Annotated in this window: 61 protein-coding genes, 1 tRNA gene and 1 pseudogene (1 of these 63 running past the window's edge); 24 read left to right on the top strand and 39 right to left on the bottom strand. The window is 71.2% G+C overall.

What is annotated here, in order from left to right; translation table 11 throughout:
* Positions 1-96 precede the first annotated feature (96 nt).
* Complete coding sequence (locus tag HW130_RS16210; protein WP_309140451.1) at positions 97-651, top strand: flavin reductase family protein; 555 nt, start codon at positions 97-99, stop codon at positions 649-651.
* An 18-nt stretch (positions 652-669) separates the two neighbouring features.
* Here the strand turns inward: HW130_RS16210 and arfB are convergent, their stop codons facing one another.
* On the bottom strand, positions 670-1,107 hold the full coding sequence (gene arfB / locus HW130_RS16205) for an alternative ribosome rescue aminoacyl-tRNA hydrolase ArfB (protein ID WP_177150392.1): 438 nt from the start codon (positions 1,105-1,107) through the stop codon (positions 670-672).
* Between the two features lie 179 nt (positions 1,108-1,286).
* On the opposite strand from arfB, the gene HW130_RS16200 reads away from it, so the two are divergent.
* The gene (locus tag HW130_RS16200) at positions 1,287-1,862 is read left to right on the top strand and encodes a TerD family protein (RefSeq protein WP_177150279.1); all 576 of its coding nucleotides are present in this window, start codon (positions 1,287-1,289) and stop codon (positions 1,860-1,862) included.
* Positions 1,863-1,916: 54 nt separating this feature from the next.
* Here the strand turns inward: HW130_RS16200 and HW130_RS16195 are convergent, their stop codons facing one another.
* Positions 1,917-3,302 carry a M1 family metallopeptidase gene (locus HW130_RS16195; protein WP_177150278.1) on the bottom strand — a complete coding sequence of 462 codons (1,386 nt, stop codon included), beginning with the start codon at positions 3,300-3,302 and terminating at the stop codon, positions 1,917-1,919.
* 220 nt (positions 3,303-3,522) lie between these two features.
* Complete coding sequence (locus tag HW130_RS16190) at positions 3,523-4,062, bottom strand: heme-binding protein (RefSeq protein ID WP_177150277.1); 540 nt, start codon at positions 4,060-4,062, stop codon at positions 3,523-3,525.
* 263 nt (positions 4,063-4,325) lie between these two features.
* On the opposite strand from HW130_RS16190, the gene HW130_RS16185 reads away from it, so the two are divergent.
* The 3 genes from HW130_RS16185 to HW130_RS16175 all read left to right on the top strand — a co-directional run bounded on the left by HW130_RS16185 (position 4,326) and on the right by HW130_RS16175 (position 6,710).
* On the top strand, positions 4,326-5,462 hold the full coding sequence (locus HW130_RS16185) for a sensor histidine kinase (protein WP_256356127.1): 1,137 nt from the start codon (positions 4,326-4,328) through the stop codon (positions 5,460-5,462).
* Positions 5,459-6,079, top strand: coding sequence for a response regulator transcription factor (locus HW130_RS16180; RefSeq protein WP_177150276.1), 621 nt, complete (start codon positions 5,459-5,461; stop codon positions 6,077-6,079). Before HW130_RS16185 ends, HW130_RS16180 begins: the two co-directional genes overlap by 4 nt.
* A 130-nt stretch (positions 6,080-6,209) precedes the next feature.
* On the top strand, positions 6,210-6,710 hold the full coding sequence (locus HW130_RS16175) for a hypothetical protein (protein WP_177150275.1): 501 nt from the start codon (positions 6,210-6,212) through the stop codon (positions 6,708-6,710).
* A gap of 131 nt (positions 6,711-6,841) precedes the next feature.
* Here HW130_RS16175 and HW130_RS16170 read toward each other — a convergent pair whose 3' ends face one another.
* Positions 6,842-7,486, bottom strand: coding sequence for a pentapeptide repeat-containing protein (locus tag HW130_RS16170; protein WP_177150390.1), 645 nt, complete (start codon positions 7,484-7,486; stop codon positions 6,842-6,844).
* Positions 7,487-7,629: 143 nt separating this feature from the next.
* Here HW130_RS16170 and HW130_RS16165 point away from each other — a divergent pair, with 143 nt between their 5' ends.
* Together HW130_RS16165 and HW130_RS16160 are read left to right on the top strand one after the other, a co-directional pair.
* Positions 7,630-8,814, top strand: a complete 1,185-nt coding sequence (locus HW130_RS16165; RefSeq protein WP_177150274.1) for an NAD(P)/FAD-dependent oxidoreductase — start codon at positions 7,630-7,632, stop codon at positions 8,812-8,814.
* A 43-nt stretch (positions 8,815-8,857) separates the two neighbouring features.
* A complete protein-coding gene (locus HW130_RS16160) occupies positions 8,858-9,853 on the top strand; it encodes a zinc-binding dehydrogenase (RefSeq protein WP_177150273.1) in 996 nt (331 codons plus the stop codon).
* A gap of 15 nt (positions 9,854-9,868) precedes the next feature.
* Here HW130_RS16160 and HW130_RS16155 read toward each other — a convergent pair whose 3' ends face one another.
* Entirely contained in the window at positions 9,869-10,339 is a 471-nt protein-coding gene (locus HW130_RS16155; RefSeq protein WP_177150272.1) for a GNAT family N-acetyltransferase, read from the bottom strand.
* 25 nt (positions 10,340-10,364) lie between these two features.
* On the bottom strand, positions 10,365-11,249 hold the full coding sequence (locus tag HW130_RS16150; protein WP_177150271.1) for an aminoglycoside phosphotransferase family protein: 885 nt from the start codon (positions 11,247-11,249) through the stop codon (positions 10,365-10,367).
* 87 nt (positions 11,250-11,336) lie between these two features.
* Here HW130_RS16150 and HW130_RS16145 point away from each other — a divergent pair, with 87 nt between their 5' ends.
* Entirely contained in the window at positions 11,337-12,728 is a 1,392-nt protein-coding gene (locus tag HW130_RS16145) for an FAD-binding oxidoreductase (protein ID WP_177150270.1), read from the top strand.
* A complete protein-coding gene (locus HW130_RS16140) occupies positions 12,728-13,336 on the top strand; it encodes a hypothetical protein (protein ID WP_256356116.1) in 609 nt (202 codons plus the stop codon). Before HW130_RS16145 ends, HW130_RS16140 begins: the two co-directional genes overlap by 1 nt.
* A 135-nt stretch (positions 13,337-13,471) precedes the next feature.
* Here the strand turns inward: HW130_RS16140 and HW130_RS16135 are convergent.
* A tRNA-Thr gene (locus HW130_RS16135) sits at positions 13,472-13,547 on the bottom strand.
* 155 nt (positions 13,548-13,702) lie between these two features.
* Between HW130_RS16135 and HW130_RS16130 the strand changes: the two genes are divergently transcribed.
* From HW130_RS16130 to HW130_RS16115, 4 genes are all read left to right on the top strand, one after another.
* Positions 13,703-15,094, top strand: coding sequence for an RNA-guided endonuclease TnpB family protein (locus HW130_RS16130; RefSeq protein ID WP_177150269.1), 1,392 nt, complete (start codon positions 13,703-13,705; stop codon positions 15,092-15,094).
* Positions 15,095-15,499: 405 nt separating this feature from the next.
* A complete protein-coding gene (locus HW130_RS16125) occupies positions 15,500-16,627 on the top strand; it encodes an ABC transporter ATP-binding protein (protein ID WP_177150268.1) in 1,128 nt (375 codons plus the stop codon).
* A 210-nt stretch (positions 16,628-16,837) separates the two neighbouring features.
* On the top strand, positions 16,838-17,260 hold the full coding sequence (locus tag HW130_RS16120; RefSeq protein WP_177150267.1) for a hypothetical protein: 423 nt from the start codon (positions 16,838-16,840) through the stop codon (positions 17,258-17,260).
* Between the two features lie 112 nt (positions 17,261-17,372).
* Positions 17,373-18,095 carry a nucleotidyltransferase family protein gene (locus HW130_RS16115; protein WP_177150266.1) on the top strand — a complete coding sequence of 241 codons (723 nt, stop codon included), beginning with the start codon at positions 17,373-17,375 and terminating at the stop codon, positions 18,093-18,095.
* 95 nt (positions 18,096-18,190) lie between these two features.
* On the opposite strand, the gene HW130_RS16110 is transcribed toward HW130_RS16115, so the two are convergent.
* From HW130_RS16110 to HW130_RS16085, 6 genes are all read right to left on the bottom strand, one after another.
* The gene (locus HW130_RS16110; protein ID WP_177150265.1) at positions 18,191-19,840 is read right to left on the bottom strand and encodes a DoxX family membrane protein; all 1,650 of its coding nucleotides are present in this window, start codon (positions 19,838-19,840) and stop codon (positions 18,191-18,193) included.
* 218 nt (positions 19,841-20,058) lie between these two features.
* The gene (gene rlmB / locus HW130_RS16105) at positions 20,059-21,006 is read right to left on the bottom strand and encodes a 23S rRNA (guanosine(2251)-2'-O)-methyltransferase RlmB (RefSeq protein ID WP_177150264.1); all 948 of its coding nucleotides are present in this window, start codon (positions 21,004-21,006) and stop codon (positions 20,059-20,061) included.
* A gap of 94 nt (positions 21,007-21,100) precedes the next feature.
* Complete coding sequence (cysS, locus tag HW130_RS16100) at positions 21,101-22,501, bottom strand: cysteine--tRNA ligase (RefSeq protein ID WP_177150263.1); 1,401 nt, start codon at positions 22,499-22,501, stop codon at positions 21,101-21,103.
* 86 nt (positions 22,502-22,587) lie between these two features.
* Positions 22,588-23,085, bottom strand: coding sequence for a 2-C-methyl-D-erythritol 2,4-cyclodiphosphate synthase (gene ispF / locus HW130_RS16095; RefSeq protein ID WP_177150262.1), 498 nt, complete (start codon positions 23,083-23,085; stop codon positions 22,588-22,590).
* Positions 23,075-23,812, bottom strand: a complete 738-nt coding sequence (gene ispD / locus HW130_RS16090; protein ID WP_177150261.1) for a 2-C-methyl-D-erythritol 4-phosphate cytidylyltransferase — start codon at positions 23,810-23,812, stop codon at positions 23,075-23,077. Before ispD ends, ispF begins: the two co-directional genes overlap by 11 nt.
* A gap of 295 nt (positions 23,813-24,107) precedes the next feature.
* The gene (locus tag HW130_RS16085) at positions 24,108-24,590 is read right to left on the bottom strand and encodes a CarD family transcriptional regulator (RefSeq protein WP_003953493.1); all 483 of its coding nucleotides are present in this window, start codon (positions 24,588-24,590) and stop codon (positions 24,108-24,110) included.
* 592 nt (positions 24,591-25,182) lie between these two features.
* On the opposite strand from HW130_RS16085, the gene HW130_RS16080 reads away from it, so the two are divergent.
* The gene (locus HW130_RS16080; RefSeq protein WP_177150260.1) at positions 25,183-25,851 is read left to right on the top strand and encodes a DUF461 domain-containing protein; all 669 of its coding nucleotides are present in this window, start codon (positions 25,183-25,185) and stop codon (positions 25,849-25,851) included.
* Between the two features lie 127 nt (positions 25,852-25,978).
* On the opposite strand, the gene HW130_RS16075 is transcribed toward HW130_RS16080, so the two are convergent.
* Positions 25,979-26,659 (bottom strand): response regulator transcription factor, encoded by a 681-nt coding sequence (locus tag HW130_RS16075; protein WP_018847140.1) that lies wholly within the window; start codon positions 26,657-26,659, stop codon positions 25,979-25,981.
* Positions 26,656-27,915: a cell wall metabolism sensor histidine kinase WalK gene (locus HW130_RS16070; protein ID WP_177150259.1), complete on the bottom strand. Its 1,260-nt coding sequence runs from the start codon at positions 27,913-27,915 to the stop codon at positions 26,656-26,658. Before HW130_RS16070 ends, HW130_RS16075 begins: the two co-directional genes overlap by 4 nt.
* 199 nt (positions 27,916-28,114) lie before the next feature.
* Between HW130_RS16070 and phoU the strand changes: the two genes are divergently transcribed.
* Entirely contained in the window at positions 28,115-28,792 is a 678-nt protein-coding gene (gene phoU, locus HW130_RS16065; protein WP_177150258.1) for a phosphate signaling complex protein PhoU, read from the top strand.
* A gap of 157 nt (positions 28,793-28,949) precedes the next feature.
* Entirely contained in the window at positions 28,950-29,102 is a 153-nt protein-coding gene (locus HW130_RS16060; RefSeq protein ID WP_177150257.1) for a hypothetical protein, read from the top strand.
* Between the two features lie 254 nt (positions 29,103-29,356).
* Here HW130_RS16060 and HW130_RS16055 read toward each other — a convergent pair whose 3' ends face one another.
* Positions 29,357-30,118 (bottom strand): phosphoglyceromutase, encoded by a 762-nt coding sequence (locus tag HW130_RS16055; protein WP_177150256.1) that lies wholly within the window; start codon positions 30,116-30,118, stop codon positions 29,357-29,359.
* Positions 30,119-30,273: 155 nt separating this feature from the next.
* Here HW130_RS16055 and HW130_RS16050 point away from each other — a divergent pair, with 155 nt between their 5' ends.
* Complete coding sequence (locus HW130_RS16050) at positions 30,274-31,545, top strand: MFS transporter (RefSeq protein WP_177150255.1); 1,272 nt, start codon at positions 30,274-30,276, stop codon at positions 31,543-31,545.
* 15 nt (positions 31,546-31,560) lie between these two features.
* On the opposite strand, the gene HW130_RS16045 is transcribed toward HW130_RS16050, so the two are convergent.
* From HW130_RS16045 to mshA, 4 genes and pseudogenes are all read right to left on the bottom strand, one after another.
* On the bottom strand, positions 31,561-31,719 hold the full coding sequence (locus HW130_RS16045) for a hypothetical protein (protein ID WP_177150254.1): 159 nt from the start codon (positions 31,717-31,719) through the stop codon (positions 31,561-31,563).
* Positions 31,716-32,213, bottom strand: a pseudogene (locus HW130_RS16040) (hypothetical protein); the annotation flags it as partial. The gene HW130_RS16045 and the pseudogene HW130_RS16040, both read right to left, overlap by 4 nt.
* A gap of 112 nt (positions 32,214-32,325) precedes the next feature.
* Entirely contained in the window at positions 32,326-32,826 is a 501-nt protein-coding gene (locus HW130_RS16035; protein ID WP_177150253.1) for a YbjN domain-containing protein, read from the bottom strand.
* A 14-nt stretch (positions 32,827-32,840) separates the two neighbouring features.
* A complete protein-coding gene (mshA, locus tag HW130_RS16030) occupies positions 32,841-34,181 on the bottom strand; it encodes a D-inositol-3-phosphate glycosyltransferase (RefSeq protein WP_177150252.1) in 1,341 nt (446 codons plus the stop codon).
* 191 nt (positions 34,182-34,372) lie between these two features.
* On the opposite strand from mshA, the gene HW130_RS16025 reads away from it, so the two are divergent.
* The 3 genes from HW130_RS16025 to HW130_RS16015 all read left to right on the top strand — a co-directional run bounded on the left by HW130_RS16025 (position 34,373) and on the right by HW130_RS16015 (position 38,142).
* Positions 34,373-35,158 carry a trans-aconitate 2-methyltransferase gene (locus HW130_RS16025; protein WP_177150251.1) on the top strand — a complete coding sequence of 262 codons (786 nt, stop codon included), beginning with the start codon at positions 34,373-34,375 and terminating at the stop codon, positions 35,156-35,158.
* 341 nt (positions 35,159-35,499) lie between these two features.
* Positions 35,500-36,585 (top strand): C40 family peptidase, encoded by a 1,086-nt coding sequence (locus HW130_RS16020; protein WP_177150250.1) that lies wholly within the window; start codon positions 35,500-35,502, stop codon positions 36,583-36,585.
* A 315-nt stretch (positions 36,586-36,900) separates the two neighbouring features.
* Positions 36,901-38,142, top strand: a complete 1,242-nt coding sequence (locus tag HW130_RS16015) for a PP2C family protein-serine/threonine phosphatase (RefSeq protein ID WP_177150249.1) — start codon at positions 36,901-36,903, stop codon at positions 38,140-38,142.
* A 347-nt stretch (positions 38,143-38,489) separates the two neighbouring features.
* On the opposite strand, the gene HW130_RS16010 is transcribed toward HW130_RS16015, so the two are convergent.
* From HW130_RS16010 to HW130_RS16000, 3 genes are all read right to left on the bottom strand, one after another.
* Positions 38,490-38,828, bottom strand: coding sequence for a DUF2516 family protein (locus HW130_RS16010; protein ID WP_177150248.1), 339 nt, complete (start codon positions 38,826-38,828; stop codon positions 38,490-38,492).
* 124 nt (positions 38,829-38,952) lie between these two features.
* Positions 38,953-39,540 (bottom strand): hypothetical protein, encoded by a 588-nt coding sequence (locus HW130_RS16005; protein WP_177150247.1) that lies wholly within the window; start codon positions 39,538-39,540, stop codon positions 38,953-38,955.
* Between the two features lie 35 nt (positions 39,541-39,575).
* Complete coding sequence (locus HW130_RS16000) at positions 39,576-40,016, bottom strand: helix-turn-helix domain-containing protein (protein ID WP_177150246.1); 441 nt, start codon at positions 40,014-40,016, stop codon at positions 39,576-39,578.
* 287 nt (positions 40,017-40,303) lie between these two features.
* On the opposite strand from HW130_RS16000, the gene HW130_RS15995 reads away from it, so the two are divergent.
* Positions 40,304-40,756, top strand: coding sequence for a GNAT family N-acetyltransferase (locus HW130_RS15995; protein WP_177150245.1), 453 nt, complete (start codon positions 40,304-40,306; stop codon positions 40,754-40,756).
* A gap of 251 nt (positions 40,757-41,007) precedes the next feature.
* On the opposite strand, the gene HW130_RS15990 is transcribed toward HW130_RS15995, so the two are convergent.
* The 3 genes from HW130_RS15990 to HW130_RS15980 all read right to left on the bottom strand — a co-directional run bounded on the left by HW130_RS15990 (position 41,008) and on the right by HW130_RS15980 (position 44,113).
* Positions 41,008-42,123, bottom strand: coding sequence for a phosphotransferase family protein (locus HW130_RS15990; RefSeq protein WP_256356115.1), 1,116 nt, complete (start codon positions 42,121-42,123; stop codon positions 41,008-41,010).
* Between the two features lie 205 nt (positions 42,124-42,328).
* The gene (locus HW130_RS15985; RefSeq protein ID WP_309140450.1) at positions 42,329-43,105 is read right to left on the bottom strand and encodes an HAD family hydrolase; all 777 of its coding nucleotides are present in this window, start codon (positions 43,103-43,105) and stop codon (positions 42,329-42,331) included.
* A 123-nt stretch (positions 43,106-43,228) separates the two neighbouring features.
* On the bottom strand, positions 43,229-44,113 hold the full coding sequence (locus HW130_RS15980) for a GntR family transcriptional regulator (protein ID WP_309140449.1): 885 nt from the start codon (positions 44,111-44,113) through the stop codon (positions 43,229-43,231).
* A 246-nt stretch (positions 44,114-44,359) separates the two neighbouring features.
* Here HW130_RS15980 and HW130_RS15975 point away from each other — a divergent pair, with 246 nt between their 5' ends.
* A complete protein-coding gene (locus HW130_RS15975; RefSeq protein ID WP_177150244.1) occupies positions 44,360-44,527 on the top strand; it encodes a hypothetical protein in 168 nt (55 codons plus the stop codon).
* A gap of 8 nt (positions 44,528-44,535) precedes the next feature.
* Here the strand turns inward: HW130_RS15975 and HW130_RS15970 are convergent, their stop codons facing one another.
* Positions 44,536-45,780, bottom strand: a complete 1,245-nt coding sequence (locus tag HW130_RS15970) for a GNAT family N-acetyltransferase (protein WP_177150243.1) — start codon at positions 45,778-45,780, stop codon at positions 44,536-44,538.
* Between the two features lie 170 nt (positions 45,781-45,950).
* Positions 45,951-46,592, bottom strand: coding sequence for an AmfC protein (locus tag HW130_RS15965; protein ID WP_177150242.1), 642 nt, complete (start codon positions 46,590-46,592; stop codon positions 45,951-45,953).
* Between the two features lie 160 nt (positions 46,593-46,752).
* Between HW130_RS15965 and dtd the strand changes: the two genes are divergently transcribed.
* Positions 46,753-47,190, top strand: a complete 438-nt coding sequence (gene dtd, locus HW130_RS15960) for a D-aminoacyl-tRNA deacylase (RefSeq protein ID WP_177150241.1) — start codon at positions 46,753-46,755, stop codon at positions 47,188-47,190.
* A gap of 9 nt (positions 47,191-47,199) precedes the next feature.
* Here the strand turns inward: dtd and HW130_RS15955 are convergent, their stop codons facing one another.
* The 6 genes from HW130_RS15955 to HW130_RS15930 all read right to left on the bottom strand — a co-directional run bounded on the left by HW130_RS15955 (position 47,200) and on the right by HW130_RS15930 (position 52,050).
* The gene (locus HW130_RS15955) at positions 47,200-48,162 is read right to left on the bottom strand and encodes a folate-binding protein YgfZ (protein WP_177150240.1); all 963 of its coding nucleotides are present in this window, start codon (positions 48,160-48,162) and stop codon (positions 47,200-47,202) included.
* 10 nt (positions 48,163-48,172) lie between these two features.
* Complete coding sequence (locus HW130_RS15950; protein WP_177150239.1) at positions 48,173-48,634, bottom strand: transcriptional repressor; 462 nt, start codon at positions 48,632-48,634, stop codon at positions 48,173-48,175.
* 68 nt (positions 48,635-48,702) lie between these two features.
* A complete protein-coding gene (locus HW130_RS15945) occupies positions 48,703-49,275 on the bottom strand; it encodes an FABP family protein (RefSeq protein WP_177150238.1) in 573 nt (190 codons plus the stop codon).
* Between the two features lie 221 nt (positions 49,276-49,496).
* Positions 49,497-50,390 (bottom strand): hypothetical protein, encoded by an 894-nt coding sequence (locus HW130_RS15940; RefSeq protein WP_177150237.1) that lies wholly within the window; start codon positions 50,388-50,390, stop codon positions 49,497-49,499.
* Positions 50,387-51,274 (bottom strand): hypothetical protein, encoded by an 888-nt coding sequence (locus HW130_RS15935; protein ID WP_256356114.1) that lies wholly within the window; start codon positions 51,272-51,274, stop codon positions 50,387-50,389. The genes HW130_RS15940 and HW130_RS15935 overlap by 4 nt, the downstream gene beginning before the upstream one ends.
* Entirely contained in the window at positions 51,274-52,050 is a 777-nt protein-coding gene (locus HW130_RS15930; RefSeq protein WP_177150236.1) for a hypothetical protein, read from the bottom strand. The genes HW130_RS15935 and HW130_RS15930 overlap by 1 nt, the downstream gene beginning before the upstream one ends.
* A gap of 103 nt (positions 52,051-52,153) precedes the next feature.
* Here HW130_RS15930 and HW130_RS15925 point away from each other — a divergent pair, with 103 nt between their 5' ends.
* On the top strand, positions 52,154-52,516 hold the full coding sequence (locus HW130_RS15925) for a DsrE family protein (RefSeq protein WP_177150235.1): 363 nt from the start codon (positions 52,154-52,156) through the stop codon (positions 52,514-52,516).
* Here the strand turns inward: HW130_RS15925 and HW130_RS15920 are convergent.
* The 5 genes from HW130_RS15920 to HW130_RS15905 form a co-directional block, all read right to left on the bottom strand.
* Positions 52,510-52,824, bottom strand: a complete 315-nt coding sequence (locus HW130_RS15920; protein ID WP_177150234.1) for a DUF3099 domain-containing protein — start codon at positions 52,822-52,824, stop codon at positions 52,510-52,512. The two genes, HW130_RS15925 and HW130_RS15920, sit on opposite strands and share 7 nt — an antisense overlap.
* A 39-nt stretch (positions 52,825-52,863) precedes the next feature.
* A complete protein-coding gene (locus HW130_RS15915; protein ID WP_017945923.1) occupies positions 52,864-53,151 on the bottom strand; it encodes a DUF1416 domain-containing protein in 288 nt (95 codons plus the stop codon).
* 36 nt (positions 53,152-53,187) lie between these two features.
* Positions 53,188-54,033 (bottom strand): sulfurtransferase, encoded by an 846-nt coding sequence (locus HW130_RS15910; RefSeq protein ID WP_177150233.1) that lies wholly within the window; start codon positions 54,031-54,033, stop codon positions 53,188-53,190.
* A 145-nt stretch (positions 54,034-54,178) separates the two neighbouring features.
* Positions 54,179-54,262 (bottom strand): putative leader peptide, encoded by an 84-nt coding sequence (locus tag HW130_RS36985; protein WP_355648638.1) that lies wholly within the window; start codon positions 54,260-54,262, stop codon positions 54,179-54,181.
* A 215-nt stretch (positions 54,263-54,477) separates the two neighbouring features.
* Positions 54,478-54,623 carry the final stretch of a DUF2993 domain-containing protein gene (locus HW130_RS15905; RefSeq protein ID WP_177150232.1) on the bottom strand. Its footprint extends 604 nt past the window's final position, so the window shows 146 of its 750 coding nt (coding positions 605-750); its start codon lies off the right edge, out of view — the gene reads right to left on this strand; its stop codon occupies positions 54,478-54,480.

The raw sequence follows: 54,623 nt of genomic DNA, 5'->3' as shown, positions 1-54,623 counted from the left end.
TGGGGCGGCCCCCGTCGGCTGGACCCATGGTCCTAGGCCCCGGCTGGTTCCCTGGCCCGATGCGGGTACGGGAGGGCCGAGACTAGCGTTCCGGGTGTGCTCCAGACGACCCCTTCCACCGATGCCGCCGCCATCCCCCATGCTGAGGGGGTGAGCAACGAGGAGTTCCGCGCCGCCATGTCCCGCCTGGCCGCCGGTGTGGTGCTGGTCACCGCGCACGACGCCGACGACGGCCCGCGCGGCGAGGACGTGGGCATGACCGCGACGGCGTTCCTGTCGGTCTCCCTGGACCCGCCCCTGGTGATGGTGAGCCTGCGCAACGGCTCCCGCATGGACGACCTGCTGGCGGAACAGCCCCTGTGGGGCGTCTCGCTGCTCGCCGAGAGCCAGCGCCAGGTCGCGGGCCGCTTCGCGATGAAGGGCCGCGTCAGCGACCGGCTGCTGTTCGAGGGCCTGGCCTACGAGCGGGGCGAGGTGTGCGGGGCGCCGCTGATCACGGGAGCGCTCGCGACGCTGGAATGCCGCACGGAACAACGGGTGGAGGCGGGCGACCACACGCTGGTGATCGGCCGCGTCCTGAGGGTGGGTCTGGCGGGCTCCCACACCGGCCCGCTCACGTATTTCAAGGGCCGCTACCGCCACTTGGCCTGATACCGGTCGCCCCCGGGGTCACGACCAGTCGCGGCCCGAGCGCCCCCGCTTCGTCTCCGCCCGCTGCTTCTTCTCCCGCAGCCTCCGCTCGTTGATGCCGCGGGGGATCTTCGTCGCCCGCCGCGGCCTCGGCGGCGGCGCCGTCGCCTCCGCCAGGAGCGCCGCAAGGCGCACGGCCGCCGCCTCTCGGTTGCGCCACTGAGAGCGGTGCTCCGAAGCGCGTACGGCGATCACCCCGCCCACCAGCCGACCCGCGAGCCGCTCCAGCGCCCGTGCCTTCCACACCGGCGGCAGCGCCTCCGTCCTCGCCAGGTCGAAGCGCAACTCGACCTGGGAGTCACTGGTGTTGACGTGCTGGCCGCCCGGCCCCGAGGAGCGCGAGAAACGCCACAGGAGCTCGGCCTCCGGCAGGGAGACCGAACCACGGATGATGTAGGGCCCGGACATGACACCCATGGTCCCGCGCCGCGCGGAGCCCGTCATCCGCTTTTCCCCGCGTCCCCTGCCGTTCCCCGCCGTTCCCCGGCATTTCCGTCGGCGGACGGAACCTGCCGGTCCCCTGCCCGCGTTATGACGGATGACGGTAGCTTCGCAAGGACCCGAAGCCCGCACACTCGAACAAAGGGGACTTCCCAATGGCAGTAAGCCTGTCCAAGGGCGGCAACGTCTCGCTCACCAAGGAGGCACCGGGCCTGACCGCCGTCACGGTCGGCCTCGGCTGGGACGTCCGCACCACCACCGGCACGGACTTCGACCTCGACGCCTCCGCCATCGGGGTCAACCCGGCGGGGAAGGTCGCCTCCGACGCGCACTTCGTCTTCTTCAACAACAAGTCGACGCCGGACCAGACCATCGTCCACACCGGTGACAACCGCACCGGCGAGGGCGGCGGCGACGACGAGCAGATCAACGTCAACCTGGCGGCTCTGCCGGCCGACGTCGACAAGATCGTCTTCCCGGTCTCCATCTACGACGCGGTCTCCCGCTCGCAGAACTTCGGCCAGGTGCGCAACGCCTACATCCGCATCGTCAACCAGGCCGGCGGCGCCGAGATCGCCCGCTACGACCTGAGCGAGGACGCCGCCGTCGAGACCGCCATGGTCTTCGGCGAGCTGTACCGCAACGGCGCGGAGTGGAAGTTCCGCGCGGTCGGCCAGGGTTACGCCTCGGGCCTCGAGGGCATCGCCCGCGACTTCGGCGTCAACATCTGACCCGGCCGTCCGACCGGCGAGGGCCCCGACCGCTCCGGCCGGGGCCCTTCCCGTTCACGGGGTCTCCGGCCGCCCGTCCCCGTACAGCCACACGTCCCACACCTCGCTGAGGTCCTTGCCCGACCGCTCCTCGGCGTACGCGGTGAAGTCGTCGGTGGAAGCGTTGCCGTGCCGGTGCTCCGCCGCCCAGCCGCGCACGATCCGGAAGAAGGCGTCGTCGCCGACCGCCTCGCGCACCTGGTGCAGGACCATCGCGCCCCGGCCGTACACCGGCGACGCGAACAGGTCGTCGGGGCCGGGTGGTTCGGCGGGCGGGAAGGCCCAGTTCTCGTCGTCCTCGTACGCCGCCTCGAAGCTGTCCTCGACCGGGACGTCCTCGAAGTCCTCCCGCCACATCCACTCCGCGTACGTGGCGAAGCTCTCGTTGAGCCAGATGTCCCGCCAGGACTCGGGCGAGACGGAGTTGCCGAACCACTGGTGCGCCAGCTCGTGCACCAGGGTCGTCCCGTCGAACTGGTCCAGCGGGAAGACGGGCCTGGTCTGCGTCTCCAGCGCGTAGCCGATCCGCTCGCTCGGCACGACGATCGCACCGGCCGACGCGAAGGGGTACGGGCCGAAGTGCCGGGCGCACCAGTCGACGTAGTCGGGGAGTTCGCCGAGCAGGTCCGCGCTCGCCTTCGCGGCCTTCGGGTCGACTGCCGTGACGACCGGCAGCCCGGAGGGCGTGCGCGAGGTCGTCACCCGCAGGTCGCCGACGGCGAGGATCGCGAGGTAACTGGCCATCGGCTCGGCCGAGTGCCAGCTGTGGGTGGTGCGGCCGCCGACGGTGCGCTCGCCGGCCCGTTCTCCGTTGGAGACGGCCTGGACGCCCTTGGGCACGGTGACGGCGATGTCGTAGGTGGCCTTGTCGGACGGGTGGTGACTGCCGGGGAACCACGCCATGGAGCCGGACGGCTCGCCGACCGCGAGCGCCCCGGACGGTGACCTGAGCCAGCCCTCGTGGGCGTCGTCGGAGTCCGTGACGGGCCGCGGGAAGCCGGAGTAGCGGATGACCGTACGAAAACGGGAGCCGTCCTCGATGTCCTGGCGCGGCCTTACGGTCAGCTCGTCGCCGGCCCGGTTGGCCGCCGCGCGCCGCCCGTCGACGGTGGCGCTCTCGACGGTCAGGCCGTGCAGGTCGAGATGGAAGGCGCTGAGGTCCTGCGTGGCCCGCGCGGTGATCTCGGCGGTGCCGTCGAGGCGGCCGGTGGCGGGGTCGTAGTCGAGGGCGAGGTCGTAGTGCTGGACGTCGTAACCGCCGTTGCCGAGCCGCGGAAAGTACGGATCCCGCACCCCGGCGGCTCCCGGCTCCCCCCGCACCCCCACGGACCCGGCCGTACAGCCCGCGAGGACGAGCACGCCGAGGGCGACGACGATCCGGACAGCAGCACGCGGTTCCACGCCCTGATCCTAGGCGGGGGAGCCTCCGGCCCCGCCGCCGCTTGAGGCGCGGGGTCCGGGCGGCGCCCCGAGGGCCGGGAGCCTCCGGCCCCGCCGGCGCTTGAGGCGCGGGGTCCGGGGCGGCGCCCCGGCAGGCGCGCCGCGCGGACAGGCGCGGTAACGCCGCGGGGCCGGGGCCCGCCACGGACCCCGGGGCCATGCCCCCGCCCCGCCGTCAGCGTCAGCGCCCCAGCGCCGCCACCCCCGCCTGCGCGAACTTCTCGTCCAGCGCCCCGCTCGGCGCACCCGCCACACCGATGCCCGCGATCGGGGCGCCCCCGGCGGTGACGGGGGCACCGCCCGCGAGGAACAGCGTGCCCGGGATGTCCTTCAGGTTCGGCGCCTGCTCCAGGCGCCGAACCAGCTCGGAGGTCGGCGCGTTCCACGACACCGCGGTGTACGCCTTGCGCTCGGCGGACTCGTACGACTGCGGGCCCGCTCCGTCGCCGCGGAGGGTGACGATCGTGTTGCCGTTGCGGTCGACGACGGCAACCGTGACGCGCTGGTTCTCCTTCTCCGCGGCCTGCAGCGTCGCCTGCGCCGCCTTCGTCGCGGCCTCGACGGTCAGGTACGTGGACTGCTGCAGGTTGCGGTCGAAGGCGTCGGCCGTGACCGCGGCCCGGGTCTCGGCGGCCGGGGCCGACGCGCTGGCGGAGACCGCGCCGAACGTACCGGCGGCGACGACGGCGGCGGTGGCGGCACCGATGAGGATCTTCTTCACGGGATGGCTCCTTGGGAGGTACGGGCTGCGTTTTCGCCCTGCCGTCGATCCTCCGGCCGCCCCCGGCTCCGCACGGTCCACGGTCCGGCTGCCCCTGTGACCCGTGACGGACGACGGGCATGTCGACCGATCGGCTGATGCCGCCCTGGTCCGCCCGGGTCACGATGGATGCCTACGACCTGCATCACGACCAGGTCGGCGCCCGACCCGAGGAGCGAGCCGTGCACGAGCAGGACCCCGACGCCCGGTGGCTGGCGCGGGTCATGCACGCCGCGTTCTTCCTGCTGCTCGGCGCCTCGCTCGCCCGCTACCTGCTGCGCCACCCCTGGGAGATCCGCTCCCCGTGGATCATCGGCCTGTCGGCCGCGCTGACGCTGCTGTACGTCCTCGGGCCCGTCTTCGGGCCGCGCGCCACACCCCGCCGGTTCGTGCGGCCGTGGCTGTTCACGGTCGTCACCGTGTGGATGGTGCTCGTGGTGCTCGCGCCGAGCTTCGCCTGGTGCGCGGTGCCGCTGTTCTACACGGGTCTGCGCACGCTGCCGATGCGGGCCGCGCTCGTGCTCGTGGTCCTGCTCACCGTCTTCGTCGTCACGGCGCAGGTCCAGCTCTCGCACGGCGGGTTCGACCCCAACCTGGTCATCGCGCCGCCCGCCGTCGCCGCGATCGCCACCGCCGTCTTCGTCCACGCCGAACGGCTCGTGACCCGGCAGCGCGCCCTCATCGACGACCTGATCAGGACCCGCCGCGAACTGGCCGCCACCGAACGCCGCGAGGGCACCCTCGCCGAGCGCCAGCGCCTGGCCATGGAGATCCACGACACGCTCGCCCAGGGCCTGTCGAGCCAGCAGATGCTGCTGCAGGCAGCCGACCGCACGTGGGACGCCGACCCTCGGGCCGCGCGCCGCCATGTCCGTACGGCAGGGTCGATCGCCGAGCACAATCTCGCCGAGGCCCGCCGCTTCGTGCACGACCTGGCGCCCGCCGACCTCGCCGAGGGCGGCAGCCTGGAGGAGGCGCTGCGCAGGGTCGCGGCCCGCGAGTCCGCCGGTTTCCGGGTCGACGGCGCACCGGTCGCGCTGCCGGACCGGGTCCAGTCGGCGCTGGTGCGCATCGCGCAGGGCGCGCTGGCGAACGTGCGCGAGCACGCGGGCGCCGCCACCGCCGCGGTGACGCTGACGTACCTGGACGACCAGGTCGTCCTCGACGTCGCCGACGACGGCCGGGGCTTCGATCCGGGTGACGTGTCCGGCGCCGCGGCCGACGCGCCCTTGGTCGTCCGAGGGCATGGCCTGCCCGCGATACGCGCACGGGTGCGCCAGCTCGGCGGCACCCTGACCGTCGAGTCCGCGCCGGGCGAGGGCACGGTGCTCTCGGCGGCGATTCCCCTGGAGGTGTCATGACCGTACGGATCCTGCTCTGCGACGACCACGCCGTCGTACGGGCGGGGTTGCTGGCCCTTCTCGGCAGCGAAGGGGACATCGAGGTCGTCGGCGAGGCGGGCAGCGGCGAGGAGGCGGTGGCGATGGCCGCCAAGCTGACTCCGGACGTGGTCCTGATGGATCTTCAGCTCGGTGCGGGCATCGACGGGGTGGAGGCGACGCGGCGCATCGCCTCGCCCGACGTGCATGTGCTGGTGCTGACGACGTACGACACGGACGCGGACATCACCCGAGCCATCGAAGCCGGGGCGACCGGATATCTGCTCAAGGCGGAACGGCCGGAGGAGCTGTTCGCCGCGATCCGCGCGGCGGCCGAGGGCCGCACCGCACTGTCGGCACCGGTCGCCGGCCGCGTGATGGACCGGATGCGGGGCGCCGCCGGACCGACCCTGACCGAACGGGAACGGGACATCCTCGGCCAGCTCGCCCGCGGTCTCGGCAACCGCGAGATCGCACGCGCGCTGTTCATCAGCGAGGCGACGGTGAAGACGCACCTGGGCCGTATCTACGCCAAGCTCGGCGTGGACACGCGGGCGGGAGCGGTGGCGGTGGCGAAAGAGCAGCGGCTGCTGCCGTGAGGCCGCAGTGGCCTCCTTCGCTCAGCGCGACACTCCCCGCGTCGGCCGTGCCGCCGGCCGGAACCGGACGCCGTTCACTCGAATACGCGTGCGGTGACGTTTCTCCAGGTCCCATGACACCATCACCTACGTGCTCGACATCGGCTACTCCCTCTCGCGCCGCTTCCCCGACCCCCCGCAGACCGACTACCGGCGCGCGGACGTCCACGCGCTGCGCCACGACCTGTTCTGCGGCGACGTCTACCTCGCCGACACCAAGGCGGACCGGGAGGTGTCCACAGCCTGGGGATGGGTGCCCGTGCTCGACTTCGCGTGGGCGCTGTGCGACATCGTCGAGCAGCTCGACCGCGACCCGCTCGGCAGCCGCGCCGCACGGCCCCAGCACGCCGAGCTCGACTTCACCGAGTCCACCGACCGCATGCTCTTCGAGCGGCGCTTCGGCTGGGTCGACGTCGAAGCCGACTGGATGCCCGGCGACGAGCCGCCCCTCACCTTCGGCCACGCCGAACTGCGCCGCGAGGCCCGCGACTTCCTCCACGACCTGATCGCCGACCTGACGGACATGCACGAGGGTCTCGCCGACAACCCCGCGATCTGGGACCTCCAGTCCCGCTTCCCCCGCACCCAGTAGCCCCGGCCCACCGGCCCGCACGGGACCGCTTCCCCCGGGGTCCGACGGCGCCCCCGACCGCCGCCGCCTCTGCCCCTGGCCGGCCCGGCATCCCCCCGACCGCCGCCTCCCCCGGCCCCTTCCGCCCCCGCCTACTCCACCCGCAGGCCGACCTGCGCCGCCAACGCCGGAGCCAGCTTCAGCAGTTGCGCCGGACTGATCACCGCACCCGCGAGCCGCTCCACACCCCGCGCGATGTCCAGCTCCGTCGCCCCCCGCAGGTCGACGTCCTTCATGAGCACCGTGCCGAAGTCCACCTGCCGCAGTGCGCAGTCCCGGAACTCCACCCTCTCCAGCCGCGCCCCCGCGAAATCCGCCTCCATCAGCACACAGCCCTCGAACACCACGTCCGTCAGCTTCGCCTCCCGCAGATTCAGAAAGTCGATCTTCCCTCCCCTCACCACCACTCCCGTCAGCACCGCCCCGTGCAGCTGCGCCCCGCCCAGCCGCGCGTCCCTCACCTCCACGTCCCGCAACGACGCCCCCGCCAGCTCCGTCCCCACACCCCGTACACCCTCCAGCACGCAGTCCACGAACCGGGCCCCGGCCAGCTCCGTGCCGTCCAGCGCACACTCCCGCAGCGCGCAGTCGATGAACCGCGCCCCCGCACCCCGCTGCCCGCCGAGATCCAGCCCGGCGAACTCCACCCCGTCGTAGTCCCCGTCCGGCTCAAGCGCGCCGCCCCCGAACCTCTCCAGCGGCGGCAGCCGCACCTCGGCCACCCGAGCCGCCGCCACCTTCGTCCCACGCGCCTTCGCCATGGTCCCCATGGTGACGTGTGCCACTGACAACGCCCTCGGGCCGCGGCGATGTCACACATCGCGGCACCGGATCCGTCGCATCCACGAGAACGGACCGAGCCCCCCAGGGAGAGACAGCAATGCAGGAGATCACGGTCGTCGGCGGCGGATTCGCCGGCCTCACCGCCGCCATCACCGCCGCCGAGTCCGGTGCCCGCGTGGCCCTGTACGAGGCGCACCACACGCTCGGCGGCCGCGCCCGCACCGCGGAGGGCCCCTACCGCACCAACGAGGGTCCGCACGCCCTCTACAACCGCGGCCCCCACTGGACCTGGCTGAAGCAGCGCGGCCTGCTCGGCCCCATGGCCGCGCTCCCGCCCCTCGAAGGCGCCCGCTTCCGCTTCCGCCGCGGCGGCGCACTCCGCAGGACCCCGCCGCTCGCCCTGCTCAGGATCGCGCGCCGCCGCGCCGAAGACGCCCCTGTGGACACCGACTTCATGACCTGGGCCACCGGCGTCGCCGGCGAGAGCGGCGCCCGCGCCGCCGCCCACTTCATGGGCGTCGCCCTCTTCCACCACGACCCCGGATCGCTCTCCGCCGCCTTCGTCCAGGAACGGCTCCGACGCACCACCGCCCTGCCGCCCGAGGCCCACTACCCGCGCGGCGGCTGGGGCCAGGTCATCGAACGCATGGCGGCGCGCGCCTGGGACCTCGGCGTACGCATCGAGACCACCTCCCGCGTCGACGCCCTGCCCGAGCGCCACGGACCCGTGATCGTCGCCACCTCCCTCGACGCCGCGCGACGGCTCATCGGCGACGACACCCTGCGCTGGCCCAGCGGCCGCACCACCCTCGTCGACCTGGCGCTGCGCGCCCGGCACGGCGACCCGTTCGTCGTCTCCGACCTCGACGCCCCCGGCTGGCTGGAACGCTTCACCGCCCAGGACCCGTCACTCGCCCCCAAGGGGCAGTCGCTCATCCAGGGCCAGCTCCCGACAGCCCCCGACGAGTCCAGGGCCGACGGCGTCGCCCGCGCCGAAGCCCTCCTCGACCTCGGCTTCCCCGGCTGGCGCGAGCGCACCGTGTGGCGCCGCGAGGCGCTGGCCAACGGCCGGACCGGAGCCGTGGACCTGCCCGGCACCACCTGGCGCGACCGGCCCGCCATCGACCGCGGCGACGGCGTCTACCTCGCCGGCGACCAGGTGGCCGCCCCCGGACTCCTGTGCGAAGTGGCGTTCAACAGCGGGATCGAAGCGGTTTCGCTCGCCCTGCGCGACATCAAGTACGCGGGGACACGAACACCCCTTGACCTCAAGCAAAGTTGAGGTTGAACAGTGGGTCCCGCAACCGACAACGAGGGAGCCCACCATGCACGCCGTCCGCCTCCACGCCTTCGGCCCCGCCGAGAACCTCACCCACGAAAGCGTCGCCGACCCCGTACCCGGCCCCGGCCAGGTACGGATCGCCGTCGCAGCCGCCGGCGTGCACCTCCTCGACGCGGCCCTGCGCAAGGGCGCCCAGGGCCCCTACCCGGCCCCGGTCGAGCTCCCCACCGTGCCCGGCCGCGAGGTCGCCGGAACCGTCGACCGGATCGGCGCCGGCACCGACGACACCTGGCTCGGCAAGCGCGTCGTCGCCCACCTCGGCATGAACCCCGGCGGCTACGCCGAACTCGCCGTCACCGACGCCGACCGCCTCCACGAGATCCCCGACGGCCTCGACGAGGCCGAGGCCGTCGCCATGATCGGCACCGGCCGCACCGCGCTCGGCATCCTCCAGTTCACCGACCTCGGCCCCGCGGACACCGTCATCGTCCCCGCCGCGGCCGGCGGCATCGGCACCCTGATCGTCCAGTACGCCAAGAACGCCGGTGCCACCGTCATCGGCCTCGCCGGCGGCCCCGCCAAGACCGCCCGCGTCCGCGCCGGCGGCGCCGACCTCGCCGTCGACTACCTGCACCCCGACTGGCCCGACACCCTCCGCACCCACCTCGGCGACCGCCGCGCCACCGTCCTCTACGACTCCGTCGGCGGGGACACCGCCCGCGCCGCCGCCGACCTCCTCGCCAAGGGCGGACGACACATCGTCTTCGGCTGGTCCAGCCAGGGCATCACGACCGACGCCGCCCCCCTCTTCACCGACCAGGAACTCGCCGAACGCGGCATCACCTCCGAGGGCGTCCTCGGCCCCGCCATGCTCGAAAAGGCCGGCGGCCTGCGCGCACTCGAGACCCGCGCCCTCACCGAAGCAGCCGCCGGCCGACTGCGGCCCACCGTCACCCGCTTCCCCCTCGACCAGGCCGCCGCGGCCCACCGCGCCCTCGAAACCCGCGACACCGTCGGCAAGGTCGTCCTCGTCCCGTAACCCGACAGGCCCGCCCTACGACCCCAGACTCGCGAGCGCCCCGTCCGTCAGCCGGTACACCGTCCACTCGTCCTGCGGCTTCGCACCCAGCGACTCGTAGAAACTGATCGACGGGGCATTCCAGTTCAGCACCGACCACTCCAGGCGCTCGTAGCCACGCGCCACACAGATCCGCGCCAGCTCCGTCAGCAACGCCTTCCCATGACCCCCACCACGCACCCGCGGCCGCACGTACAGGTCCTCCAGATAGATCCCGTGCACCCCGCGCCACGTCGAGAAGTTCAGGAACCACAGCGCGAACCCGGCCACCTCGCCCGCGTCCGTCTCCGCGATGTGCGCGAACGCCGCCGGACGCTCCCCGAACAGCGCCTCCCGCAACTGCTCCTCGGTCGCCTTCGCCTCGTGCAGAGCCCTCTCGTATTCCGCGAGCTCCCGGACCATCTCATGGATCACGGGCACGTCGTCGGGTACAGCAGTACGAATCATGGACACAGCCTGCCCCGACAGCCGCCTACCGTGCCAGCAGCGCCCGAGCGATGAACACCTGGCGCTCGTCGAGCTCGCACTCCCCGTCCCCGATCTCCCACAGCCCGTTCTGCAGCAACCGACCCAGCGTCCACGCACGCGCCCGCTCACGATCCAACCCCAGCACCTCCGTCAACAGATCGAAACGCCACAGCACAGCGTCCTCGTCGAACCGGTTCCACAGCGCCGGCAGCAACTCGAACCCCGGATCCCCCGCGAGCGGCTTCGGATCGATCGCCAGCCACGGCTCACGCTCGGCCGCCAGGATGTTGTCGAAGTGCAGGTCCCAGTGCAGCAGCCGGTCACCCGGCTCCCCCGCCACCTCCCGCACCGCCGCCGCACAGTCCCGCAGCAGCCTCCGCTCGTCCTCCTCCGCCAGCTCCCACACCGCATCCGTCACCTGAACCAGCATCCGCGCCGCCACGTCCCCCAGCCCGCGCAGCCCCTCCGGCGCCGCCACCGACGACAACCGCGCCAACAACCCGGCCAGCACCTCCGTCGCCACCCGGTCGTCCGCCACCGTCGACAGATGCCGCCCCGGAGCCACCCTCTCCAACAGCAGCGTCCCCGTGTCCGCGTCACACTCCAACAGCCGCACCACCCCGTCACCGGCCCACGTACGCAGCGCCAGCCACTCCCCCTCGGTCTCCTCGTCCCGCTGCTGCAACTTCAGCACCGCCCGCGAACCGTCCCCACGCACCACAGGCAGCACCAGCGACACCCCGCCGTACATCGACGGCCCGTCGATCCGCAGCCCCCACCTGTCGAGAAAGGCCTCCGCCCGCCCGGGCAGAGCCGCGACGAGCGCCCTCCCCGACTCCTCCCCGTACGACAGCAACGAAGCGACCAGCTCGTCCGGAATGTCGATCACGCCGCGATCGTACGTCGCGAAACCCCGCCCGGAGCAGTAAATTCCCGCCACACGAACGCGTCCACCGGCAGGGAAGCAGCAATCGACATGAGCACCGTCAACGGCGGCATATCGTTCTGGTACGCACAGGACGGCACCCCCACCCCCCGCGAACCCCTGCCCGGCGACACCACCGCCGACATCTGCATCGTCGGCGGCGGATACACCGGCCTGTGGACCGCCTACTACCTCAAGAAGGCCGTCCCCTTCCTCAACATCACCGTCCTCGAAGCCAAGTTCTGCGGCTACGGCGCCTCCGGACGCAACGGCGGATGGCTCTACAACGGCATCGCCGGACGCGACCGCTACGCCCGCCTGCACGGCCACGACGCCGCCGTCCGCCTCCAGCAGGCCATGAACGACACCGTCGACGAAGTCATCCGCATCACCGGCGAAGAGGGCATCGACGCCGACATCCACAAAGGCGGCGTCCTCGAGATCGCCCACACCCCCGCCCAACTCTCCCGGCTCAAAGCCCTCCACGCCGTCGACATCGCCTTCGGCGAGAAGGACCGCCTCCTGCTCGGCGCCCGCGAAACCGCCGAACGCATCCACATCACCGGCGCCGTCGCCTCCAGCTGGACCCCGCACGGCGCCCGCCTCCACCCCGCCAAACTGGTCAAGGGCCTCGCCACCGCCGTCGAAACCCTCGGCGTCACCCTCCACGAGTCCACCCCCGTCACGGAGATCAGACCCAAGCACGCCGTCACCCCCTACGGCACCGTCCGCGCCCCCTACATCCTGCGCTGCACCGAAGGCTTCACCGCCTCCCTCAAGGGACGCCGCCGCACCTGGCTCCCCATGAACTCCTCCATGATCGTCACGGACCCCCTGCCCCAGCACGTCTGGTCCGAGATCGGCTGGGCCGGACGCGAAACCCTCGGCGACATGGCCCACGCCTACATGTACGCCCAGCGCACCGCCGACGACCGCATCGCCATCGGCGGCCGCGGCGCCCCCTACCGCTACGGCTCCAGGACCGACAACGACGGACGCACCCAGCCCGCCACCATCGACGCCCTGCGCGAGATCCTCATACGCTTCTTCCCCCAGCTCGCCGGCACCGGCATCGCCCACGCCTGGTCCGGCGTCCTCGGCGTCCCCCGCGACTGGTGCGCCACCGTCACCCTCGACCGCTCCACCGGCCTCGGCTGGGCCGGCGGCTACGTCGGCTCGGGCGTCGCCACCGCCAACCTCGCCGCCCGCACCCTGCGCGACCTCATCCAGCAGGACTCGGGCCAGTCCGGCCCCACCGACCTGACCTCACTGCCCTGGGTCAACCACAAGGTCCGCAACTGGGAACCGGAACCACTGCGCTGGCTCGGCGTCCACACCCTCTACGCCGCCTACCGCGCGGCGGACCGCCGCGAATCCACCACCCACACACCCACGACGGACCCCCTCGCCCGCCTCGCCGACAAGATCTCGGGACGCCACTGATGCCCGCCGACACCCCCACTCCCATCACCGCCTGCTGGCTCCACTGGCTGGCGATCCCCACCGGCGACCAGGCGGCCGTACTCGACGCGATGGGCCTCACGGACCCACGCCCGACCGACTTCGCGCAGGCCGTCGAAGCCGTCGACGACGACGCCCACGACCCGGACCACGGCTACGACAGAGTCTTCGTCACCCCCGAACTCGACGGCTGGACCCTCGTCGTAGGAGCCTGGTGCGACCCCACCGAGGACGACATGCCCGCACTCTGCGAGCAGCTCAGCGCCCGGTTCGGCAAGGCCCAGGCCTACTACCACGGCGCGCAGTCGGACGGCTCCGCCTGGCTCGTCGCCGAGAACGGCCACGTCGTACGCCGGGCCGCCTTCACCGGCGAGCCCGACGACGAGGAACTGACCATCGGCGAGCCCCTGCCCTTCGAGGTCCAGTGCCGCGCGGAGGCCGGCGACGACGACGAGTGGGACTGGCTGTCATCCGAACTCGCGCCCAAACTCGCCGAGGCGCTCAGCATCAACCCCCACACCCTGGGCCCGCACACCCCCACCCGAGGCCACGGCGTACTGGCCCGCACCCCCCAGGCGCCCGAAGCCTGAAAACGCCCGGGCCGGACAGCACGCCTCCCGCTGCCGGCGATACACGGCCTGCTGCTCCCTGTGCATACGCACCATGTCCCGCCCCCGCAAAACAGAAGTGTCCCGGACCTGAAGGGTCCGGGACACGTGTGTGGTTGGAGCCGCCTGTCGGAATCGAACCGACGACCTGAGTCTTACAAGGACCCCGCTCTACCGATTGAGCTAAGGCGGCAGCTTCACGCAGTGTGATCCGCGCGGGAAGGCGCTCCCACTCTACACAGAGCCCCGAACCACTCGCGAAGAACTTTGCGTCGACCGTAACCACCCATCCGCACGTTCGTTGAACGGACTGACGTTCTGTTCCGACTATCGGACGGCAGGGGGTGTATGACGGAGTCACCTGCTCGCGTCGTCGGCGAGGAAGCCAAGCGCATCAAGCGCGAGGCCCTGGGCATCGCCGACCGAAGCAAGCACCACAAGCGCCGGGCCGTTCCCTTGCGGCGCCGCGCCAAGGAAACCGGCACCCAGCAGCGCGTCTACCAGTACCGCTTCTATCCGACCGTGGAACAGGCCGCGCAGCTGGAGCAGACCTTCGGCGCCTGCCGGTGGGTCTACAACGAGGGGCTTGCCCTGCGGGCGCGTGCCTGGGAGCAGCACCAGGTGTCCGTGGGTTTCGCGGAGACATGCCGGGCGCTGACGGGGTGGCGTCGGGCGGAGGGGACGTCGTGGCTGCGGGATGTGTCGTCGGCGGTGTTGCAGCAGGCGCTTCGGCATCTGGACGGTGCGTTCTCGCGGTTCTTCAAGGGCACGGCGAAGTATCCGAAGCGGAAGAAGAAGCGCCGGTCGCGGGATTCCGCGACGTACGTGCGGACCGGCTTCCGCTGGGTCGAGGATCCGGAGCGGCCCGGTACGGGGCTGGTCACGCTGGCCAAGCAGACCGAGCCGCTCGATGTGCGGTGGTCGCGGCCACTTCCCCGTGGTGAGGTGCCGGTGAAGCTGACGGTGACGCGGGACCGGGCCGGCCGGTATTTCCTGTCGGTGCTGGTCGAAGAGCTGATCGAGCCGCTGCCTGCAGCGTTTCTGCCGGGTGGGACAGAGCCGAAGGCGGTGGGTCTGGATCTTGGCCTGGCGACGTTGGTGACGTTGGACGACGGTTCGAAGCTGGGGCATCCCCGGCTGCTCAGGAAGTACGCGGACGAGCTGGCCCGGCGGCAGCGGGAGCTGCACCGCAAGGAGAAGGGTTCGAGGAACAGGGGGAAGGCGAGGGAGCGGATCGCACGACTGTATGCGCTGATCAGCGACGTTCGCAGGGATCTGTTGGATCAGTTCACGACCCGCCTCGTGCGCGAGAACCAAGTGCTCGTGGTGGAGGACCTGCCCGTCGCCAATCTGCTGCGCCCGGCCGTGGGCAAGGGACGGCGGAGGAAGGCGAAGCTGAACCAGTCGATCATCGATGCGTCGTGGGGCGAGCTGCTGCGTCAACTGCGCTACAAGTGCGCCTGGTACGGGCGCACGCTGGTGATCGTGGACCGCTTCTTCCCGTCGACCCGCCGTTGCTGCGCATGCCATGCGAAGGGTCCGAGGCTGGATGTGTCGGTGCGCGAGTGGACCTGCGAGGAGTGCGGCGTGCTGCACGACCGGGACGTGAACGCCGCGGTGAACCTTCGGGACGAGGGGATGCGGCTGTTCTGGTCGGTGGCGATGGCATTGCCGCCGGGCAGGCCCATGCCGCCGGTGATCAAGGCTTCGGAGCTGCCAGAGGTCCATCTGGCAGCGTGAGACCCACGGACCGACGGGCCGTCGGCCGTCATGCCTGTGGAGCCCGCGTAAGACCGTACGGGAGTGACCCTCAGGGCCATTCCGGTCCGGCGATGGGCGTCGAAGCAGGAAGAGCTGTCCGCGAGGACAGCACCGGAGCCGCACGAGCGGCCGGGCCAAAAAGCCGTGGCTCTACCGCCCGGGGCTCAGGTAAAAAGCGCGTTGCTCTGGACCGCTGGCCAAAAGTCAGCCGCTCTGCCGTAGCGGCTCGCGCAGAGGGGTTCGAAAATTTCCCCGCCCACCGACTGCTGACAGATCCCACATCGCCAGGTAGCGTCACCGCAAGTCCATCCACGGGTGGACTGGACCACTCCCTCTACAACGGATCGTCCGGCACGTTCCTGCCGGTGAAGGGAGCCATTCACCATGGCTACTGTCACGTTCGACAAGGCGACCCGGATCTACCCGGGTTCCGACAAGCCCGCCGTCGACCAGCTCGACATCCAGACCGAGGACGGCGAGTTCCTCGTCCTCGTCGGTCCCTCCGGCTGCGGAAAGTCCACCTCCCTGCGCATGCTCGCCGGGCTCGAGGACGTCAATGGCGGCGCCATCCGCATCGGTGACCGCGACGTCACGCATCTGCCGCCCAAGGACCGGGACATCGCCATGGTGTTCCAGAACTACGCGCTCTACCCGCACATGACCGTCGCCGACAACATGGGCTTCGCGCTCAAGATCGCCGGCGTCAACAAGAGCGAGATCCGCAAGAAGGTCGAAGAGGCCGCGAAGATCCTCGACCTGACCGAGTACCTGGACCGCAAGCCCAAGGCGCTCTCCGGTGGTCAGCGCCAGCGTGTCGCCATGGGGCGGGCCATCGTGCGTGAGCCGCAGGTCTTCCTCATGGACGAGCCGCTGTCGAACCTCGACGCCAAGCTGCGTGTCTCCACGCGGACGCAGATCGCCTCGCTCCAGCGCCGTCTCGGCATCACCACGGTGTACGTCACGCACGACCAGGTCGAGGCCATGACCATGGGCGACCGCGTCGCGGTGCTCAAGGACGGTCTGCTCCAGCAGGTCGACTCGCCGCGCAACATGTACGACCGCCCGGCCAACCTCTTCGTCGCCGGCTTCATCGGCTCCCCGGCCATGAACCTGGTCGAGGTCCCGATCACCGACGGCGGCGTGAGGTTCGGCAACAGCGTCGTCCCGGTCTCCCGCGAGGCCCTGTCCGCCGCCGCCGACAAGGGCGACACGACGGTGACGGTCGGTGTCCGCCCCGAGCACTTCGACGTCGTCGAGCACGGCGGCGCCGAGACCCGGACGCTCTCCAAGGACGCCCCGGCCGGCCTCGCCGTGTCCGTGAACGTCGTCGAGGAGCTCGGCGCCGACGGCTACGTGTACGGCTCCGCCCAGGTCGGCGGCGAGCACAAGGACCTGGTCGTCCGCGTCGGCGGCCGCAGCGTGCCGGAGAAGGGCAGCGAGCTGCACGTCGTGCCGCGTCCGGGCGAGATCCACGTCTTCTCGACGACGACGGGCGAGCGCCTGAGCGACTGACGCGCCGGCCGGCTTCGGTTCGCCGGCGCAGAGGCCGGGCTCCGCACTCGACGTGCGGAGCCCGGCTTTTCGCACATTCGGACATATTTCGCGCATTCAGCAGCATTTCACCCCGTGCGTCAACGTGGGATTCGAAAAGAACCCTCGAACCATCGCCCGCCTGAGTGACTGGATGTCGCCAAACCATTACTGGCCGCTACGCTCGCTCGCGTGACCCACACAGCCCGCCGAATCGGCCGCACTCTCGCCCTCGTTCTGCCTGTCGTCCTGGTGCTCTCCGGAACCCTCGCGGTCTCCACCGTCCCGTGGGCAGGACAGGCCACCAAGTCGCAGATGCTCACGGCCTCCTCCGAGCACGTCTCGACACGGGCCACGTCCCGTGCCCCGCAGGACGTTCTGCGGGACAGGCTCCTCACGGAGCTGCAGGCGAAGGACCCGGGCGTCGCGCTCACGCATCTGCAGCGCGAGGTCGAGGCGCGTCCGTCGCTCGCCCAGCACTGCATGTCGATCGCCCGCTCCCTGGGCCGGGCCGCCGTGGACCGTTACGGGCCCACGCGCGCGCAGCGGTTCTCGCGGCCCGTCTGCGACACCTCCTTCGCCACGGGCGTCCAGCAGCAGGCGCTCGGGCACTGAGGGTCCGGCGCCGCGGGCAGCCGGCGCACCGCACGGACCGGTTCGACGGACCGGGCCCGCACTCGCGGGTCCGGTCCGTGTCGTGTCCGGCGGTGCGCATATCGTTCACGGCATGCAGACGCCTACGTATCCGACGCAGGCCGTGGTCCTGGCCGGTGGCCAGGGCTCGCGGCTGCGCCCGTACACCGACGACCGCCCGAAGCCGATGGTGGAGATCCCCGGTACGGGGATGCCGATCATCGGGCACCAGCTGGCCTGGATGGCCGCGGAGGGCGTGACCGATGCGGTGGTCTCGTGCGGCCATCTCGCCGAGGTGCTCCAGAAGTGGCTGGAGAGCGCCGATCTGCCGCTGCGGGTCACGACGGTGGTGGAGACGGAGCCGCTGGGCCGTGGCGGCGGTCTGAAGTACGCGGCGGAGAGCCTGCCGCATCCTGAAGAGCCGTGGTACGCGACGAACGGTGACATCTGGACGCGGTTCTCGCTGCGGGAGATGGCGGCGTTCCACGAGGAGCGCGATGCGACGGCGACGCTGGCGCTGGCGCGTCCGCGGATCCCGTGGGGCGCGGTGGAGACGGACGCGTTCGGGCACATCACGGACTTCATCGAGTCGCCGCCGTCGCCGTATCTGATCAACGCGGGCGTGTACGTGTTCTCGGCGGCGTTCACGGGGCTGCTGCCGGACGTCGGCGACCACGAGCGCACGACGTTTCCGCGGCTGGCGCGTGAGCGGCGGCTGGCGGGCTTCCCGCTGCCGCAGGGGGCGTACTGGCGGGCGATCGACACGGCGAAGGATCTGACGGAGGCCGCGAAGGAGCTCGCTTCGCAGGTGCGCTGAGCCGGCGTCTGCAGGCGGCGCGGGCAGGCGGGGAACCGTTGCGGGAGGGCGGTCACCGGACGTTTCCGGTGGCCGCCCTCCTGGTGTGTGCGGTCTCAGCCCAGCAGGCCGCCGATGACGGCGCCGCTTCCGGAGCCGCCGCTGCCGCCGCTGCCTCCGCCGGAGCCTCCGGTCGTGCCGCCCGAGGTGCCGCCGGAGGTGCCGCCGGAGCCGGTGCCGCCGCTGGACGTGGGGCCGGCGCTGGTGGGCGGCGGGGCGGGCCGGGAGCCCGTGGGGGGCTGCTGGCCGGTGCCCTGGGTCTGGCTGGGGACGCCGTCGGCCGGGACGGTCTCGCGGACGGTGTCCTCGGCGGGTGCGGAGGTCGTGGAGGTGGGCGTGCCTGAGCGGCTGGCGGACGGGGACGGCCTGTCCTGGCGCGGGCTCGAGGAGCTGCGCTCGATGCTCGATTCCTGCGGGAGCGAGGCGCCGGGCAGGTGGTTGCTGGGGTTCTGGCCGGGGCCGGGGACGGTGACGATCTCGGTGGAGCGGACGGCTCCGCCGAGCATGGAGCCGACGAGCATGGTGAGGCCGACGACGACGGCGGCGACGAGTCCGCCGCGGCACAGGACGCGGCGGCGCAGGTCCCAGATGTCGGAGCGCGGGCCGAGGGTGCGCCAGGCCTCGCCCGCGAGGCGTCCGTCGACGGAGTAGACGGGGGCGCCCGCGATGATCAGCGGGGACCAGGCGGCGAGGAAGATGAAGTCGGGGGCGTCGTAGACGGGGACGGTCCGCCAGCTGACGGTGAGGATCAGCACCGAGGACAGCAGCGCGCCGACGACGGCGGCGACGCGCTGCCACAGGCCGAGGACGGTGAGGACGCCGACGACGACTTGGAGGAAGGCGACGGTGAGTCCGGCGCCGACGGGGTGGGCGAGAGCGAAGTCGCGCAGGGGCTCGGCCAGTGCCCAGGGGTGGAGCGAGCTCAGCCACTTGACCAGGGAGCCGCGGTGGCCGCCGTCGAAGTAGACGGGGTCGCAGAGCTTGCCCATGCCGGCGTACACGGAGATCAGTCCGAGGAACACGCGCAGCGGCAGGAGCACCACGCCGAGGTTCAGGCGGCGGCCGGGGTAGTAGGCGTGCCGTGTGGGGTCGCCGGCGGGCCGGTGGCTGGCGGGCGCGTGGGCGGCGGGCGAGATCTCGGTGTACGGCCCCGGATCGTACATGCTGTGGCCGTACGGGTCCGTGCCGTACGTGTCCGGGCCGTACGTGTCCGAGCCGTACGTGTCCCTGCTGTACGTGTCCTGACCGCCCTGGCCGCCCTGGCTGTCGGAGTCGTACGAGTCGTAGGCGCCGACGGCTTGGCGCATGGGCGGCAGCAGGGGTCGTGCGTCGGTGACAGCGGGGTACTGCACGGTGTCGCCGCCGAGGTCGACGCGCGGCATGACCTGGGTGGCGCCGGAGTTGTACGGGTCGTGCTCCAGGGTGGAGTTGCGCACGGCCTGGAGGAGGCCGGTCGCGCCGGAGTCCCCGGGGGCTGACCTGCCGCTCCACACGACGGGTGCCCTGCGCCGCGCGGCGCCCGCGCCGACGGAGGCGAGCCGTGCGGTGTCCGCCAAGCCACGTGCGGGGCGCGCGCTCTGGGCGAGCCGCACCCGGAAGCTGGCGTGGTTGACGATGACCTGCGCGGGATCGCAGTCCACCTTGACCATGCTCAGCGCAGGCTGATCATCGAACCCGGACCGGGGCGTTCTGGTGTCCACACTCATCTAACCGAGTGATGTGTGTTTAGGGCACGGCCCCGACAAGCCCGATCTGTCCGAGACCCGTCAAGCGCTCCTCTTGAGCCTTTTCGACCGCGCTGTACCGGGTCTGCCCGATAGGGACGCGCCCTGGGAACGCTTGCGTTCCCGGGGCGGCCCCGACGTTCCGGGGCGCGGAGGCCCGGCCCGCCCCGAGGAAACCACCCCGGACAGCAACCACAGAGTCAGCGTCGCTTGGCCGCCTCGTAGAGCACGACGCCCGCGGCGACGCCCGCGTTGAGGGACTCCGCGCCGCCGGGCATCGGGATGCGGACCAGGTGGTCGCAGGTCTCGCCGACCAGGCGGGACAGGCCCTTGCCCTCGCTGCCGACCACGATCACGACCGGGCCGCCGAGCGCCTCCAGCTCGCCGACCTCGGTGTCGCCGTCGGCGGCGAGGCCGACGACGGTGAGACCGGCCTTCTGGTACGACTCCAGTGCGCGGGTCAGGTTGGTGGCGCGCGCGACCGGCGTGCGCGCGGCCGTGCCGGCCGAGGTCTTCCAGGCGCCGGCGGTCATGCCGGCCGCCCGGCGCTCGGGCACGACGACGCCGTGGCCGCCGAACGCCGATACGGAGCGGACGACCGCGCCGAGGTTGCGCGGGTCGGTCACGCCGTCGAGCGCGACGATCAGCGGGTCCTCGCCGTCGTCGAAGGCGGCGGCCGCGAGGTCCTCGGGGTGGGCGTACTCGTACGGCGGGACCTGGAGGACCAGGCCCTGGTGGTTGAGCCCGTTCGTCATGCGGTCGAGCTCGGGGCGCGGCGCCTCCATGATGTTGATGTTGCCGCGGCCGGTGGCGAGCTGGAGCGCCTCGCGGACGCGCTCGTCGTTGTCGATGAACTGCTGCACGTAGAGCGTGGAGGCGGGCACGCCGTCGCGCAGCGCCTCGAAGACCGGGTTGCGGCCGACGACCATCTCCGAGGCGCCCTTGCCGCCGCGGCGGGCCACGGGACGGCGCTGGGCCTGCTTGGCCTTGGCGTTGGCGAGGCGGTTCTTGACGTGTCCCTTGCGGGCGGAGGCGGGCGGCGTCGGCCCCTTGCCCTCGAGTGAGCGGCGCCGCTTGCCACCGCTGCCGACCTGCGCGCCCTTCTTGTTGGACGTGCGGCGGTTCCTGCGCTGGCTGTTCCCGGCCATGACCTACCTGTTTCTGTAAAGCTCGCTCAAACAAATGTGTGTACGTAAGGAAGTGTGCCGCCCGGCGCTCCGGGCGGCACATCGCGCCTGTGGCTCAGCGGGGCCCGAGGGTCCACCGGGGTCCGTCGGGGCTGTCCTCGATGACGAGCCCGGACTGGCCGAGCTGGTCGCGGATGGCGTCGGCGGTGGCCCAGTCCTTGCGGGAGCGGGCGGCCTCGCGCTGCTCCAGCACCAGGCGCACCAGGGAGTCGACCACGCCGTGGAGGTCGTCGCCGCGGTCGCCCTCGCCCGCCCAGCGTTCGTCGAGCGGGTCGAGGCCGAGGACGCCGAGCATGGCACGGACCTCGGCGAGGCGGGCCACGGCGGCTTCCTTGTCGTCGGCGGCCAGGGCGGAGTTGCCCTGGCGGACGGTGGTGTGGACGATCGCGAGGGCCTGCGGCACCCCGAGGTCGTCGTCCATGGCCTCGGCGAACGCGAGCGGCACCTCGTCGGCGGGCGCGACGACGCCCCCCGCCTTCTCCACGACGCGCTGCACGAAGCCCTCGATGCGGGCGAACGCGGACTCGGCCTCCCGCAGTGCCTCCTCGCTGTACTCGATCATCGAGCGGTAGTGCGGGGTGCCGAGGTAGTAACGCAGGACGATGGGGCGCCAGTTCTTGACCATCTCGCTGACGAGCACCGAGTTGCCGAGCGACTTGGACATCTTCTCGCCGCTCATGGTGACCCAGGCGTTGTGCACCCAGTACGCGGCGAAGTCGTCGCCGAAGGCCTTGGCCTGGGCGATCTCGTTCTCGTGGTGCGGGAAGATCAGGTCGAGGCCGCCGCCGTGGATGTCGAACGCGGAGCCCAGGTACTTGTGGGCCATGGCCGAGCACTCGAGGTGCCAGCCGGGGCGGCCGCGTCCCCAGGGCGTCTCCCAGTCGGGCTCGCCCGGCTTGGTCGCCTTCCACATGGCGAAGTCGCGCGGGTCGCGCTTGCCGGTGATGCCTTCCTCGGCGGGCTGGCGCAGGTCGTCGATGTCCTGGTTGGACAGCGCCAGGTAGTCGGGGAAGGAGCGCACGTCGAAGTAGACGCTGCCGTCCGCCTCGTACGCGTGGCCGCGCTCGATGAGGCCGCGCATCATCTCGACCATCTCGGTGACGTGGCCGGTGGCGCGCGGTTCGTAGGTGGGCGGGAGGCAGCCGAGTGCCTCGTAGCCGTCGTTGAAGGCGCGCTCGTTCGCGTAACCGATGGACCACCAGGGCCTGTTCTGCTCGGCCGACTTGTTGATGATCTTGTCGTCGATGTCCGTGACGTTGCGGATGAACGTCACGTCGTAGCCGCGGTACTCGAACCAGCGGCGCATGATGTCGAAGTTGAGGCCCGACCTGATGTGCCCGATGTGCGGTGCGGCCTGCACGGTGGCGCCACACAGGTAGATCGAGACGCAACCCGGCACGAGGGGGGTGAAGTCACGGATCTGCCGGGCGCTGGTGTCGTACAGGCGAATAGTCACGCATCAAGGGTAGTGGGCGGATGGCAGTGCCCCGCGCCCCCTGTGGGGTTCGCGGGGCAACTTGTGATATCGCCCGGGAAACGGATTCAGCCTCTCCGCACGATGAGCGCGGTCGCGACGGCGGCGAGCCCCTCGGCCCGTCCGGTCAGACCGAGCCCGTCGGTGGTGGTGCCGGACACGGAGACGGGGGCGCCCGCGGCGGCCGAGAGCGCCTTCTGCGCCTCGTCGCGCCGCTTTCCGATCTTCGGCCGCACGCCGATCACCTGAACGGAGACATTGCCGATCTCGAATCCCTCGGCACGCACGATCCGCGCGGCCTCCGCGAGAAGGGTGGCGCCGGAGGCGCCGGACCACTCGGGCCGGGAGGTGCCGAAGTGGGCGCCGAGGTCGCCGATGCCGGCGGCGGAGAACAGGGCGTCGCAGGCGGCGTGCGCGGCGACGTCACCGTCCGAGTGGCCGGCGAGCCCGTATCCGTCGGCGTCCTCCCAGAGCAGACCCGCGCACCACAGTTCGCGGCCCTTCTCGAAGGCGTGCACATCAGTACCGATGCCGACGAGGGGGAGGTTCAGCGGCTCAGAAGCCATCGTTGGCCCTCCTGCGGGCGAGTACGGCCTCGGCGAGGACGAGGTCGAGCGGCCGGGTCACCTTGAAGGCCTCTTCGTGGCCGGGGACGACGACGACCTTCAGGCCGAGTTGCTCGACCATGCCGGCGTCGTCGGTGACGTCGCCGGTCACGGTGCGGTGCGCGCGGACGAGGGTGTCGTGGTCGAAGCCCTGCGGGGTCTGCACGGCGCGCAGACGGGCTCGCGCGGGGGTGGCGACGACCGGCTCGGGTTCGCCCTCCGGTGCCGGCTCGACCTCTTTGACGGTGTCGGCGAGCGGGAGCGCCGGTACGACGGCGGGCGCGCCGTCGCGCACGGCCTCGATGACGGCGTCCACGGTGTCGACGGGCACGAGCGGGCGCGCCGCGTCGTGGACCAGGACGATGTCGATGCCGTCGGGGAGGGCGTCGAGCCCGAGGCGTACGGATTCCTGGCGGCTGTCGCCGCCGGGGACGACGAGGTAGTCCGTCCGCTCGGGCAGGGCGTGGGCGTCCATGAGGCGCTTGACGTCGGCGGCGCCGTCCGGCGGCGCCACGACGACGACGAGGGAGACGGCGCGGGACGCGGCCATGGCGCGGACGGCGTGGACCAGGATGGGCGTGCCGTTCAGCGCGCGCAGGGCCTTGGGGGCGCCCGGTCCGAGGCGCACGCCCCGGCCGGCGGCCGGGATCACGGCTGCGGTGCGGTAGGGGCGCGGTTGGTCTGGCATCGGTTGCACTCCCGCAGGTTTGTTTCCTCGGCCGACATGGGTATGGCCTGGGCATGCCCCCGGCCGTCAGGTGGGGGGAGTGCCGGGCGCGACGCCTTGACCGGACCCTTCCGTGACCACTGGTCTGCGCCAGCCGCCCGGGCCCGGCACACCACAACAGCGCACGGTGTGATGTGCGAGCGGCGGTGGTCGACGGGAGACGTCGACATGACACTCGTGGACGAACATGCCGCAGCGCCCGGCGACAGGCTGGATCGTCCAGCGTGTCAGCGGGCACCGCGGCATCAATCGTGCGTCAGGACGCGAGGACCTCGTCGAGCAGGGCCTCGGCCTTGTCCTCATTGGTGTTCTCCGCGAGGGCGAGCTCGCTCACCAGGATCTGGCGCGCCTTTGCGAGCATCCGCTTCTCACCGGCGGAAAGCCCGCGCTCACGCTCTCGCCGCCACAGGTCACGTACTACTTCGGCGACCTTGATGACATCGCCGGAGGCGAGCTTCTCGAGATTTGCCTTGTAGCGCCGGGACCAGTTCGTCGGCTCCTCCGCGTAAGGTGCGCGAAGAACCTCGAAGACCCGGTCGAGCCCGTCCTGACCGACCACATCGCGAACGCCGACGAACTCCGCATTGTCCGCCGGTACGCGAACCGTCAGGTCGCCCTGGGCGACCTTGAGCACCAAGTAGGTCTTGTCCACGCCTTTGATCTGGCGAGTTTCGATGGCCTCGATCAGCGCGGCCCCGTGATGGGGATAGACCACGGTGTCGCCAACCTTGAACGTCATGTGACAGGTACCCCTTCCGTGGCTATCCAGGGTAACACGGATACAGCTTCTTCTGAATGGCGTTTTCGCAGGTCAGGGCATATCTCGGGGCTTGACAACAGCGACACGAACGTGCTGCGGACGGCTTGCGGAGGGGGGTATTCGCAGGTCGGAGCGGCTGCGCGGGCACACAGAAACGCACACGTTACACACCGCACACCCCCCTTCCAAGGGGTTGAACGTCCTGATTTGCCGGGTTCTCGATGGCCGAGTTCATGTAGTCCGTTCGAGGATCGGTCACCCGTACGGCCCTGGCGGCGCAGAATCCACAATTGATCACTTCGGGCTATTCGTAAGGAAAGCATGGCCGCCCGGGAAATTGATCACCGGCGTTATGTGAACGGCGTGCGTATCGGCATGATCGGGGCAGCCGTCCGAAGTCCGAAAGCATGCTGCCGCCGCTGCCCCGCGACCCCCGGTACGCGGGCCGCGCGGGCAAAGGGCGGGTCGGGTGCGGGGCGCGACCTGCGGCTCGGTAACCTGAGCGCGAGCTGACGCCACAGGCCGGTGACAGCCAACCAACAGTCCGTACGTCCAAGGAGAAGCCGCCGCCGTGAGCAGCAGCCTTCGACGCGGTGCCCTCGCCGGCGCTGCCATCGTCTTCTCGATCGCCTCGCTCTCCGCCTGCGGTGCGGGCAACGACGCGCAGACCCTCGGCGTCAGGCCGGACAACGCCGCGACGGCCGTCGACGACCTCAAGCTCCAGAACGCGACCGTCATCACGCAGCCCGAGGGCGCGGCGGCCGTCAGCGTCACGGTCTTCAACGAGGGCACCCAGAAGCAGACCCTCGACTCGATCACGCTCCCGGGCTCCGACGCGAAGGTCGCGCTCAAGGCGGCCCAGGGTTCGGGCCCGATCACGGTCCCGGCCGGCGGCTCGGTGATCATCGGCGGCAAGGGCAACGCGTCCGCCGTGATCGCGGGCGGCCACGAGGCGGTGAGGAACGGCGACACGCAGGAGGTCGTCTTCCGCTTCAGCGAGACCGGCGACGTGAAGATGGTGACGTTCGTCGTCCCGGCCACCGGCTACTACGCGGGCTTCGGCCCGTCCTCGTCGCCGAAGCCGACGGCCGAGCAGCCGGCCGCGCCGTCGCCGTCGGGCTCTCCGGCCGGTTCCCCGTCGGGCTCTCCGGCCGTCTCCGACCAGCAGCGCGAGGCCGCGGGCGGCGAGGCGGCGTCCCCGTCGGACTCGGCGTCCGCGTCCCACGGCTCGGGTCACTGACACACCGCGCACCAGGCGTACGGGAAGGGCGCCCACCGATCTCGGTGGGCGCCCTTCCCGGCATGTGTGCCGGCCGCGCTCGGCGCGCCTGTGGCGCCGGTCGTACGCGTTCCGCTCGTTCCGCGGTCTACGGCTCGAACTTGTAGCCCAGGCCGCGGACCGTCACCAGGTAGCGCGGGGCCCCCGGGTCCGGCTCGATCTTGGCGCGCAGGCGCTTGACGTGGACGTCGAGGGTCTTGGTGTCGCCGACGTAGTCCGCGCCCCAGACCCGGTCGATGAGCTGCATACGGGTCAGGACCCTGCCCGCGTTGCGCAGCAGCATCTCCAGCAGGTCGAACTCCTTCAGCGGCAGGTCGACCTTGCCGCCGGAGACGGTGACGACGTGGCGGTCCACGTCCATCCGGACGGGGCCGGCCTCAAGGGCGGCGGGGGTGACCTCCTCCGGCTCACCGCGGCGGCGCAGCACCGCGCGGATGCGGGCGACCAGCTCCCGCGAGGAGAAGGGCTTGGTCACGTAGTCGTCGGCTCCTATCTCCAGCCCGACGACCTTGTCGATCTCGCTGTCCTTCGCGGTCACCATGATGACCGGGACGTTCGAGCGGCCGCGCAGCTGGCGGCAGACCTCGGTACCGGGCAGGCCGGGCAGCATCAGGTCGAGGAGCACGAGGTCGGCGCCATTGCGCTCGAACTCGTCGAGACCCTCGGGACCCGTGGTCGCCACGGCGACCTCGAAGCCCTCCTTGCGGAGCATGTAGGACAGGGCGTCGCTGAAGGATTCCTCATCCTCGACGACGAGCACTCGGGTCACGGAAGGACCTCCGGGGCAGGAATTTCACTGTTCGGATCGGTGTCGTAAGGCCGGTCGTCGTCCTCGTCGAGGCGATCCGGGCCGGTGGTGGTGGCGCGGTCCCGCGCGGCGCCCGCCTCGGGCAGCCGCAGGGTGAACGTGGAGCCCTGTCCCTCGGAGCTCCACACCGTGACCTCCCCGCCGTGCGAGGCGGCCACGTGCTTGACGATGGCAAGGCCCAGGCCGGTGCCTCCGGTGGCACGGGAGCGGGCGGGATCGACGCGGTAGAACCGCTCGAAGATCCGCTCGCGGTCCTTCTCGGAGATACCGATGCCCTGGTCGGTGACGGCGATCTCGATGAGGTCGCCCCCGGGCGCGCTGACCCGGCGGGCGGAGATGCCGACGCGCGTACGGGCCGGTGAGTAGTTGACCGCGTTCTCGACGAGGTTGCCGAGGGCGGCGGCGAGCTGGCCGCGGTTTCCCCAGATGCTGAGGTCGGCGGTGCCGCCCGAGGCCATGGTGATCTGTTTGGTGGACGCGGTGTGCCGGGAGCGGTCGATGGCCTCGGCGACCAGTTCGTCCACGCGCACGGGCTCGGAGTCCTCCAGGGGGTCGTCGTTCTGGACCCGGGAGAGGTCGATGAGCTCCTGTACGAGGTTGGTGAGCCGGGTCGCCTCGATCTGCATGCGGCCGGCGAAGCGCATGACCGCCTCGGGGTCGTCCGAGGCGTCCATGACCGCCTCGGAGAGCAGGGAGAGCGCGCCGACCGGGGTCTTGAGCTCATGGCTGACGTTGGCGACGAAGTCGCGCCGCACCGCCTCTATCCGTCGTGCCTCGGTGAGGTCCTCGACGAGGAGGAGGACGAGGCGCGAGCCGAGCGGGGCGACGCGGGCGGAAACGGCCAGGGCCTCGCCGCGGCCGGTGCCGCGGCGGGGCAGGTCCAGCTCGACCTGCCGTATCTCGCCGTCGCGGCGGGTGTCACGAGCCATGTGCAGCATCGGTTCGACGGCGAGCTTTCCGCCGCGGACCAGACCGAGTGCGTACGCCGCGGAGCTGGCCTTGACGACCGAGTCGGACTCGTCCAGGACGACCGCGGAGGAACGGAGGACGGACAGCACGGTGTCGACGCCGGGCGGCAGCACGGCATCGGTGTGGAGCGAGGTGCGGGTGGGGCGCTTCTGTTCCCGCTCGCTCCAGCGGAACGCCAGCACCGCGATGACGCCGGTGCAAAGACCGGCGATCGCTGCCGCTGCGGCGACCGCCGCGTTCACGTCCATGCATCCCAGGTTATGCGGGGTCCCGGACACTCTCCCAGCCAAACGGGTGGCACCTCGAACAGTCGTCGCTCAGAGTTCACCAAGGGGAAAGTGGTGGTTCATTTGCGGGGGAGCGTTCGGACCACTACAGGGCCGAACGTGGGAGCGTGGGGGTTCGGAGCCCCACCCGGACCCGGTCGCATCAAGAGAGGGACACCCAATGCGTGACGCGTACCACGAGGAACTGGACTCGATCGGCGAGGGCCTGGTCGAGATGGCCCGGCTGGTCGGGTCGGCGATCGGGCGCGCCACGACGGCCATGCTCGACGCCGACCTCAAGCTGGCCGAGAGTGTGATCGCCGCCGACCAGAAGGTCGACGACCTCCAGCACGACCTGGAGGCGCGTGCGATCGCCCTCCTGGCCCGGCAGCAGCCGGTCGCGACGGATCTGCGGATCGTGGTGACCTCGCTGCGGATGAGCGCCGACCTGGAGCGCTCGGGCGACCTCGCGCAGCACGTGGCGAAGCTGGCGCGGCTGCGCTTCCCGAACCGCGCGGTGCCGAACGACCTGCACGCGACGATTCTGCAGATGGGTCAGCTGGCGCAGCGCCTGATGGCGAAGGCGGCGGAGGTCATCATCACCAAGGACGTCGACCTGGCGCTCCAGCTGGAGCAGGACGACGACGAGATGGACCTGCTGCACCGCACGCTCTTCCAGCACCTGATGGACGACCGCTGGAAGCACGGCATCGAGACGGCCGTGGACGTGACGCTGCTCGGCCGCTACTACGAGCGTTTCGCGGACCACGCGGTGTCGGTGGCGAAGCGCGTGGTGTACCTGGTGACGGGCGAGCACGCGGACGAGCTCCAGCAGCAGACCGCCGTCGAGGGCGCGTAGTCGAGGGCGCGTGGCGGCATCCGCGGCGCGCTGGGGGGCGCTTGCGCATGTGCGCCGTTGATGCGCCGGGCCTGCCGGGCGTGCAATGGGCGAAGGCGGCATTTCCGTATGCCGGTGATGCGTGCGCGCGGCAGCGCGCGCCCATGAGGAGGCACCCATGGCCGAGTCCCCCGTGACCGACTCCCCGCAGGAAGCGAGCTCCGTCGAAGTCGTCTTCCTGCCCGTTCTCGGCGCCTGCGGGTGCGGCTCGGGCTGCGGCTGCGGCTGCCAGTCGGGCGCGCCCTGCCAGTGCGGCGGCTGCTGCGGGTAGCCGACGACGGCGGCACGCGGAGTAGGTCCCGCCCCAGGAGAAGGGGGGCGGGACTTCCGCCTTCCGGAGCGCCGGCACGGCGACGCGTACGGTGCCGCGATGTACGTCCGCGGCGGCAGCAACCGGGGCGCCCGGTCCCGGGTGCCCCGAGGTACAGGCACGACTGCCGCCGTCCGCAGTAGCGGGCAGCAGGGACACGAAGCCCCCGGCCTCGGCGACGAGGTCGCCGAGGCCGGGGGCTCGGATGTGCGTGCTTACTTCTTCTTGCCCTGGTTCTTCACGGCCTCGATCGCCGCCGCCGCCGCGTCCGGGTCGAGGTAGGTGCCGCCCCGGGTGATCGGGTTGAAGTCGGCGTCGAGCTCGTAGACCAGCGGGATGCCCGTCGGGATGTTCAGGCCCGCGATGTCGGCGTCGGAGATGCCGTCGAGGTGCTTGACCAGCGCGCGCAGGCTGTTGCCGTGGGCGGCGATCAGGACCGTGCGGCCGGCCAGCAGGTCGGGGACGATGCCGTCGTACCAGTACGGCAGCATGCGCTCGACGACGTCCTTGAGGCACTCGGTGCGCGGGCGCAGCTCGCTCGGGATCGTCGCGTAGCGGGCGTCGTTGGCCTGCGAGAACTCGTTGTCGTCGGCGAGGACCGGCGGCGGGGTGTCGTACGAGCGGCGCCAGAGCATGAACTGCTCCTCGCCGAACTCGGCCAGGGTCTGGGCCTTGTCCTTGCCCTGCAGTGCGCCGTAGTGGCGCTCGTTCAGGCGCCATGAGCGGTGGACCGGGATCCAGTGGCGGTCCGCGGCCTCCAGCGCGAGCTGCGCGGTGCGGATGGCCCGCTTCTGGAGCGAGGTGTGGAGAACGTCGGGGAGCAGGCCGGCGTCCTTGAGCAGCTCACCGCCGCGGACTGCCTCCTTCTCGCCCTTCTCCGTGAGGTTGATGTCCACCCAGCCGGTGAACAGGTTCTTCGCGTTCCATTCGCTCTCGCCGTGGCGGAGGAGGATCAGCTTGTACGGTGCGTCGGCCATGGGCCCGAGCCTAATCGACGGCCCGCGCCACCCGCGCGGGTGACCGAGGAGCGGACTCGATTGACGGTCGCCGTCAAATGAGTGGCAGCGCCGAGGCGCGGCTCAGTAAGTTACGGATGCCGCTTGAGCCGCTTACACCCCGGGGGGTCTCCGCCATGTCCGTCGCCTCGTTCAGACGCGCGTTGCGCGGAACCGTCTCGGGGCTGCCCGGGGGCTTCTGGTGGCTGTGGACCTCGACGCTGGTGAACCGTACCGGCGCTTTCGTCCTCACCTTCCTGTCGCTCTATCTGACCCAGGAACTGGGCTACTCCGCGTGGTACGCGGGCCTTGTCGTCGCGCTGCACGGACTCGGCGGCGTCGCCGGGTCGCCGCTGGGCGGCATGCTGACCGACCGGTGGGGCCGGCGCCCCACGATGATCTCCATGCACCTGGCCGGCGGCGCGTGCGCCGCCGCGCTCGCCGTGGTGACCAGCGCCTGGGGCATCGCGGTCGTGGTGCTGCTGATGGGCGTGGCGATGCAGGCCGTACGGCCCGCGATCAGCGCCACCATCGCCGACCTCGTGCCCGAGTCCGGGCTGCGCCGGGCCTACGCGCTGAACTACTGGGCGCTCAACCTCGGCTTCGCCATCGCCGCCCTCGGCGGCGGCGCCGCGATCTTCCTCGGCTACCGGACCCTGTTCGTGGTCGACGCCCTCGCCACCGCGCTGTGCGCGCTGATCGTCTTCCTGCGGCTGCCGGAGACCCGCCCCGAGAAGCGGTCCGACGCCGTCGCGGGCGCCCCTGAGGACGAGCGGCTGACCGTGCTCGACGTCCTGAAGGACGCACCCTTCAGGACGCTGGTCCTGCTCAATCTGCTCGTCTGCCTGATCTTCACCGCCCCCTGGGTGGGTCTGCCGCTGACCATGGCGGGCGAGGGCCTGTCGGCCGACGCGTACGGCATGGTCATCGCGGTCAACGGGGTGGTGATCGTCGCGTTCCAGCTGCTGGTCAACAGGATCACCGAGAAGCGTTCGCCGGCCGCGCTGCTCACCGTCTCCTCGCTGCTCTTCGCCGCCGGTACGGGAGTGACGGCACTGGCCGGCACGCCTCTGCTGTTCGCGGCCACCGTGGTGGTGTGGACCGTCGGCGAAATGGTGCACGTGCCGACCAACGCGGCCGCGACGGCCCGCCTGGCCCCCGAGCACGCCCGCGGCCGCTACCAGGGTGTGATGGGCATGTCCTGGGCGGTCGCCGGATTCGTCGCGCCGATCCTGGCCGGCTGGGTGGTCGACGGCCCCGGCCCGGACGTCCTGTGGATCGGCTGTGCGGCCGTGGGCTGCGTCGCGGCGGCCGGGTACACACTCCTGCTGCGCCGGGCGCTGGCCGAGAACGCCCGGCCCGAGGCTTCGGAGACCGCCTCCGAGAAGGCCGAGGCCGTCGAGGCCTGAGGTCTCGCCCGGGCCTCAACCGGGCGGCGGTCCCTCCTGCGCCGACCGGCCCGTCACCCGCGTGCTCAGCCGAGGGCCGCCGATGTCGGACAGCCGCCCGCCGAGGGCGATCGTCCCTCCGGTCGGCGCGTCCCGCATGCGGGCGGTGCACCGGCCGGAGAGACGGGTTGTCACCAGCGCAGTTCGCGCTGGGCCTCGTAGAGGTTCGCGGGGCGCACGCCGCCCGGAGAGCCGTACGCCTCGAGCCGGGTGCGGAGATCCCCCGCGAAGTCCGGCACGTCGATCTGGTCGAACTCGCGCACCGTACTGATCGCGACGGTCGCGCTGTATGGGGCGACCCCGCCGATCCTGACCAGTCCGGCGCGCTCGTTGGTGACGGTCACGTTCCAGTGCGTAAAGCGCGCCCCGTACAGCGGTCCCGCGCCGGCGTCGCCGCCGTGCCTGCCGGTGTTGTTCACCGTGATGTCGGTGCGGACGTTGGCGAACGGCACCCCGCGGTGGGTGTCGAAGGTGCCCATCTCCATCACGCCCCGCGACCAGACGTTGTGGCTCGACAGACCCTCCACGTTGATGCCGTGCAGCTGGGTCCCGGCGGGCGCGGGGACCGTGCGCTGCGCGACGGTGAAGTCCTCGATCAGGTTGTCGTGCGAGCCCTCGCGGCATGAACGCCGTTCATGTCTGCGTCGGCGGTGAGCATGCCACGGCGTCCCGGTGCACGGGCAGGGCCGTGTGCACCGGGAATGAAGGTGGGTCAGACGAAGCGTGGAGGTGTCTGCGGGATCAGTCGGCGGGCCGCTGGGTCAGGTTCGTGAACGCGTCCAGGTTGCGCGTCGATTCGCCGCGTGACACGCGCCACGCGTACTCACGGCGGATCGCGCTCGCGAAGCCCAGTTCGAGGAGCGTGTTGAAGGAGCCGTCCGCCGCCTCCAGGATCGACCCGAGCAGCCGGTCCAGTTCCTCGGGAGTGACCACCGACAGCGGCAGTTTGCCGACGAGATAGATGTCGCCGAGCCGGTCGACGGCGTAACTGACCCCGTACAGCTTGAGGTTGCGCTCCAGCAGCCAGCGGTGGACGGCCGCGTCGTTCTCGTCGGGGTGGCGGATGACGAAGGCGTTGACGGAGAGCGAGTGCCTGCCGACCAGGAGGGAGCAGGTCGTCGACAGCTTGCGGGTGCCGGGGAGTTTGACGACGTACGAGCCCGTGTCCGGGCTCTCCCATTCGAGTTCCGCGTCCTTCAGGGTCTGCTCGATGACCTGCATCGCGCGCTCTGCGTCAGCCATGCTGGGAGCGTACGTCAGTGGTGATGGGCCCGCGTGCGGTGGCGGTGCTCGTACATCGCCGCCGTGTACACGTCCGCCGTCGCCGACGCCGCCGTGCCCCAGCCGAAGGACTGCGCGTGCCGGGCGGCGGCCGCGCCCATGCGGTCGGTCAGCGACGGGTCGCGCACGAAGCTCGCCAGGACGTCCGCGTAGTGGGCGGGGTCGTGACCGGGGACCAGGAAGCCCGTCTCCTCGTCGCGCACGGCCACCGGCAGCCCGCCGACCGCGGCGGCCACGACCGGGGTGCCGGCCGCCTGGGCCTCGATCGCCACCAGCCCGAAGGACTCGCTGTACGAGGGCATGACCAGGACGGACGCGGCCCGGAACCAGTCCGCGAGCCGCACCTGCCCGACCGGGGGCCGGAAGTGGACGACGTCCGCGATACCGAGCCGGGCGGCGAGCTTCTGCAGCCCCTCGGGCTTGGCCAGTCCACTGCCGCTGGGGCCGCCGACGACGGGCACATGGATGCGGTGACGCAGGGACGGGTCGCGCTCCAGCAGCAGCGCGACGGCGCGCAGCAGGACGTCGGGGGCCTTGAGCGGCTGTATGCGGCCCGCGAACAGCGGGATGAACGCGTCCTGCGGCAGCCCGAGCCTCGCCCGTGCCGCGGCCCGCCCGTCGTCCGGCCGGAAGACGTCGAGGTTGACGCCCGGGTGGACGACGGCGACCTTCGCCGGGTCGGCGTCGTAGAAGCGGGCGAGTTCGTCGGCCTCCTCCGCCGTGTTGGCGATCAGCCGGTCCGCGGCGCCCACTATCTGGGTCTCGCCGATGACGCGGGAGGGGGGCTCGGGGGTGTCGCCCTCGGCGAGCGCGGCGTTCTTGACCTTGGCCATGGTGTGCATGGCGTGGACGAGGGGGACGCCCCAGCGTTCGGCGGCGAGCCAGCCGACGTGGCCGGAGAGCCAGTAGTGCGAGTGGACGAGGTCGTAGTGCCCGGGGCGGTGGCCGGCCCACGCCTGCATGACACCGTGCGTGAAGGCGCACAGCTGGGGCGGCAGGTCCTCCTTGGCCAGGCCCTCGTAGGGGCCCGCGTCGACGTGCCGGACGAGGACGCCGGGGGCGAGCTCGACGACCGGCTGCAGACCGCCGGTGGTTGCCCGGGTGAAGATCTCGACCTCGATGTTGATGGCCGCGAGCCGCTTGGCGAGCTCGACGATGTAGACGTTCATGCCGCCCGCGTCGCCCGTGCCCGGCTGGTGCAGCGGCGAGGTGTGGACGCTGAGCATCGCGACCCTGCGCGGCTTGCGGGGGCCGCCGGGGAACCGGAGGCGGGGCGCCATCCGGCTGCTGCCGAGGCGGGAGACGTACTGGCTCACGTCGGCGGTCCTCTCGCTGCGGGCACGACAAACTGCGGGGCTGAGGTCCCGCACGCCTGCACAACAGCGGAGCGGACACTTCCATTTCCCGGCTGCTCCCACTTTGCCAAATCATTGCCGTTTAGGCGGACCGGAACGGGCCGGGCGGCCGGTCTCAGGGGCCCGCGGCGCGAACGCTTACCCTCGGTGACATGAATCGCCCCGTCGGCACCGCGACCCGCGGGACGACCAACCCGAACCGGCTGCGCCGCATGGACCGCTGGATCGCCGCGACGCACGGCCCCGCCCTGCGCCGCAGCGCCGCGGTCCCCCTCGCCGTCGACCTCGGGTACGGGGCGGCCCCCTGGACCGCCGTGGAGCTGCTCCAACGGCTGCGCACCGCCGAACCGCGGTGCGAGGTCGTCGGCGTCGAGATCGACCCGGCCCGCGTCGCCGCCGCGAAGCCGTACCAACGCGCCGGGCTCACCTTCCGGCACGGCGGCTTCGAGGTGCCGACACGGGACCGGCCGGCGCTGATCAGAGCGGCCAATGTGCTGCGCCAGTACGACGAGGACCAGGTCGCGGCGGTCTGGTCGCGGCTCTGCGGGCGACTGGCGCCCGGCGGGCTGCTCGTCGAGGGCACGTGCGACGAGATCGGGCGGCGGCACGTCTGGGTGGCGCTCGGACCCGAGGGGCCGCGGACGGTGACGTTCGCCACCCGGCTCGGCTCCCTGGAGCGCCCCTCCGACCTGGCCGAGCGGCTGCCGAAGGCGCTCATCCACCGCAATGTGCCGGGCGAGCCGGTGCACGCGTTCCTGCGGGACTTCGACCGCGCCTGGGCGGCGGCCGCGCCGTACGCCTCGCTGGGGGCGCGCCAGCGCTGGATCCGGGCGGTGGGCGACCTGGCGGGCGAGTGGCCCGTGAGGGACGACCGGCGGCGGTGGCGGCAGGGCGAGGTCACCGTCGCGTGGGAGGCGCTGGCGCCCGCCTCCGGCTGAGGCGTGGCAGGGGCCGGCCCTCGGCCGACGCACCGCGGAGGCACTGGCCCCCGCCCTCGACCGGGGCAAACCGCCAATACGGGTGAACACGTCCTGGTTTGGGGTGAACGGGACACCGTGACAGGTGAACGGATCCGGCCACGGGAACACCGGGACGGGCCCGCTCGTAGTGACGGTGGGGACGAGCGGCAGGCATCGCCGGGGTGGGGAAATCCGCGGGGGACGAAGTGCCGGTCGTGCCTGTCGTTTTGGCGGTCGCCATGACACCATCACGACGTCGCACTCAAGTTACTGACGGTCAATCACATGCGATTGACCAGCGCCCGTCCGGAGGGGGAGTCGTGAACCGACGCCGCTGTGCCACTGCCGCAGCGATCAGCCTGGTCTGCGCACTGACCGTGCTCGCGGTCCCCGGCCAGGCGCTCGCGGCACCGGAGCCGCAGCCGCCTGTCTCGGTCACCGTGCCCGGACCGATGGCCCCTCCCCCGCCGAGCGCCTCGCTCGAAGCGGTGCGCCTGCAGATCGACGCGCTCTACCGCCAGGCCGCGTCCGCCACCGACGCGTACAACCTGGCCAAGGAACGGACCGAGAAGCAGTCGGCCGAAATCGTGAAGCTGGCCCAGGAGATGGCCAAGGGCCAGGCCCGCATCGAGGACCTGAAGAACCGCGCAGGCGCCGCCGCCCGCGCGCAGTACCGCGCCGGCGGCCTGCCGCCCGAGGCGCAGCTGGCGCTCGTCGACGACCCGCAGCTGTTCCTGGACGGCGTCGGCCGTATCCAGCAGGGCCAGAAGGCCACGAAGGACCTCATCGCCGAACTGACGCAGACGCAGGCCGATTTGGCTGCGTACAGCAGGGACGCCAGCGCCCACTGGGAGCGGCTGGAGGCCGGCAGGCTCAAGCAGGAGAAGGCCAAGAAGCAGATCAAGGCCAAGATCGCCGCAGCCAAGAAGCTCGAGGACAAGCTGGAGAAGGAGGAGCTCCGGCACCTCCTCCAGCTGGAGCAGCAGGCGCAGTACAAGGCCCAGAGCCAGTGGCTCGACTCGGGCATACTCGACGAGATCGACGGCCGCGCGAGCGAACAGGGCAGGAAGGCCGTCGAGTTCGCCACCGCGCAGCTCGGCAAGCCGTACGTGTGGGGAGCCGAGGGCCCGGGATCGTACGACTGCTCGGGGCTGACCTCACAGGCCTGGGCGGCCGCCGGGCGCGGCATTCCGCGCACCTCGCAGGAGCAGTGGCGGCTGCTGCCCCGGATCGCCCTCCAGGACATGCGCCCCGGCGACCTGATCATCTACCACGCCGACGCGAGCCACGTCGGGATGTACGTCGGCGATGGCGCGATCATCCACGCGCCCCGCCCGGGAAGGAACGTCACAGTCGCCGGCGCCGGGTCGATGACCATCCTCGGAGTCGTGCGCCCCGACAAGTGACGTGGGTCGCCCTCCGGGGCCGACGCGTGATGTGCGTCCCATGCCCGCACGCGCCCCGGTGCCGGCCGGATACCGGCTCCGCGGCGCAAGTGACGTGCGCCACCCGGCACATGGGGCGAAAGGGGCGGCCGGGGCGATGACGGCGTGATGTTCGTCATGACGCGCCCGGTAACTACCTCCCTATGCGCGGCATATGCCAGTGGCTCTTCGTTGATCGGCATTCCGTTCGGCCACCGCCTACCGCTATGGTCCCCGTCTGGCGGGACGTCGATCGTCGCCCTGCCGCCCTCGGGGGGAGGGAAGGAAACAGAACCGATGCCCGTACCCGTACCGCGACAGAGGAACGTCCCCGTCGCGGAGACCGCCCCCGGCGGGACGACCAGCGGCGGCGACCTCACGCTCCTGATCATCGAGGACGACCCGGCGGGCACCATCAGCGTCCCGGAGCTGCTCGACGCGGCCGGTACCCGCGTGCGTATCCGCACGGCCCGGAATCTCACCGAGGCCGAGCGACTGCTCACCGACGACGTGCACTGCGTGCTCGTCGACCTCGCCCTGCCCGGTCGCACCACGGGCGACGAGCTGGGCGCCCTCAAGCACGTCCTGCGCCTCGCGCCGCGCCACGCGGTGCTGGCCCTGACCGCGTCCGGCGACAGCCGGCTGGCCGCCGAGGCGGTACGGGTCGGCGCCCAGGACCACCTCGTCCGCGAGGAGCTCGACGGACGGCTGCTGAGCCGCGCCGTGCGCTACGCGGTGGAGCGAAAGCGCGCCGACACCGCCCAGGTGAAGCTCGCCGAGTCCCGCATGCGCGCGCAGGAGAACGCCCGTCTGGAGCGCGGTCTGCTGCCCACTCCCCTGCTGGAGGGCTCGGACCTGCGTTTCGCCGCGCGCTACCGCCCCGGGCGCTCACGCGCGCTGCTCGGCGGCGACTTCTACGACACGGTCCGCACGCCCGACGGCACCGTCCACGCGATGATCGGCGACGTCTGCGGCCACGGACCGGACGAGGCGGCGCTCGGTGTGGAGCTGCGCATCGCCTGGCGGGCGCTGACCTTCGCCGGGCTGTGCGGGGACGAGCTGCTGTCCACGCTCCAGCAGGTGCTGGAGCACGAGCGGGAGAGCGACGAGATCTTCGCGACGCTCTGCACGGTGGACATCGCGCCGGACGGCCGGCGGGCCGGGCTCTGCCTGGCCGGCCACCCGAGCCCGCTGATCGCCCGGCACGGGCGGGCCGCGCAGCTGCTGCCGTACGACGACGGCGGCCCGGCGCTGGGCCTGCTGCCGCGCGCCCGCTGGCCGCGCCGCCAGGTGGAGCTCGGCGGCTCGTGGAGCCTGATGATGTACACGGACGGCCTGATCGAGGGTCGCCAGGGCCCGGACACCAAACAGCGCCTCGGCCAGGACGGCATGGTCGCGATGATCAACCGCCAGCTGGCGGCGGGGCTGCACGGCGAGTCGCTGTTGGAGGCGGCGGTCGGCGAGGTGCGCGAGCTGAACGGCGGCGACCTGACGGACGACGTCGCGGTCCTGCTCCTGAGCCGCGGCTCCCGGGCCTGACACGACGGGCGCGCGCTCCTCGACGAGCGGGGGCGTGAGCGGGCGGGCGAAGCAGCCCCTGGCGAGAGCCGACGGCTGGCCGCGGGTTGCCGATCGGCCCGCGCGGCGCGCAGAAGGGTCGGTTTCGGCGCGGGGTTCCCTCGCCCGCGGGCAGGCTGCTGCCCCGGTCGAGGCAATGCGGACCACCGGCACACGCGCACGGCGCGCATGAGGCACCTGTCCACGAAGTCGGACGAGCGGCCTGCCGTGCACAGCAAGGACGGCCCCGGTCCACCGCAGACCAGGGCCGTCCGAGCAAGGAGAAACGCCCGCCTGGGCGCGCTGCGCCCGAAGGACGGGCCCGCTGCCTAGCGGCCGCCGTTGTACGGGCCGTACGGACCGTCGCTGCTGGATCCGCCCCGGCGGCGGCCGCCGCCGGACACCTGCGCCAGCGCCGGGCGCACGTCCACGAAGAAGACGATCGCCGCGATCAGTCCGGCGATCGACAGGAACAGCATCGGGATGAAGAGGTTCACGGCGACGGCGACACCGAGGATGATCAGCCAGAAGGACTTCGTCTTCTTGTCCGCCGCCCGGTAGGCGTCCTCACGGGCCACAGCTGCCATGACCAGGGCGGTCACGGACGTCACGAGGAAGACGAGCCTGGTGATCATCCACAGCCCGAAGTCGAAGTTGTCAGCCAGCATCCCGAACACCGCCTAGTCAGTGGTTTGTGGCGCCTCGCGCCAAGGTACCTCCGGGAACGCCTCCGAGGCGATGCGCCTGCCGGGGGCGGGGCGCCGCGTCGCCGCGGCGCCCGTGCTCCTGGGGTCACTCGGCCGAAGGCGTCGCCTTCTTCGCCACCGGCTTGCGGGGGGCCGGCTTACGCGCCGGGGCCGGCTTCCTGGTCTCGGCCTTGGCCTCCGCGGGCTTCGCGTCCTGCGCCGACCCGGCGGGCTTCGCGGGCTCCGGCTCGACGGCCACGGCGATCTCGGTGAGCTCGTCGGCGGCCTCGCCGCGCCAGGCCCTCACGGTCTGCTCGCCGTGCTCGGCGACCTTCTCGTACGCCTCACGCGCCTTGACGGCGTACTCGGCGGCCACGCCGACACTGCGCAGCGCGAGGTCCTGGGCGCTCTCGCCGAGCTTCTTCAGGTCGGTGTCGATGTTGCCGAGCACCTCGGTGACCTTGGCCTGCACGGTGGCCTGCGCCTCCTTGGCCTGCGCGGTCACCTTCTCCTGCACGACCTTGGGGTCGGTGTTGCGCACGGCCTCGAAGCGGCTCGGCGCCTCGGCCGCGAGCTGCTCGAGCAGCGCGGGCACCTTCTTCGCCTGCTGCACGGCGAGGTCGGCGGTGCCGGCGGCGAAGTAGAGGGGAGTCGGGTCGCTGAAGGTCTTGCGCAGGTCATCGGTGATGGCCATGACTGTCGTCCTCCCGGAAGGCAGATCGGTACGTCTCAGTCGTTCTTCGGATCGGCATCGCCCGCGCCGGCCGTGCGGGGGCCGTCAGCGGTGGTGTCCTCGGGGGCGCTCGCGGGTCCGCTCGCGCTGTCGAGCCCGTTCTCCTTGCGGAAGGACTCGTAGATCTGCAGCAGCACCTGCTTCTGCCGCTCGTTGATCGAGGGGTCGGCCAGTATGACGGCACGCGTCTCCAGCTCGTCCCGCTCCTGCTCGTCGAGGATCCCCGCCCGGACGTAGAGGGTCTCGGCGGAGATCCGCAGCGCCTTGGCGACCTGCTGGAGCACTTCCGCGCTCGGCTTGCGCAGTCCGCGCTCGATCTGGCTCAGATACGGATTGGACACCCCGGCGGCGTCGGCGAGCTGCCGCAGCGAGAGCTGCGCGCTGCGCCGCTGCTCGCGGAGGTAGTCACCGAGGTTGCCGACGTTGAGCGATGCCATGCTTCGATGGTGCCCGACAAGCGCTAACAATTGCAAGCATCTGCTTGCAAGAGTGTTCCATGCCACCCTGATGCCGGGTCGGGGCCGAGCCGGGACGCGAGCCGTCCACGAGGGCGTCGGCACGGCCGGCGACCCGCCCCCGTGAGCGGAACAAGGTGCTCCACGAGGTCGCGTCCAGTGGGGTGAGGGAGTGCTCCACGCGGGGCAGTGCCTGGCAAGGGGTGCGGCGCCAGTCCCGGGGCGCGTACCCGGTTGACGCTCCGTCATGCACCCGGTTGTCTGCTGCGATGACCGAGCTGCGCATCGAAAAGGCTCACGGCGACGACGCCGTGCTCAGGGACTGGCAGTACGTCCACAACGTGATCATCCCGACCGCCACCCTGTCGCTCGACGAGGTCCGGGAACGGTCCGGGCGCTACCACCTGGAGGTCGCGTACCTCGGCGACGAGCTCGTGGGCTGCTCGACGGTGCGCCCGCCCACGAGCGAGGAACCGGTGGTCACCGTGATCGCGCGAGTGCTCGCCGCCCACCGTGGGCAGGGCTTCGGCACGGAGCTCTACGCCCGCGGTCTGGCGCGGGCGCGCGAGCTAGGCGGCGAGGGAATCGAGACGGTCGTCCTGGAATCCAACCCCGACGGTCTGAGGTTCGCGCTCCAGCACGGATTCGTCGAGGTCGAGCGGTACCTGCTGCCCGGCGACACCGTGCCGTGGATCGCGCTGCGCCTGGCCGCCGAGAGCTGACATTCCCTTCAGGGCCGACGCGCGCCCCGGGCGGAAGGCCTCTGGTCAGCGTCCGCAGAAGGCTCTTCCGCCGTCGTGTCACACCTCGCCGTGCTCCGTCAGTGCAGTGACGGAGCACGACACGAAGAGGAGACAGCAGTCATGCAGGGCACGTATCGCCGGCGCCGCGGGCCCTGTCCAGTACACCGCCCGCCAGGGCCGCGCGGACCACCGCGCGGGACGGGGAGGACCACGCCGGGACCGCCGCACGATCACGGCGCGGTGGCGCCTCCCGACCGCTTGAGCCAGCCCGCATAGGCCGACATCACCTGCGGCACCGTCGGCACCTGCGTCAGGCCCAGCGGTCCCTTGGCCGCCTCCAGCACACGCCGGACCTTCCAGGCCGCGACCGGGAGGACGACGCGGTGGGGATCGTTGCGCGGGCCCAGCCCCACGGCCGCGCGGACGACATCGGTGAAAACGGACTGGACCCGCTTGTAGGCGAGCAGATACGGAAGATCCCGCTGCCATTCCCGGGAGGCACCTGGGCGGACTTCTTCCACCGCACCGGCCCACATCGTGCCGACGCGTTGCGCGTCACGAGTCGAGTAGCGCATGAGATGGAGGTGGGTGGCCAGCTCGTAAAGGGGATCGCCGATCATGGCCAGCTCCCAGTCGATGGTCCACAGATCACCCGCGTGGTCGACGATGAAATTGTGGCGGTGCAGGTCCCCGTGCACGAGCGCGAAGGGGCGGTTCGCCAACCGCCCTGCGGGCAGCGCCAGAGCCTCCAGTGCCCTTCTGCGCACCCCGAGCCTCTCGAACAGCTCGCCGTATTCCTCGGCGTGCCGGTCGTACACCTGGGTGGCGGTGAAATCCGTCAACCGGTTGAGGAACACCGTCGAATCGTCGTCGAGCACAGGGTGGCCATCGGGCAAACAGGTTCGGGGCAGGTCGTCGAACTCATCGGTCTTGATCGCGACCACCTGCTGAAAGAGCCGTGCGAGCTGGCCCTCGTGGTGGCCGGACAGCGGCCGGCCCGGCAGCGGCCCGCCCCCGGGCGGCCGCCCCTCCACGAATCCCTGCAGATAGACGCCTGGCGTGACCTCGACGGACTCCGGAACCCGGTCGACGCGCCCTTTGAGCATCAGCAGAAGTCGGTCCTCGGACGCGAAGCACCTGCGGTCGTACCAGAGCACACCACTGCGCGGTGATCGAAGTTTGCCCCACGCGTAACGGGGGCGCAGCGGGCTCTCCGGCGGCAGGGGAAAGGCATACGTCTCGTGGTGGTAGCCCTTGAGCGGTCCCACGATCACGCGGTCACCGCCGTCGCTCCACATCACGGCCCGCCGACGAGCCTCGGAGTCCGTTTCCGCGCCGACTGTCATCACTGGTGCCCTTGGTGCTCCGGATCAGGTACTGATTCGAGGAAAACTACCCTCCCGCTCCGGGTTCCGTGGGGAGCTGCTGCCGACATCATCAGACCGGAGTCATCGCTCCTGCTCGGCACGTCGGGAACGCAGAGCTGTCCCGGCCCGGCACTCCGCTCGGCTGACGGCCCTTCAGTGAAAATACAACGGCGTACAACTCATGTCAGTTGGTCGGAGAAGTCGACCAGCTTTCGGAAGAACCGGAACGCTTGTCACCTCCGAGTGGACGGCCGGTCTCCAGCGCGCCCAGGACCGGTAGCAGAGCCGCCATGCTGGAGACGATCTCCGTGGCTCCGGCTTCCTTGAGCTCGGATCGCTTCCTCTCGTTACTCGCATACCCCAGAAACGGAACACCGAGATGTGCGGCCGCTTCATAGTCGGCCGCCGAGTCCCCGATCATCAGGGACTCGGCGGCGGTCGAGCCGGTCGTCTCCAGAGCCTGGCTGAGGCAGTTCGGATGCGGCTTCATCAGGTGCGGATCCGGCAGTCGGCCGTGGATGTGGGGTCCGAAGTGGACGCTCAGCCCCTCGCGGTCGAGATAGCTTCGCACCGCGCTCGCCGAGTTGTTCGTCGTGACGGCGAGACGGAAGCCCGCGCCGTCGAGCCCGCGTATGAGGTCTCCGGCGCCTTCGGCCGGTTCGGCCGCCACGACGGCCCGGAGCTCGTGCTCGGTCAGTTGTCGCTCCATCGCCGTCACCAGGTCGCTGCCCGGGAACCGGGTCGCGGTGGCCCTGAGCAGGGCGAGTGGATCGTGGCTGCGGCCGGCGCCCACCGGCACATCGCCCGGAACGTTCTGCACGATCCAGTCCCGGAGCTCGGCCGCCACCTGCTGGGACGGATGCCCGCTGAAGAGATGGCAGATCGGACCGTCGAAGTCGAACAGGACGCACTTCGCAGTGGCGAGAAGGGCGAACACAGCGGTCGGGTGCGAGTCGGTCACATCGCTCCGTCCGTCGGGGCAGCGTCGTCGGGCTGCCGGTGCCGTCACTCCCCATACTGCCCACAACTATGCGTGTTCTAGGCGTAGTTGACGGCTGCGGCGCTTCACACGGGAGGCGGCCGGTCAGCTGCTCAACTCGATGTTGTCCTCGGCCAGCGTGCCCCAAAGACTGTCGAACCACGCCTGCGACTGCTGGACGAACGCCTCGTCCCGGCGACCGGCATGCAGTTCGAAGGGAAAGAGCATCGATTCCGCGCCGAGCGTGTCGTAGATCGCGGACGGTGTTCCCGCAATCTGTTCCTCGCGCCTGGCGACGTTGTAGAACGCGAAGAGCGCCTCCGAGCCGTTCAGCAGATAGAGCTTCGCGATCGGCGTCACCGGCAGGGTCCTGAGCGTCACGTCGACATCGATGCCGCGGGACGTGATCTCCCGGGCCCTCTTCAGCAGCTCACTGCCGTACCTGTTCCGCAGCGTGAGCCAGTGCTCGTGAACCGCGTCCTCGGTGACCGAGTCCTCGGCCGGCCGCGGAAACGCCAGGCTCAGGGAACGGGCGGGAACCAGCACCCTGATCCGGATGCTCTGCGGTGTGATCTGCCGTGCCTGCACCCGCCGCAGCGGCTCGGCGAGCGCCTGGTTCAGCGTCTCGGTGGTCAGGCAGATCGCGTCGATGCGCACGTCCTGCACCTCGAACGCCTCGATGACGCGCGGGCCGAGGACCGCCACCGTCTCCTGCGGTTCTTCCGGCACCACCCCCTGGGCATGCGGTGACGCAACGCGGGCCGGAGCTCCTTTGCCGCCACCGGTGATCAGACCGGCTTGGCGCAGCAAGGCCTGTGCCTGTCGAACCGTGCGCCGCTCCACCTTGAATTCCTCGACCAGCTGCCCCTGGGTCGGAATCCGCTCGCCCTCTTTCAGCCGGCCCGACCGGATGCGCTCGGCCAGGGCGTCCGCCACCTGATCCGGTGAGGGCGTTCCGGCGCCGTTCACTGCATGGTGCTCAAGGGTCACAACAGAACGTTACAACTTCCAGCCAGGTATGGGGAGTTACCGGCATCCTGTTTATTACCACCGGCCAAGTGGGGACAACTTCAGTGAGTTGGCCGACAAGTTGGCCAACCAGTGCGTGAGGTGTCAACACTCGCCCACGCTCGCTCCTGCGCCATCTGCTCGCCCGTCCAGAGTCGTACGGGTGCCGCGCGCGGACTCGTCCGCACATCCCTGAGCCGCTCCACTCCTAACCGAGGAGGGATCGCCGTGCCCCTGATCACTCTTGTCATCGAGCAGTACGTGCAGTGGCGCTTCGGCCTCACGGCCGCGCTCGGATGCGCCCTGCTGGTCGTCGGTGTAAAGGCGGAGAACGCCACCTGCGCCGGTGTCGGCGGCCTCCTGCTGGTGGCGCCCGCCGTGGCCCCCGGCGCCTGACCACCCCCTCAGAAGACGTCCGGGCACCAGGCGCGGCGCGCCGTGCGGAACACCCTGTCGGCCAGCGCCGCCGCTCCCGGGCTGTGCTCCTCCACGCGGCCCAGCGCCGCCAGCCGCAGCGCCGAGGCGTCTCCCAGGTACAGCGCACCCAGCTCCCGTACATCCAGCGTCAGATCGGGCGCGGACGAGGACGGGGCGCAGGCCGCCCCGTCCGGCGACACCGTCAGGCCGAAACGGCCGCCCGTGATGCCCGAGGCGTCGACGACCTCCAGCACCAACGACGCCGGCACCGCATACGTCCGCGCCTCCAGCGCCCGCACGACGTCCAGCACGCGCACCCACAGGAAGTCCGCCTGCGTGACCACGCGGGCCGCCCTCGGGTCGGGCAGCAGATCCGGAAGCAGGTCGTCGGGGGCGCGCCCGCCCGAACGGACCGTGGTGACCCAGTCCACCGAGCACACGAAGCGCCACAGCGCCCGCTCGGCCGCCGGCGTCACCGCGATCAGATCCCGGACCGTGGCCGTGTTCAGCGGCTGCTTGGCGTCGCCCCACTTGTCGTCGGCCGCGTACGTCAGCAGGCCCTCCACGTCCCCTGCGGCCGACCGGTACACCGCGTAGAACGGCTCCGTCCACGGGAACGCGGATGTCACCGCCCGGCCCGTGTTGACCTGCCACCACCGATCGTCGCGGCTGACCACGCCGTGCTGCCGTGCCGCGAGCCGCCCGTGCAGCTCCGGGCCCAGCTTGCGGACGTCGGAGCCGTCGGCCAGGTCGACACGGCCGCCGTCGTCCGGCCGCGACCAGCGGCCGTCGAGGCCGGCGCGCGGCACGTCGACGGACCACTCGGTGAGCGAGGCGGCGGGGCCGTAGCCGTACCGCCCGTAGATCGGGTACTCCGCGGCGATCAGCGTCGAGACCGCGTCGCCGCGCTCCTTGGCCTCCGCCAGGTCCTCGCTGATCATCCGGGTGAGCAGGCCGCGGCGGCGGTGGGTCGGCGAGACGGTCACGTTCGACACGGCACTCGCCGTGATCCGGGCGCCGCCCACCACGGTGAGCTCCTGGGCGAACGAGCGGTACGTCGCCACACAGCGGCCCTGGTCGAACGCGCCCCGCGTGCGGGTGAGGTCGGTGTGCGGGAGGCGGCCGGCGACCTCTTCGTCGGTGACGACCGGCGGCCGCAGCAACCCGGTGGCCAGCGCCCTCAGCCAGTCGGGGAACTCGGTCTCGGCGATCCGACGCGTCTCGACACTCATGCGTCCCACGCTAGGCCGCCCGCCGAGCGCCGCGCATGCCCTTTTCGGGCGGGCGGCAGGTGCGCGAACGCCCTGCTGGCTGCGCGGGGTTGGCGCCGGCCTTCCGGACGGGCGAGCACCCCGTCCGCGTACCCGTTCCCGTCCCCCGGAGAATCGCCCGGAGGCCCGTGTCAGGTCAGCAGGTCGTCGACCTGAGCTTCGCCCTCACGGTACCTGCGGGTGATCTCGGCGCTGCAGTCGTCGGCGGTCCGCTGGAGCTGCTGCCGGCGGCGCGAGACCTGCTGCTCGTAGGCGAGCAGCCGCCCCATCGCGGTGTGCAGCTCCTCGTCCGTGCGGGCGTCGAGGTCGGACAGGCCGACCTCGTCGAGCATGTCGGACGCGAGGCGGCGGTACTCCTCCCCGTGCGGCGTCGACAGCGTGACGTGCCGGGCGGACGAGCCTCGCCGCGACGGCGTGTCGGCGAGGATCTCGGAGAGCCGGTCGACGACCGGCGCCTCCGGGTCGGCCCTGCGCTCCAGTTCGGCCCGCAGGATGTCGATCCGGCCCTGCACCAGCCGCCGCACATAGCTCAGGTCGGCCTCGTCGCGCTGCGAGTCCCGGCGCAGGGCGCGCAGCTCCGGCAGCTGCAGCGTGGCCAGATCGTGCCGGACGGGCTCGGGCAGCTCGGCGCGGGCGCGCTGGTGGGGTGGCCGGGCGGCCGGGGCGGCTTCCGTCGCGGACGCCGCCCGCCGGTCCGCCACGAAGACCGGCGCTGAGACCGGCGCGGAAACCGATACGGGGCCGAGCGACCGCCCGGCGCCAGATGTGCTCATGTGCGTATGTCCGTCCCCTCGCAACCGGTGCATGGGCCCTTTCCCGGCCCGGAGGGCCCGGGGATGCACCGCCTGCGTGCATCGTGCCATCCCGATACGTCCCGTCGCAGGCGGTCTGCACCTGTTCGGCCCCGAATGGCGGCCAGGTAGTTTTCTCGGTATGCGTGCAGTGGTGCAGAGGGTGGACGGCGCGAGCGTCGTGGTGCCCGGTGAGTCGGGGCCGGAGACGGTCGGCGAGATCGTCGGCGAGGGACTGTGTGTGCTGGTGGGGGTCACCCACGAGGACACGAAGGAGAAGGCGGCCCAACTGGCCCGCAAGCTCTGGTCCGTACGGTTGCTGGAGGGGGAGAAGTCCTGCTCGGACACGGGGGCGCCGCTGCTGGTGATCTCGCAGTTCACCCTCTACGGGGACGCCCGCAAGGGCCGCCGCCCCACCTGGAACGCGGCGGCGCCGGGCCTCGTCGCCGAACCGCTGGTCGACGAGGTGGTCGCCCAGCTGCGGGCGCTGGGCGCGCACGTGGAGACGGGCCGGTTCGGAGCGCAGATGCGCGTCTCGCTGACGAACAACGGCCCGTTCACGATCATCGTCGAGGTGTAGCGGCGGGCCCTACGGCTCGACGACCGTCTCCTGGGCGGCGGCCGTGTCGCCGGCCAGGAGCTCCGCGTCCACCGGTACGTTCCGCTTCACCAGCGCGAGCGCGATCGGCCCCAGTTCGTGGTGGCGGCCGGACGTGGTGACGAAGCCCAGCTGGCGGCCCTCCTCGTCCGCGGCCAGCCGCACCGGCGTGCCGGGGGCGGGCAGGTGCACCTCGCTGCCGTCCAGGTGGAGGAAGACCAGCCTGCGCGGCGGCTTCCCCAGGTTGTGGACACGCGCGACGGTTTCCTGGCCGCGGTAGCAGCCCTTCTGCAGATGGACCGCGCTGCCGATCCAGCCCAGCTCGTGCGGGATGGTGCGGTGGTCGGTCTCGAAACCGATCCGCGGCCGGTGCTGCTCGATCCGCAGCGCCTCGTACGCGAGGATCCCGGCCACCGGACCGTGCTGCGCCGCATACGCCTCCAGGTCCGCGCGCGGCAGGAACAGGTCGCGGCCGTACGCGGTCTCCCGGACGACCACGCCGTCCGGCACCTCGGCTATCGACCCGGCCGGCAGGTGCACGACGGCGAACTCGTCGGTGCGGTCGGCGACCTCCACCCGGTAGAAGAACTTCATCGATTCCAGATAGGCGATCAGCGCCTCCTGGGTGCCCGGCTCCACATGGGCCCACACCGTCTCGCCGTCGTCGACGAGGTACAGGGCGTGCTCGATGTGCCCGTGTGCGGAGAGGATCAGCGCCTCGGTGGCCTGCCCAGCCGGCAGCTCGCTCACGTGCTGGGTGAGCAGCAGGTGCAACCAACTCAGCCGGTCGTCGCCGGTGACGGTGACCACGCCGCGGTGCGAGAGGTCGACGAGACCCCTGCCGGCGGCGAGTGCGCGCTGCTCACGGAACAGGTCGCCGTAGTGCGCGGCGACCCCTTCGTCGCGTCCCTCGGCGGGGACCGCGCCGGGCAGGGACAGGAGAGGGCTCTTCATACGAGCAAGACTACGTCTCGGCGGACGGTGTCCCGCCGGGCGCCTTGGCCTGTGCCTTCTGTGTGCAGTCCGCGCACCGGCCGAAGATCGCGAAGTGCTTCATGTCCGTGTCGAAGCCGAACGTCGCGCGCAGCTTCGCGGTGAAGTCGGCGGCCACCTCGACGTCCGCCTCGATGACGTTCGTGCAGTCCCGGCACACCAGATGCAGGTGGTGGTGCCGGTCCGCGAGGTGATAGGTGGGGGCGCCGTGCCCGAGATGGGCGTGCGAGACCAGGCCCAGCTCCTCCAGCAGCTCCAGCGTCCGGTAGACCGTGGAGATGTTGACCCCGGACGCCGTCTTGCGCACCTCGCCCAGGATCTCGTCCGGGGTGGCGTGCTCGAGGGTGTCCACGGCCTCCAGGACAAGCTGGCGCTGTGGGGTCAGCCGGTAGCCGCGCTGCCTCAGATCGCTCTTCCAGTCGGTGCTCACCACAGCCCCAGTCTAGGCAGCGGCACGCCGCCCGGCCCCGGCTGCACCCCTGGCTTGGCCGAAAGCCCTGCCTACCTGAAGAACGCGATGCCGTCGTCGGGCAGGTCGCCGAGGTCCTTGGCCCAGGACGCGACCTGCTCCGGGGTGACGACCTTCTTCAGGTGCGCCGACATGTACGGCCGCAGCGGGACCTCCGGGGTGGCCTTCTCGCCCACCCACATCAGGTCGCTCTTCACGTAGCCGTAGAGCCGCTTGCCGCCGCTGTACGGGCCGGAGACGGCAGTGCGCGCGACGGCGTCCGTCACCAGGTCGATCTGCGGCTTCTGGTCGGCGAGCTCGCCGTACCAGATCTCCACGATGCCCTGGTCGCGGACCATGACGACCTCGACCTTGCGGTCCTTGTCGATGCGCCAGTAGCCGCTCTCGCTCTCCAGCGGCTTGACCTTGTTGCCCTCGCCGTCGAGGACCCACGAGTGCGAGACGTACTCGATGAAGTCGCGGCCGTCATGGCTGAAGGTCACTGACTGGCCGAAGTTGCACTTCTCGGCGCCGGGGAAGTCCGATACGCCCGCGCCCTCCCACGTGCCGAGGAGGAACGCGAGGGGGACGAGGTCCGGGTTCAGGTCGGACGGGATCTCGATCATGAGCAGCTCTGTGGGTCGGTGACGGTACGGGCGGTCAGCGCTGGCCCTGGTACAGCTTCTTCACAGCCAGACCGGTGAAGGCGAGGACGCCGACACAGACCAGAACCAGCAGGGCTTCGAAGAAAACGATCACGGAGTGCTCCTCGAATGAGCGGTGAAGGCAGAACGGGCCGGGCCCCAGCTTAGTAGGCCGGGGCGGGGCCCGTTCTGTGAGGTCCGTGTCAGCCGAGGAGCTGGTTCTGCAGGACGAGCGTCTGGTGGAAGGGGACGGCGGGAGCGGTTCCCTTCCGGGAGTGCACGACGAGCGCCAGGGTGTCGCCGGCGAGGACGTACGCGTGACGCACGTGCTCGTCACCGTACGGCTTGGCCTCCCTGTAGGCGTACACGGACGTCATCGGCACCTTGCCGACCGCGTCGTACGCCTCGTCCAGCTCGCTCTCGGGCCCCTGCGCCGGCTCGGCACCGGCCGCCACCCCGAGCGCGAGCTGCTGGTCCTTGTACGCCTCGGCGTACGCGACCGAGGTGAAGCGCAGCAGGTAGACACGGGAGCTGGTGCCGTCGGGCATGGTCCAGCCGCGGGCGGCGATGTGCCGCACGGAGAGGTCCGTCAGCGCCTGCCGCAGGTCGCCCCGTTCGTCCTCGGCATACTCGGCCAGGTACCGGTCGGTGGGCACGAAACCGCCGTCGAGTTCCCCGTCCGCGGTGGCCCCGCGTGGGGCAGGCAGAAGCAATGTGCGCAGGTCGGCGTGGTGCACCTCGCCCGCGTTGCCGTCGGTGAAGGGGCGCTGGACACCAGCCGGGAGCGCGGGCAGCGACAGCTCCGGGTACGTCCAGCGGCCGTCGTCCTCGGTCGCGAGGCCCGGCACGTCGGTGCGTTCCATGCCGATGAGGCCGAACGCCGTACCGCTGCCGACCGCGCCGCAGATCAGTACGGCGGCGGACCATCGCAGGGCGGCGCGCAGCAGGCGGCGCTGCGGCCGGGCAGGGCCGGCCGCCGACGGGGCGGGCGTCGCCCCGTCGGGCTCGGCGTCGGACGGCGTGACCCCGGGGGCGGGCGGGACCAAGCCTGTTTCCCGGCCCGCCTCGGCAGCCGCGGGAGTGATCTGCTCGGTCATACGTACTCCCCCGGGGATGCGATGTGGTCGAGCTGGTCCTTCACCAGCCCGGCGGCGGCCGACCTGTCGAAGGGCGTGCTGCCGGAGGTGTTGACGGTGACCAGCAGATCGCCGTCGTAGGCCGAGCAGGTCATGCCGTCGACGTCGACCTTCTCGTCGTCGTTCTCCGCCTTCTCGTCGAAGGTGGGCATCAGGAAGCACTTCGCCTTCCTGTGGCCCTCGATCTTCGGGCCCTTGCGCATCTCGTCGATGGACTCGTACAGGTCGATCCGGTTCTCGTACATTTCGTGGACCCTGCCCTTGTTCTTCATGCGGGTCACGAGGATCTCGACGACGAGGTCGTTGCCGTCCGACGCGTAGGAGCGCATGGCGAAACCCCGCACCCCGAGCTTGTCGATCTGACGCTCGTACTCCCTGCGCTGCTTGCCCGAGATGCCGCGTACGGCCGACTTGAGCAGCGCGGCGGCCTGACGCGGGCCGAGCTCACTGTCGTTGCCGTACGACTCGATGTCCGGGCCGAGCCGGAAGCCTTCCGGCACCGGCAGCAGGGTGCGGCTGAGCTCGGTGTCCGTACGGCCGCGGCTCGCGGAGGCGGCCGGGTCGTCTGCGGGCTCGTCCGCGGGCTCCTCCCACACCTGGGTGGCCGCGGTGGTGTCCGCGCCGTCGACGGTCGTCTTGACGAAGACGATGCCGCCCCCGAGCGCGCCCAGGACGAGGACCGTGGGGAGCACGGTGGACAGCAGCCGCCGGGCGGAGCCGCGGGGCCCGGTGGAGGCCGGCTGGGGAGCGCCGCTGTCGGCACCGGTGCTCAGGCCGTCGGTTCCAGCACTCAGGCCGTCGGTTCCGGCGCTCAGGCCGGTGCTCTCGTTGTCGCTTTCGTGCATCACAGGCGCTCCAGCTGCCGCTCGGCCAGCGTCCGGATGACCTTCTTGCTGATCGGCTCGGTGTCGAAGATGTTGATGTCGAGCATGACGTCGCCGCGGTAGGCGATGGCCCTGGCGCGGTAGGACGGCAGGTACCCGGGCTTGTTCTTGACCTTGTAGAGGAAGTAGCGCCCGTCGGCCGTGCCCTTGATCGGGTCGCCCTCGTTCCCGGCCCCGCGCTCCGGGTCGTCCATGTAGTCGAGCTGGCCCTCGGCGTGCTCCACGGCGCCGAGCACCGGTCCGGGGTGGAACTGCACGAGCCGCACCGTTGTCCGACGGTGCTCGCCCTGCGTCCACGAGGTCGACGCGGTACGGCGGAAACCGCCCTCGGCGAGGCTCTCGAACATGTAGCCCTCACTCTGGAAGTCGAGCACGTAGCCGTCCAGTCCGGTCCAGCCGTCCTCGAGCCAGGCCAGCTCCGACTCACGTGCCCCGGCCGGGCGCGGCACGAGCACCTTGGTGAGGTCGCCCGATGTCCTGGCCCGGCGGTCCTCCTTCGCGGACAGCGGCTCGACGCCCTGCCCCTTTGGCAGCGGCTCGGCCGGATACGAGAGTCTGGGCTGGGACAGCGGCGGGAGCGGAGTCGGGGCGCGCTCGGCCTGCACGGCGTAACCGACCGCGGTGCCGCCGACGAGGCCGAGAGCGACGGCCGCGGCGATGACCAGTGCCGTACGGCCGCGCCGCCGTGGCCGTACGGTCGCACCGGCAGCGGGATCCGCTTCCTGTTGTGGTTCCAAATGGACCCCCACGAGAAATGAAGCACGGATTCCGTTATCCGCGCATGTACCTGACACACAGGTGACGCGTGAGGTTGCCCGTCGGCGGATTACAGTTCGGCATATGGCGAAGAAGCTCGTGATCAAGGTGACCGCAGGTGCCGACGCACCCGAACGCTGCTCCCAGGCCTTCACCGTGGCGGCCGTCGCCGTGGCCAGTGGGGTCGAGGTCTCGCTCTGGCTGACCGGTGAGTCCTCGTGGTTCGCCCTGCCCGGGCGCGCGGCCGAGTTCGAACTGCCGCACGCCGCGCCGCTGCCCGATCTGCTCGAGTCGATCCTGGCCGGCGGGCGCGTCACCCTGTGCACCCAGTGCGCGGCCCGGCGCGAGATCACGGAGAAGGACGTGCTGGAGGGCGTACGGATCGCGGGCGCGCAGGTCTTCGTCAGCGAGGCCGTGCAGGACGACGTGCAGTCCCTCGTCTACTGACGCGGTCTGCGCTTACCGTCGATCTCGTCCCACCATTCGTCGGACTGAGGGTCCCCGGACGGGTCGTCCCACCAGCGGTCGTCCGGGCCCCGCCGGTTGGCGATCACCGCCGCGACCGGCGGGACGACCATGGCGACGAGGCACATGCCGACGGCCACCGGGACCGACCACAGCCGCACGACGGCCCAGGCGGAGACGAACAGGACGAGGCATCCGCCCATCATCAGCAAGTAGGTGCGACGCCGTCGCGCGTACATGTCTTCAGCGTACGACCGAAGGGCCGCACCTCTTTCCCGGTAAGCGTCCAACCCCCAGGAGGTGCGGCCCTTCGGCCGGTCAGTCGGCGATCAGACGGCGATCGCGACCTCGGAGAGTCCGCCGGTCTGCGCGACGACGGTACGGTCCGCCGTGGCGCCCGGGACCAAGGCGCGCACGGTCCACGTGCCCTCGGCCGCGTAGAAACGGAACTGTCCGGTCGCCGAGGTCGGGACCTCGGCGGTGAACTCGCCGGTCGAGTCCAGCAGGCGCACGTAGCCGGTGACGGGCTCGCCGTCGCGGGTCACCTGGCCCTGGATGGTGGTCTCACCGGGCTTGATCGTCGAGGCGTCGGGGCCGCCGGCCTTCGCTCCACACATGTCTTTCGTCCTTCTTATGGGTCGGGTCGGGGCGGATTACTTGTTGGCGCCGAGCTCGATCGGCACGCCCACGAGGGAGCCGTACTCGGTCCAGGAACCGTCGTAGTTCTTGACGTTCTCGACACCGAGCAGCTCGTGCAGCACGAACCAGGTCAGCGCGGAACGCTCACCGATACGGCAGTAGGCGATGGTGTCCTTCGCCAGGTCGACCTGCTCCTCGGCGTAGAGCTCGCGGAGCTCCTCGTCCGACTTGAAGGTGCCGTCGTCGTTGGCGTTCTTCGACCACGGGATGTTGCGGGCGCTCGGCACGTGGCCGGGGCGCTGCGACTGCTCCTGCGGGAGGTGCGCCGGGGCGAGCAGCTTGCCGCTGAACTCGTCGGGCGACCGCACGTCGACGAGGTTCTGGCTGCCGATCGCGGCGACGACGTCGTCACGGAAGGCGCGGATGGACGCGTCCTGCGGCTGGGCCTTGTACTCGGTGGCCGGGCGGGCGGGCACCTGGGAACCGTCGACCAGGTCGCGGGAGTCGAGCTCCCACTTCTTGCGGCCGCCGTCGAGGAGACGGACGTCGCTGTGGCCGTAGAGCTTGAAGTACCAGAAGGCGTAGGACGCGAACCAGTTGTTGTTGCCGCCGTAGAGGACGACCGTGGAGTCGTTCGCGATCCCCTTCGCCGACAGGAGCTTCTCGAAGCCCTCCTGGTCGATGAAGTCACGGCGGACCGGGTCCTGCAGGTCCTTGGTCCAGTCGATGCGGACCGCGTTCTTGATGTGGTTCTTGTCGTAGGCCGAGGTGTCCTCGTCGACCTCGACGATGACGACCTTCGGGTCGTCGATGTGGGCCTCGACCCAGTCGGCGTCTACCAGGACGTCGCTGCGGCTCATGCTTCTTCTCCTCCGGGGCAGTGTGCGGCGGTGGTGCGCGAGGGTTGTGCGCGAGAGGTGTGCGGGTACGCGGAAGGCGCGTGGATCAGCACGGCGGCCCTGACAGAGGTCGAAGGGCCTGAGGGATACGGGAGTCGGGGCCCGCTCAGACAGTGCGACAGAGCATGGCGGCGACGCGGCACAGGTCTACTGCCCGCCGCTTCGTGAGATCCGCCTGTCGCTGCTTCATGGGACCGATCGTAGGGACGAGTCGGCTGCCATGTCACCGGCGTGTCGTATGGTGAGACGCGATCGTCCACTATGCGGGACAGATGGCTCCGGGAACGTGCGCCCGCCCCGTCGCCGACGAGGCTCGCGCCAGCCTCTCCTGCCCCTCGGACGCGGCCGTCTCACCATGCGGCCGCCGACCCGTCCGGCGCGTCGGTCCTGCCCCTCCGACCGGACTCAGCCGGTCAGCGCCACGTCCTTGCCGGTGCCCGAGAACCGCAGCCCCTCGTCCGTCACCGCGACCTTGTCGAGGGTGATGCTCGACGGCAGCCCGTCGATCTTCAGGTCGTAGTCCACGGCCTCGCGCAGCTTGTCGTCGAAGC

Source organism: Streptomyces sp. PKU-EA00015 (assembly GCF_013387495.1).
In the GTDB taxonomy this organism is placed as follows: domain Bacteria; phylum Actinomycetota; class Actinomycetes; order Streptomycetales; family Streptomycetaceae; genus Streptomyces.
The sequence above is the reverse complement of the archived record's forward strand: the minus strand, read 5'-3'. Positions and strand labels throughout refer to the sequence as shown.

Bases quoted from the DNA above. Each gene is read 5' to 3' on its own strand.
- HW130_RS16050 (WP_177150255.1), top strand. From the start codon at position 30,274: ATGTCCGTCGCCTCGTTCAGACGCGCGTTGCGCGGAACCGTCTCGGGG.
- HW130_RS15965 (WP_177150242.1), bottom strand. From the start codon at position 46,592: ATGAGCACATCTGGCGCCGGGCGGTCGCTCGGCCCCGTATCGGTTTCC.
- HW130_RS15915 (WP_017945923.1), bottom strand. From the start codon at position 53,151: ATGTGTGGAGCGAAGGCCGGCGGCCCCGACGCCTCGACGATCAAGCCC.
- dtd (WP_177150241.1), top strand. From the start codon at position 46,753: ATGCGTGCAGTGGTGCAGAGGGTGGACGGCGCGAGCGTCGTGGTGCCC.
- HW130_RS16110 (WP_177150265.1), bottom strand. From the start codon at position 19,840: ATGAGTGTGGACACCAGAACGCCCCGGTCCGGGTTCGATGATCAGCCT.
- HW130_RS16180 (WP_177150276.1), top strand. From the start codon at position 5,459: ATGACCGTACGGATCCTGCTCTGCGACGACCACGCCGTCGTACGGGCG.
- HW130_RS15970 (WP_177150243.1), bottom strand. From the start codon at position 45,780: ATGAGTGTCGAGACGCGTCGGATCGCCGAGACCGAGTTCCCCGACTGG.
- ispF (WP_177150262.1), bottom strand. From the start codon at position 23,085: ATGGCTTCTGAGCCGCTGAACCTCCCCCTCGTCGGCATCGGTACTGAT.
- HW130_RS16130 (WP_177150269.1), top strand. From the start codon at position 13,703: ATGACGGAGTCACCTGCTCGCGTCGTCGGCGAGGAAGCCAAGCGCATC.
- HW130_RS16055 (WP_177150256.1), bottom strand. From the start codon at position 30,118: ATGGCCGACGCACCGTACAAGCTGATCCTCCTCCGCCACGGCGAGAGC.
- HW130_RS16165 (WP_177150274.1), top strand. From the start codon at position 7,630: ATGCAGGAGATCACGGTCGTCGGCGGCGGATTCGCCGGCCTCACCGCC.
- arfB (WP_177150392.1), bottom strand. From the start codon at position 1,107: ATGGGTGTCATGTCCGGGCCCTACATCATCCGTGGTTCGGTCTCCCTG.
- HW130_RS15995 (WP_177150245.1), top strand. From the start codon at position 40,304: ATGACCGAGCTGCGCATCGAAAAGGCTCACGGCGACGACGCCGTGCTC.
- phoU (WP_177150258.1), top strand. From the start codon at position 28,115: ATGCGTGACGCGTACCACGAGGAACTGGACTCGATCGGCGAGGGCCTG.
- HW130_RS16070 (WP_177150259.1), bottom strand. From the start codon at position 27,915: ATGGACGTGAACGCGGCGGTCGCCGCAGCGGCAGCGATCGCCGGTCTT.
- HW130_RS16005 (WP_177150247.1), bottom strand. From the start codon at position 39,540: ATGGCCATCACCGATGACCTGCGCAAGACCTTCAGCGACCCGACTCCC.
- HW130_RS15940 (WP_177150237.1), bottom strand. From the start codon at position 50,390: ATGACCGAGCAGATCACTCCCGCGGCTGCCGAGGCGGGCCGGGAAACA.
- HW130_RS16115 (WP_177150266.1), top strand. From the start codon at position 17,373: ATGCAGACGCCTACGTATCCGACGCAGGCCGTGGTCCTGGCCGGTGGC.
- HW130_RS16000 (WP_177150246.1), bottom strand. From the start codon at position 40,016: ATGGCATCGCTCAACGTCGGCAACCTCGGTGACTACCTCCGCGAGCAG.
- HW130_RS16145 (WP_177150270.1), top strand. From the start codon at position 11,337: ATGAGCACCGTCAACGGCGGCATATCGTTCTGGTACGCACAGGACGGC.
- HW130_RS16125 (WP_177150268.1), top strand. From the start codon at position 15,500: ATGGCTACTGTCACGTTCGACAAGGCGACCCGGATCTACCCGGGTTCC.
- HW130_RS36985 (WP_355648638.1), bottom strand. From the start codon at position 54,262: ATGAAGCAGCGACAGGCGGATCTCACGAAGCGGCGGGCAGTAGACCTG.
- HW130_RS16035 (WP_177150253.1), bottom strand. From the start codon at position 32,826: ATGGCTGACGCAGAGCGCGCGATGCAGGTCATCGAGCAGACCCTGAAG.
- HW130_RS15990 (WP_256356115.1), bottom strand. From the start codon at position 42,123: ATGACAGTCGGCGCGGAAACGGACTCCGAGGCTCGTCGGCGGGCCGTG.
- HW130_RS15935 (WP_256356114.1), bottom strand. From the start codon at position 51,274: ATGCACGAAAGCGACAACGAGAGCACCGGCCTGAGCGCCGGAACCGAC.
- ispD (WP_177150261.1), bottom strand. From the start codon at position 23,812: ATGCCAGACCAACCGCGCCCCTACCGCACCGCAGCCGTGATCCCGGCC.
- HW130_RS16160 (WP_177150273.1), top strand. From the start codon at position 8,858: ATGCACGCCGTCCGCCTCCACGCCTTCGGCCCCGCCGAGAACCTCACC.
- HW130_RS16140 (WP_256356116.1), top strand. From the start codon at position 12,728: ATGCCCGCCGACACCCCCACTCCCATCACCGCCTGCTGGCTCCACTGG.
- HW130_RS16200 (WP_177150279.1), top strand. From the start codon at position 1,287: ATGGCAGTAAGCCTGTCCAAGGGCGGCAACGTCTCGCTCACCAAGGAG.
- HW130_RS16025 (WP_177150251.1), top strand. From the start codon at position 34,373: ATGAATCGCCCCGTCGGCACCGCGACCCGCGGGACGACCAACCCGAAC.
- HW130_RS15955 (WP_177150240.1), bottom strand. From the start codon at position 48,162: ATGAAGAGCCCTCTCCTGTCCCTGCCCGGCGCGGTCCCCGCCGAGGGA.
- HW130_RS15925 (WP_177150235.1), top strand. From the start codon at position 52,154: ATGGCGAAGAAGCTCGTGATCAAGGTGACCGCAGGTGCCGACGCACCC.
- HW130_RS15945 (WP_177150238.1), bottom strand. From the start codon at position 49,275: ATGATCGAGATCCCGTCCGACCTGAACCCGGACCTCGTCCCCCTCGCG.
- HW130_RS16085 (WP_003953493.1), bottom strand. From the start codon at position 24,590: ATGACGTTCAAGGTTGGCGACACCGTGGTCTATCCCCATCACGGGGCC.
- HW130_RS16010 (WP_177150248.1), bottom strand. From the start codon at position 38,828: ATGCTGGCTGACAACTTCGACTTCGGGCTGTGGATGATCACCAGGCTC.
- HW130_RS16060 (WP_177150257.1), top strand. From the start codon at position 28,950: ATGGCCGAGTCCCCCGTGACCGACTCCCCGCAGGAAGCGAGCTCCGTC.
- HW130_RS15910 (WP_177150233.1), bottom strand. From the start codon at position 54,033: ATGAGCCGCAGCGACGTCCTGGTAGACGCCGACTGGGTCGAGGCCCAC.
- HW130_RS16155 (WP_177150272.1), bottom strand. From the start codon at position 10,339: ATGATTCGTACTGCTGTACCCGACGACGTGCCCGTGATCCATGAGATG.
- HW130_RS16185 (WP_256356127.1), top strand. From the start codon at position 4,326: ATGCACGCCGCGTTCTTCCTGCTGCTCGGCGCCTCGCTCGCCCGCTAC.
- rlmB (WP_177150264.1), bottom strand. From the start codon at position 21,006: ATGGCCGGGAACAGCCAGCGCAGGAACCGCCGCACGTCCAACAAGAAG.
- HW130_RS16015 (WP_177150249.1), top strand. From the start codon at position 36,901: ATGCCCGTACCCGTACCGCGACAGAGGAACGTCCCCGTCGCGGAGACC.